General features: G+C 63.1%; 53 protein-coding genes and 1 tRNA gene (1 of these 54 only partly in view). 39 read left to right on the forward strand and 15 right to left on the reverse strand.

Going from position 1 to position 56,107, the window contains the following annotated elements:
• Positions 1–132: 132 nt before the first annotated feature.
• From BPNPMPFG_RS23375 to BPNPMPFG_RS23390, 4 genes are all read left to right on the forward strand, one after another.
• Positions 133–1,203 carry a helix-turn-helix domain-containing protein gene (locus BPNPMPFG_RS23375; protein ID WP_258591004.1) on the forward strand — a complete coding sequence of 357 codons (1,071 nt, stop codon included), beginning with the start codon at positions 133–135 and terminating at the stop codon, positions 1,201–1,203.
• 8 nt (positions 1,204–1,211) lie between these two features.
• Positions 1,212–2,270 carry a helix-turn-helix domain-containing protein gene (locus tag BPNPMPFG_RS23380; protein ID WP_258591005.1) on the forward strand — a complete coding sequence of 353 codons (1,059 nt, stop codon included), beginning with the start codon at positions 1,212–1,214 and terminating at the stop codon, positions 2,268–2,270.
• 259 nt (positions 2,271–2,529) lie between these two features.
• Positions 2,530–4,077: a hypothetical protein gene (locus BPNPMPFG_RS23385; RefSeq protein ID WP_258591006.1), complete on the forward strand. Its 1,548-nt coding sequence runs from the start codon at positions 2,530–2,532 to the stop codon at positions 4,075–4,077.
• 232 nt (positions 4,078–4,309) lie between these two features.
• Positions 4,310–4,858, forward strand: coding sequence for a helix-turn-helix domain-containing protein (locus BPNPMPFG_RS23390; protein ID WP_258591007.1), 549 nt, complete (start codon positions 4,310–4,312; stop codon positions 4,856–4,858).
• 460 nt (positions 4,859–5,318) lie between these two features.
• On the opposite strand, the gene BPNPMPFG_RS23395 is transcribed toward BPNPMPFG_RS23390, so the two are convergent.
• The 3 genes from BPNPMPFG_RS23395 to BPNPMPFG_RS23405 all read right to left on the reverse strand — a co-directional run bounded on the left by BPNPMPFG_RS23395 (position 5,319) and on the right by BPNPMPFG_RS23405 (position 7,905).
• Positions 5,319–5,395: transfer RNA gene (locus BPNPMPFG_RS23395), tRNA-Arg, on the reverse strand.
• A gap of 311 nt (positions 5,396–5,706) precedes the next feature.
• On the reverse strand, positions 5,707–6,630 hold the full coding sequence (locus tag BPNPMPFG_RS23400; RefSeq protein WP_258591008.1) for a DUF1003 domain-containing protein: 924 nt from the start codon (positions 6,628–6,630) through the stop codon (positions 5,707–5,709).
• 381 nt (positions 6,631–7,011) lie between these two features.
• Positions 7,012–7,905 carry a D-alanyl-D-alanine carboxypeptidase family protein gene (locus BPNPMPFG_RS23405; protein ID WP_258591009.1) on the reverse strand — a complete coding sequence of 298 codons (894 nt, stop codon included), beginning with the start codon at positions 7,903–7,905 and terminating at the stop codon, positions 7,012–7,014.
• 797 nt (positions 7,906–8,702) lie between these two features.
• On the opposite strand from BPNPMPFG_RS23405, the gene BPNPMPFG_RS23410 reads away from it, so the two are divergent.
• The 3 genes from BPNPMPFG_RS23410 (at position 8,703) to BPNPMPFG_RS23420 (ending at position 11,028) form a co-directional block, all read left to right on the forward strand.
• Positions 8,703–9,806, forward strand: coding sequence for a hypothetical protein (locus tag BPNPMPFG_RS23410; RefSeq protein ID WP_258591010.1), 1,104 nt, complete (start codon positions 8,703–8,705; stop codon positions 9,804–9,806).
• 167 nt (positions 9,807–9,973) lie between these two features.
• On the forward strand, positions 9,974–10,594 hold the full coding sequence (locus BPNPMPFG_RS23415) for a nucleoside triphosphate hydrolase (RefSeq protein ID WP_258591011.1): 621 nt from the start codon (positions 9,974–9,976) through the stop codon (positions 10,592–10,594).
• 86 nt (positions 10,595–10,680) lie between these two features.
• Positions 10,681–11,028, forward strand: coding sequence for a hypothetical protein (locus BPNPMPFG_RS23420; protein WP_258591012.1), 348 nt, complete (start codon positions 10,681–10,683; stop codon positions 11,026–11,028).
• An 89-nt stretch (positions 11,029–11,117) separates the two neighbouring features.
• On the opposite strand, the gene BPNPMPFG_RS23425 is transcribed toward BPNPMPFG_RS23420, so the two are convergent.
• The 3 genes from BPNPMPFG_RS23425 to BPNPMPFG_RS23435 all read right to left on the reverse strand — a co-directional run bounded on the left by BPNPMPFG_RS23425 (position 11,118) and on the right by BPNPMPFG_RS23435 (position 13,472).
• The gene (locus tag BPNPMPFG_RS23425; protein ID WP_258591013.1) at positions 11,118–11,822 is read right to left on the reverse strand and encodes a glutathione S-transferase family protein; all 705 of its coding nucleotides are present in this window, start codon (positions 11,820–11,822) and stop codon (positions 11,118–11,120) included.
• A 181-nt stretch (positions 11,823–12,003) separates the two neighbouring features.
• Positions 12,004–13,212 carry a beta-ketoacyl-[acyl-carrier-protein] synthase family protein gene (locus tag BPNPMPFG_RS23430; RefSeq protein ID WP_258591014.1) on the reverse strand — a complete coding sequence of 403 codons (1,209 nt, stop codon included), beginning with the start codon at positions 13,210–13,212 and terminating at the stop codon, positions 12,004–12,006.
• A gap of 5 nt (positions 13,213–13,217) precedes the next feature.
• Positions 13,218–13,472 carry an acyl carrier protein gene (locus BPNPMPFG_RS23435; protein ID WP_023760236.1) on the reverse strand — a complete coding sequence of 85 codons (255 nt, stop codon included), beginning with the start codon at positions 13,470–13,472 and terminating at the stop codon, positions 13,218–13,220.
• A 213-nt stretch (positions 13,473–13,685) separates the two neighbouring features.
• On the opposite strand from BPNPMPFG_RS23435, the gene BPNPMPFG_RS23440 reads away from it, so the two are divergent.
• From BPNPMPFG_RS23440 to BPNPMPFG_RS23460, 5 genes are read left to right on the forward strand one after another with little or no spacing between them, the layout of a single operon-like run.
• Positions 13,686–14,519, forward strand: coding sequence for an urease accessory protein UreD (locus BPNPMPFG_RS23440; RefSeq protein ID WP_258591015.1), 834 nt, complete (start codon positions 13,686–13,688; stop codon positions 14,517–14,519).
• Between the two features lie 28 nt (positions 14,520–14,547).
• The gene (locus BPNPMPFG_RS23445; protein ID WP_199648108.1) at positions 14,548–14,850 is read left to right on the forward strand and encodes an urease subunit gamma; all 303 of its coding nucleotides are present in this window, start codon (positions 14,548–14,550) and stop codon (positions 14,848–14,850) included.
• A gap of 11 nt (positions 14,851–14,861) precedes the next feature.
• On the forward strand, positions 14,862–15,116 hold the full coding sequence (locus BPNPMPFG_RS23450) for a DUF1272 domain-containing protein (RefSeq protein ID WP_258591016.1): 255 nt from the start codon (positions 14,862–14,864) through the stop codon (positions 15,114–15,116).
• Positions 15,117–15,149: 33 nt separating this feature from the next.
• On the forward strand, positions 15,150–15,737 hold the full coding sequence (locus tag BPNPMPFG_RS23455) for a HupE/UreJ family protein (protein ID WP_258591017.1): 588 nt from the start codon (positions 15,150–15,152) through the stop codon (positions 15,735–15,737).
• A gap of 7 nt (positions 15,738–15,744) precedes the next feature.
• A complete protein-coding gene (locus tag BPNPMPFG_RS23460) occupies positions 15,745–16,050 on the forward strand; it encodes an urease subunit beta (RefSeq protein ID WP_258591018.1) in 306 nt (101 codons plus the stop codon).
• 20 nt (positions 16,051–16,070) lie between these two features.
• Here the strand turns inward: BPNPMPFG_RS23460 and BPNPMPFG_RS23465 are convergent, their stop codons facing one another.
• Both BPNPMPFG_RS23465 and BPNPMPFG_RS23470 read right to left on the reverse strand, forming a co-directional pair.
• Positions 16,071–16,565: a hypothetical protein gene (locus BPNPMPFG_RS23465; protein WP_258591019.1), complete on the reverse strand. Its 495-nt coding sequence runs from the start codon at positions 16,563–16,565 to the stop codon at positions 16,071–16,073.
• Positions 16,566–16,679: 114 nt separating this feature from the next.
• Positions 16,680–17,051: a hypothetical protein gene (locus BPNPMPFG_RS23470; RefSeq protein WP_258591020.1), complete on the reverse strand. Its 372-nt coding sequence runs from the start codon at positions 17,049–17,051 to the stop codon at positions 16,680–16,682.
• Between the two features lie 170 nt (positions 17,052–17,221).
• Here BPNPMPFG_RS23470 and ureC point away from each other — a divergent pair, with 170 nt between their 5' ends.
• From ureC to BPNPMPFG_RS23515, 9 genes are all read left to right on the forward strand, one after another.
• A complete protein-coding gene (ureC, locus tag BPNPMPFG_RS23475) occupies positions 17,222–18,934 on the forward strand; it encodes an urease subunit alpha (protein ID WP_413776801.1) in 1,713 nt (570 codons plus the stop codon).
• Between the two features lie 54 nt (positions 18,935–18,988).
• Positions 18,989–19,495 carry a DUF29 domain-containing protein gene (locus tag BPNPMPFG_RS23480; RefSeq protein WP_258591021.1) on the forward strand — a complete coding sequence of 169 codons (507 nt, stop codon included), beginning with the start codon at positions 18,989–18,991 and terminating at the stop codon, positions 19,493–19,495.
• Between the two features lie 37 nt (positions 19,496–19,532).
• Positions 19,533–20,126, forward strand: coding sequence for a hypothetical protein (locus BPNPMPFG_RS23485; protein WP_258591022.1), 594 nt, complete (start codon positions 19,533–19,535; stop codon positions 20,124–20,126).
• Positions 20,127–20,239: 113 nt separating this feature from the next.
• Entirely contained in the window at positions 20,240–20,845 is a 606-nt protein-coding gene (locus BPNPMPFG_RS23490; protein ID WP_258591023.1) for a glutathione S-transferase family protein, read from the forward strand.
• Positions 20,842–21,429: an urease accessory protein UreE gene (ureE, locus tag BPNPMPFG_RS23495; protein ID WP_258591024.1), complete on the forward strand. Its 588-nt coding sequence runs from the start codon at positions 20,842–20,844 to the stop codon at positions 21,427–21,429. Before BPNPMPFG_RS23490 ends, ureE begins: the two co-directional genes overlap by 4 nt.
• Positions 21,422–22,093, forward strand: coding sequence for an urease accessory protein UreF (locus tag BPNPMPFG_RS23500; protein ID WP_258591025.1), 672 nt, complete (start codon positions 21,422–21,424; stop codon positions 22,091–22,093). The genes ureE and BPNPMPFG_RS23500 overlap by 8 nt, the downstream gene beginning before the upstream one ends.
• Positions 22,090–22,530, forward strand: a complete 441-nt coding sequence (locus BPNPMPFG_RS23505; RefSeq protein ID WP_258591026.1) for a DUF3995 domain-containing protein — start codon at positions 22,090–22,092, stop codon at positions 22,528–22,530. The genes BPNPMPFG_RS23500 and BPNPMPFG_RS23505 overlap by 4 nt, the downstream gene beginning before the upstream one ends.
• Entirely contained in the window at positions 22,527–23,168 is a 642-nt protein-coding gene (ureG, locus tag BPNPMPFG_RS23510) for an urease accessory protein UreG (RefSeq protein ID WP_258591027.1), read from the forward strand. Before BPNPMPFG_RS23505 ends, ureG begins: the two co-directional genes overlap by 4 nt.
• Positions 23,169–23,282: 114 nt before the next feature.
• On the forward strand, positions 23,283–24,050 hold the full coding sequence (locus BPNPMPFG_RS23515) for a class II aldolase and adducin N-terminal domain-containing protein (protein WP_258591028.1): 768 nt from the start codon (positions 23,283–23,285) through the stop codon (positions 24,048–24,050).
• A 366-nt stretch (positions 24,051–24,416) separates the two neighbouring features.
• Here the strand turns inward: BPNPMPFG_RS23515 and BPNPMPFG_RS23520 are convergent, their stop codons facing one another.
• The gene (locus BPNPMPFG_RS23520; RefSeq protein ID WP_258591029.1) at positions 24,417–25,049 is read right to left on the reverse strand and encodes an HAD family hydrolase; all 633 of its coding nucleotides are present in this window, start codon (positions 25,047–25,049) and stop codon (positions 24,417–24,419) included.
• 258 nt (positions 25,050–25,307) lie between these two features.
• On the opposite strand from BPNPMPFG_RS23520, the gene BPNPMPFG_RS23525 reads away from it, so the two are divergent.
• Positions 25,308–26,267, forward strand: coding sequence for a sugar-binding transcriptional regulator (locus tag BPNPMPFG_RS23525; RefSeq protein ID WP_258591030.1), 960 nt, complete (start codon positions 25,308–25,310; stop codon positions 26,265–26,267).
• 65 nt (positions 26,268–26,332) lie between these two features.
• On the opposite strand, the gene BPNPMPFG_RS23530 is transcribed toward BPNPMPFG_RS23525, so the two are convergent.
• Positions 26,333–26,518 (reverse strand): hypothetical protein, encoded by a 186-nt coding sequence (locus tag BPNPMPFG_RS23530; RefSeq protein WP_258596882.1) that lies wholly within the window; start codon positions 26,516–26,518, stop codon positions 26,333–26,335.
• 109 nt (positions 26,519–26,627) lie between these two features.
• Between BPNPMPFG_RS23530 and gcvA (BPNPMPFG_RS23535) the strand changes: the two genes are divergently transcribed.
• The 10 genes from gcvA (BPNPMPFG_RS23535) to BPNPMPFG_RS23580 all read left to right on the forward strand — a co-directional run bounded on the left by gcvA (BPNPMPFG_RS23535) (position 26,628) and on the right by BPNPMPFG_RS23580 (position 38,210).
• Positions 26,628–27,533 (forward strand): transcriptional regulator GcvA, encoded by a 906-nt coding sequence (gene gcvA / locus BPNPMPFG_RS23535; protein ID WP_258591031.1) that lies wholly within the window; start codon positions 26,628–26,630, stop codon positions 27,531–27,533.
• A gap of 224 nt (positions 27,534–27,757) precedes the next feature.
• The gene (locus BPNPMPFG_RS23540; protein ID WP_258591032.1) at positions 27,758–29,068 is read left to right on the forward strand and encodes an ABC transporter substrate-binding protein; all 1,311 of its coding nucleotides are present in this window, start codon (positions 27,758–27,760) and stop codon (positions 29,066–29,068) included.
• A gap of 124 nt (positions 29,069–29,192) precedes the next feature.
• Complete coding sequence (locus BPNPMPFG_RS23545; RefSeq protein WP_258591033.1) at positions 29,193–30,065, forward strand: carbohydrate ABC transporter permease; 873 nt, start codon at positions 29,193–29,195, stop codon at positions 30,063–30,065.
• 11 nt (positions 30,066–30,076) lie between these two features.
• Entirely contained in the window at positions 30,077–30,901 is an 825-nt protein-coding gene (locus tag BPNPMPFG_RS23550) for a carbohydrate ABC transporter permease (protein ID WP_258591034.1), read from the forward strand.
• Positions 30,902–30,952: 51 nt separating this feature from the next.
• Entirely contained in the window at positions 30,953–31,951 is a 999-nt protein-coding gene (locus BPNPMPFG_RS23555; protein ID WP_258591035.1) for an ABC transporter ATP-binding protein, read from the forward strand.
• A gap of 2 nt (positions 31,952–31,953) precedes the next feature.
• Positions 31,954–32,724 carry an L-iditol 2-dehydrogenase gene (locus BPNPMPFG_RS23560; protein ID WP_258596884.1) on the forward strand — a complete coding sequence of 257 codons (771 nt, stop codon included), beginning with the start codon at positions 31,954–31,956 and terminating at the stop codon, positions 32,722–32,724.
• Between the two features lie 153 nt (positions 32,725–32,877).
• Positions 32,878–34,356: a mannitol dehydrogenase family protein gene (locus BPNPMPFG_RS23565; RefSeq protein ID WP_258591036.1), complete on the forward strand. Its 1,479-nt coding sequence runs from the start codon at positions 32,878–32,880 to the stop codon at positions 34,354–34,356.
• Between the two features lie 15 nt (positions 34,357–34,371).
• Positions 34,372–35,055: an HAD family hydrolase gene (locus tag BPNPMPFG_RS23570; protein WP_258591037.1), complete on the forward strand. Its 684-nt coding sequence runs from the start codon at positions 34,372–34,374 to the stop codon at positions 35,053–35,055.
• Complete coding sequence (locus BPNPMPFG_RS23575; protein ID WP_258591038.1) at positions 35,052–36,638, forward strand: FGGY-family carbohydrate kinase; 1,587 nt, start codon at positions 35,052–35,054, stop codon at positions 36,636–36,638. The genes BPNPMPFG_RS23570 and BPNPMPFG_RS23575 overlap by 4 nt, the downstream gene beginning before the upstream one ends.
• A gap of 168 nt (positions 36,639–36,806) precedes the next feature.
• Positions 36,807–38,210 carry an MATE family efflux transporter gene (locus BPNPMPFG_RS23580; protein WP_258591039.1) on the forward strand — a complete coding sequence of 468 codons (1,404 nt, stop codon included), beginning with the start codon at positions 36,807–36,809 and terminating at the stop codon, positions 38,208–38,210.
• 318 nt (positions 38,211–38,528) lie between these two features.
• Here BPNPMPFG_RS23580 and BPNPMPFG_RS23585 read toward each other — a convergent pair whose 3' ends face one another.
• A complete protein-coding gene (locus BPNPMPFG_RS23585) occupies positions 38,529–39,248 on the reverse strand; it encodes an alpha/beta hydrolase (protein WP_258591040.1) in 720 nt (239 codons plus the stop codon).
• 314 nt (positions 39,249–39,562) lie between these two features.
• Between BPNPMPFG_RS23585 and BPNPMPFG_RS23590 the strand changes: the two genes are divergently transcribed.
• Together BPNPMPFG_RS23590 and BPNPMPFG_RS23595 are read left to right on the forward strand one after the other, a co-directional pair.
• Positions 39,563–40,978 (forward strand): autotransporter-associated beta strand repeat-containing protein, encoded by a 1,416-nt coding sequence (locus tag BPNPMPFG_RS23590; protein ID WP_258591041.1) that lies wholly within the window; start codon positions 39,563–39,565, stop codon positions 40,976–40,978.
• Positions 40,885–46,080 (forward strand): autotransporter domain-containing protein, encoded by a 5,196-nt coding sequence (locus BPNPMPFG_RS23595; protein WP_413776884.1) that lies wholly within the window; start codon positions 40,885–40,887, stop codon positions 46,078–46,080. Before BPNPMPFG_RS23590 ends, BPNPMPFG_RS23595 begins: the two co-directional genes overlap by 94 nt.
• Before the next feature lie 93 nt (positions 46,081–46,173).
• Here the strand turns inward: BPNPMPFG_RS23595 and BPNPMPFG_RS23600 are convergent, their stop codons facing one another.
• From BPNPMPFG_RS23600 to speB, 4 genes are all read right to left on the reverse strand, one after another.
• Positions 46,174–46,821, reverse strand: a complete 648-nt coding sequence (locus BPNPMPFG_RS23600) for an amino acid ABC transporter permease (protein WP_258591043.1) — start codon at positions 46,819–46,821, stop codon at positions 46,174–46,176.
• Positions 46,818–47,474 (reverse strand): amino acid ABC transporter permease, encoded by a 657-nt coding sequence (locus BPNPMPFG_RS23605; protein WP_258591044.1) that lies wholly within the window; start codon positions 47,472–47,474, stop codon positions 46,818–46,820. Before BPNPMPFG_RS23605 ends, BPNPMPFG_RS23600 begins: the two co-directional genes overlap by 4 nt.
• A 6-nt stretch (positions 47,475–47,480) precedes the next feature.
• Positions 47,481–48,287, reverse strand: a complete 807-nt coding sequence (locus tag BPNPMPFG_RS23610; protein ID WP_258591045.1) for a transporter substrate-binding domain-containing protein — start codon at positions 48,285–48,287, stop codon at positions 47,481–47,483.
• Between the two features lie 80 nt (positions 48,288–48,367).
• Positions 48,368–49,429 (reverse strand): agmatinase, encoded by a 1,062-nt coding sequence (speB, locus tag BPNPMPFG_RS23615; RefSeq protein ID WP_258591046.1) that lies wholly within the window; start codon positions 49,427–49,429, stop codon positions 48,368–48,370.
• Between the two features lie 211 nt (positions 49,430–49,640).
• Here speB and gcvA (BPNPMPFG_RS23620) point away from each other — a divergent pair, with 211 nt between their 5' ends.
• From gcvA (BPNPMPFG_RS23620) to BPNPMPFG_RS23640, 5 genes are all read left to right on the forward strand, one after another.
• On the forward strand, positions 49,641–50,615 hold the full coding sequence (gcvA, locus tag BPNPMPFG_RS23620; protein WP_258591047.1) for a transcriptional regulator GcvA: 975 nt from the start codon (positions 49,641–49,643) through the stop codon (positions 50,613–50,615).
• Positions 50,616–50,776: 161 nt separating this feature from the next.
• Positions 50,777–52,081: a nicotinate phosphoribosyltransferase gene (gene pncB / locus BPNPMPFG_RS23625; protein WP_258591048.1), complete on the forward strand. Its 1,305-nt coding sequence runs from the start codon at positions 50,777–50,779 to the stop codon at positions 52,079–52,081.
• Positions 52,082–52,248: 167 nt separating this feature from the next.
• On the forward strand, positions 52,249–53,682 hold the full coding sequence (locus BPNPMPFG_RS23630; RefSeq protein ID WP_258591049.1) for a hypothetical protein: 1,434 nt from the start codon (positions 52,249–52,251) through the stop codon (positions 53,680–53,682).
• Positions 53,683–53,835: 153 nt separating this feature from the next.
• Positions 53,836–55,137, forward strand: a complete 1,302-nt coding sequence (locus BPNPMPFG_RS23635) for an ABC transporter substrate-binding protein (protein WP_413776802.1) — start codon at positions 53,836–53,838, stop codon at positions 55,135–55,137.
• Between the two features lie 217 nt (positions 55,138–55,354).
• Positions 55,355–56,107, forward strand: partial view of a branched-chain amino acid ABC transporter permease gene (locus BPNPMPFG_RS23640; protein WP_258591050.1) — the 5' portion only. The gene runs 129 nt beyond the window's last position; the window shows 753 of its 882 coding nt (coding positions 1–753); its start codon is at positions 55,355–55,357; its stop codon lies off the right edge, out of view.

Here is a 56,107-nt window from a genome sequence, read left to right on the forward strand (position 1 = left end):
TACACAACGCTCGACTCCCGAGGCTGGAAGTCGGTGGGAGCCGAAACGCCCCCCGACAGATGGCTGGAAGCGCGAGAGGCGGTGGTCGCTCGCCATGGGCCTCCCCTGGCGACGGCGGGACAGGAGTTTGTCATGGACGCAAGAGTAAGTGCAGCCGGCATTCCCAGCGATCCCTATGCTGATGAGCCTCTGAGATGCGCGATCGACCAGAACACCTCGTCGGTGCCTCCCGCCGAACAGTTCGATTTCTTCCGGACCTGGTACGCCGGGGTTGCCGAAATGCAGCTTCTTCATGCCGAACAGTCCCTGTTCCCGGCCCGTCATCAGGTGTGGCAGTTGGGAGATCTGGCACTCGGCACAATCAAGTTTCCCGGTTTCGGCTACGACATTCGATGGGAGCATCGGAAGCGGCCGCTGCTGGATCATTGGGTCCTGTCCGTGCCGTTTTCACGATCCCGTGGCGGCAAGATGGCCCTTGGAAAGCCTCGCCTGAGGTGCCTGGCACTGCCCGATGTCGCGGTGACCCATGATGACCTGTTCATCAGGCTCTTCCTGCCGCGCACGTGGCCGGCGACCCGCTCGTCAAAAATCGAAGCAAGCGACGCGACGTTGACCTTCCTGGCCCACTACGCGATCCTGCTCTACCGCTCTCTCCCCGATCTGAGGGAAGGAGATCTGCCGCACATCGTCACGGCGACCGCCAATCTCTTCGCCGCGGCACTGATGCCCTCAAAGGATCATCTCGCAGCCGCGCAAGGACCCGTGGACGCCGTTACCACCGCGCGTATCGCCAAAACCATTGTGGAAAGATTGACCGACCCCGATTTGACGCCCGCCAAGCTCTGCCGTGCGGCCGGCATCTCACGGTCGCGTCTCTATCGGATTTTCGAGCCGGCGGGCGGAGTGGCCAATTATGTGCGCCGCAAGCGACTGCTCAAGACACGCGATGCCCTGGCCAACAGTTCGGACAGGCGAACGATCTCCAGCATTGCCGAGGCGTGGGGCTTCGCCGATCCTTCCACCTATAGCCGGATGTTCAAATTGGAGTTCGGCGTGTCTCCCAAGGAGGCGCGCGAACTCGGATGGCAAGGCGTCAAGCACTCCACCTGGCTGAGCATCGATCAGCCGATCGATGGTGTCGGCACCCTGGGCACCCTTCTCATCAACAATTCCCTGGGGTTGTCACTTTCTTCCAAGCGATGAGTTGCCTCATGCAGGACAAGGCACGAGTTATCAGCGCAAGCGCCAAGATTGGAACCACAGAGCCTCTGAGATGCGTCGTCGACATCGACACCTCGTCGGCGCCGCCCGCTGAACAGTTCGACCTTTATCGAAGCTGGCACTCCAGCATTGCCGACATCGAATTGCTTCGAGACAAGTTCGGTTCGTTCGCCGCGCGCGAGCGGGTGTGGCAGCTGGGCGGCCTCGTGCTGGCCTGCATCGAATATCCCGGAACCGGCTATCATCGCCGCTGGAGCAGCAAGAAGAATCCGGTCTTCGATCATTGGCTTCTGTGCGTGCCGCAGACAATCCCTTCAGACGGCGGGCAGCCCCGGATAGGACCGTTGCGCTGGCAGTGCCTGGCGATGCCGCATCAGGGTCAGGGCGAGGATGATGGCGTGATTTGCCTGTTCCTTCCGCGAGACTTCGCGTTCTCGCAGCCCTTCACGCTGGACATCCGCCAGGAGATGGCGGCGTTCGTCGCGGATTACATCCTGCTGCTTTATCATTCGCTTCCAAACCGCACGGAGAACGATGTTCCGTATATTGCGGCAGCGACCACCAGCCTGCTCGCCGCGTGCATCTCCCCATCCCGGGATCACTTTTTCGAGGCCCAGGAACCGATCGATGCCGTCATCATGGCCCGCGCGAACAGGCTCATTGCCGCCAGGCTTGCCGATCGAGACCTGACGCCGGAAAAGCTCTGCCAGGAACTCAGCATCTCACGCTCCCGCCTTTATCGGATCTTCGAACCGGCTGGAGGCGTCTCGCACTACATCCGGCGCCAAAGGTTGCTGAAGACAAGGGATGTTCTGGGGGACAGCACGGACGGACGCCCGATCTCCAGCATCGCGGAGGAATGGGGCTTTGTAGACCCCTCCACATACAGCCGAACATTCAGGAGAGAGTTTGGAATCTCCCCCAAAGAGGCACGCGAAGCCGGCTGGCTGGGCATCAAGCATCCGCCTTTGGCGGAGCGGCCCGGCGACAACACACCTTCGTTGAGCAGCCTTCTGGCCAGCAACTATCCACTCGGCCGCCAACTGTAGGCACGCGCGAGCGAACTCGTTGGAGCAAACAAGGCCGCCGGGTAATCGCCGCGCCCTCCAATGGGCTATTCCGACTAAACCTTTGAGAGCGAAGTTCAGTAATTTCCGCGCTCTGTCCAATTTATCCCAACTCTGTGCGCAGGGTCCATTTTTATCAGATTGATGATTAATCGCCCGCCAATCTCGAGTTCCATCACTTTCGACATCCTGCGATGGGAAATATGCTTCTTCGAAACCTTCTCTCAAAGGGAGCCACCGAATGAAAAGACGCACATTTCTGACCGGAAGCGCGGCTGCCGTCACCGGGCTATCTGTAGACCCCGTCTTTTCACATGCGGCCACCGCCGACCGCCGGCCGCTAACGGTCACCGACCTTGAAAACTCGGCCGCCCAGCTTCGAAGCCGGTTTTCTCAGGGCTTCGATCCCGCTTATGTAGAAAACGCAATTCTTCCCTTCTTCCTGGTCAGCGTCTACCAGGGGGAGCGTGCGATGCTGCCCATGATCGATGAGGCGCTGAGCAAGGAAAATGCCCTTCCCACATATCTGTGGGGCCTGATCAGCGAGAGTTGGCGGCCCGCTCCGGAGAAAGGCGTAACCGTCTTTCTTCAGGGTTTGGACAAGCGTGGCCCAGACAATCGCCGCAAGCGCATCTACATGAGCGCCGTCACACCGGATCTCTATCGGGAGATGTACAGCGACAAGGTGACCGCGTTCTTTGAAGGCCTGCTGTCGAAGGGCAATGCCGGCAAGCCGTTGATGCGCCTGTACCTCGATACGTTCTGGGACATGTACTGGGACCTGCACCTCGGAGTCAGCGGCGATGCGATACCCCCGGAGGTGCACAAAATCGGCATGAGCTTCAACACGGTTCTCGCCTATCTCGATCCGACCCAACGCATCGTCTACGAAAACTACATGATCGTCCGGGACAACCTCGATTTCCTGAAGTCATGGATTGGGGAGCGGCTTGCCGATCTTGAGACGGGAAAGACGCCTCATCCACGCAAGACATTTGCCTGGTACTGGCTCAAGAACGGCGAAGGTGACGACAATTTCGCTCACAAGGACGTGGTCTTTGAGTGCTTTCACAACTTCGTGGCGTTCAGCCAGTGGGGCAACTCGCTCTACAACATGATGCTGAAGCTCGGCACGGCGACCGACGACCCGGACACACGGGAGTCGTTTGCGAAGACGATGCAGAGCAGCTTCGATAGCGCCGGCGAATCCTCGTTCAGCCCACTCGAGCGTTTCGTCATGGAGCTTTTCCGCACCATCTCGCCGAACAGCGGCAGCATCTCGTCATTGCAGGAAACCTCCCCGCCTGCGTTCGAGCGGTCCGGCTACATCATCAGCCCTCACACCTCGACCAGTCTCGACCCGGTTCACTGGAAGAATCCGGAAGAGTTCGATCCGTCACGCTACGAGCACGTCCCGACGAGCGCACAGGTCGACGAAAAGCATATCGAGCGGATAGGGATGGCCCGGTGTCCCTTCGAAAGAACCAGCTTCGAGGTGAAGGACGGCCGGAAGGCATCAATGCACAACAGCGCGTTCGGAACCGTCTTTGGCGTTGCCGATGGCAAACCCCTGCCGGTGTGCGACCACGCGGGTTTTGCTCCTTTTGGTTTCGGCTACCGGCGCTGCCCCGGCGAGCAACTAACCATCAATGCGTTCGAGGACTTTCTTCGTACGGTCTGGAAAAACAAGATCGACTTCGTGAAACTCAACCTGGCCCAGGCAGAGGTGCTGCCCATCGGTCCGATGACGGTAATCCGTGATGACCTGGGTTTCACTAGATCCGCCTGACGGCGCGCGTGCGGTGATCGCCAACTGGGTGTGGGATCAAATCACGCGCCCTGGAAAAGCATCCTGGACGACTGACGTGTTCAGCCCGGTGTTTCCCGTCAGCAGTTCGGGGTGTTGACCGCTTCAGGGAAAAGTCGAAGCCCGATTTTGCATAGCGCGAGACAAATTCGGCGCGATGGCACCGGCCCTTGATGCGGCACGAGGACGAGCCATAAGCACGCCCCTTGGAGGCATGCTGGCGGATTATATGCGGCTGCTGGAACGCCAGCTGCCGAACTTGACGGACGAAGACACCCGTCATCTGTCGCAGGCTATTGCCGCCATGGTAGCCGCGTGCGTAGAGCCGTCCGCTGATCGGATAGCCGAGGCACGCGGTCAAATAGGTGCAAGCCTCAAGGACAAGGCGCGGCGTTTTGTGTTGCGGAACTTGCACTCGCCTCGTCTCGGACCAAACGCGTTGTGCCGGGAACTGGGAATGTCCAGATCGAATGTCTACCGCTTGCTGGAAGCCGAAGGCGGCGTGGCACGATACATACAGCGCCTGCGCCTGCTGGAGAGCTTTGCGCAGCTGAGCGATCCATTCAACAGGAAACCGATTGTCGAGATCGCCGATGAATTGGGGATGCCGGACCATTCCCAGTTTAGTCGTACATTCCGGCGAGAGTTCGGCATCAGCCCGACCGATGCGCGCGAGGCCGCGCAAGCCGGGCTGGTTCCCTCGGCCGCTAATGCGCATCGGGTCGAACGGAATGACATCGTCGGACTTCTGTCCGTCCTTTAGTCTTTTACGCCACGTTCAGCGAGATACGAGCAATCGAAGTGAAGGCGGCGCGGTAGGTCTCCTGATCCTGGATCGCGAGGAAGTGGTCGAATGCCTCGAGCATTTCGATCAGACGATGTTGAGCGCATTCCTATGCGTGCGTAAGTAAAATGCCTTCCTTCATGAACGGCAGCTTTGAAGAAGCAGCTCTGGCCACCTGAATGGCTGGGTGCGTCGCATATCGGTCAAAACCCACAGTGAACCGAACGGACTGAGTGCTGCCTTCGAGAGCAACGCCCACCCGTTCCGCTGGATCATCGGACGCATCGCTTCGGCAGAAAATGAATGAATCCAACGCAAATTGCACCAATTGGCGTCAGCCAGCTAGTGGCAAAGCATGCTCCACTGCTTACGGGTTCCTTGCCTCGCGTAAATGTATCCCACCCGCGGTCGTCTAACTCATTGTAATACATAAGAAAATTGGCGCACCCGACAGGATTCGAACCTGTGACCTCTGCCTTCGGAGGGCAGCGCTCTATCCAGCTGAGCTACGGGTGCCTTCAGGATCGGCGATCCGGAAAACGAACCAGCCGGTGAACCGGCCAGCCACGGCTTCTTAGCGGAAGCCGGCGCGGGCTTCAACGGCCAATTGGTGATTGGCGCAGCGACTTGGCTCGGTGCGTCCAGGCTCCCGACCATGAGGTTCGCGCCGCGTCCGGCCCTTCGCAGGCTCCCTGCCCTTCGGGCGGTCAGCCCCTTTAAAAGGTCCACTGGACCTTTTAATCCGCCCGAGGGCGGACCGGGCTCTTCACCATTCGTCGTTCGAAAAGCCAAGCTGTTGGCTTTTCGTCCGCTGCCACTCTCACCTCTCACTGTGCCGCCTCACTCTTCACCGCCCTCGCCTTGCGCGGCGCCCGCTTCGGCTTCTTGGCGCCGGTCAGCTCGTGCATGGCGTCGAGCTGCATTTGCTGCATTTCGGCCAGCCGCGTCCATTGGCGCGAGATGAGGTAGTCGAGCTTCTCATGCAGGTGCCGCACTTCGAGCTCGGCCTTGAGGTTGACCCGGTAGTCGTTGAAGGAGCGCAGGCGGTCCTTGGACTCCTGCCGCCTCTGGCTCATCATGATGATCGGCGCCTGGATGGCGGCGATGCAGGAGAGCAGCAGGTTGAGCAGGATGAAGGGGTAGGGGTCGAAGGCGCTCACCGTGCCCTCGATGAGATTGATGCCGATCCACACCAGCAGCACGCTGCCGAACGAGATCAGGAACCACCAGCTGCCGCCGAAGGAAGCCATGTTGTCGGAGACGCGGTCGGCAAACGTTCGGTGCTCCTCGAACTCCTCCTCGCTGTTTTCGGAAATGGTGTCTTGTCTGGCGATGCTTTCGACCACCTGCCGGTCGAGCTCGGAGAATTCGCCGTGCTCCTGCTGGAGCAGCTCCTCCATGTAGCGCATGCGGTAGCGGCCGAGCTCCGCGCGGGTGATGCGGGCGCCGGGCGGCAGGTCCGGATGATCGGCGCGGATGCGGTCGGAGAGGCTCGGGCGCAGCGTGTCGATGCGAACCAGGTCGCGCTTGCGGAATTTCCGGCCTGATATCGCCGATGGTTTTTTCTTGGCCTTGCCGCGGTGGGCGCCCGGGCCGGATGGTTCCGAGTCCGGCACGTCGGGCGTTTCGAGGTGCTCGTCCGAGCTTTGATCGGCCTCGTTCTGGCCGATGGTCGGCGCCTCGAAATATTCGCCGCCGCTGTCGTTCTGGTTGTCTGCCGCCTGCTCGGGCGCCTTGGGGACGGTGCTCATGGTGCGGGCTCCTGCTGTGACGCTTCTACGCCTATGCCGCAAGATCGCCAGCATCGCGACGAATTTCGCAGCAATACAAGTCTTTTTGATCGATGCGCAGCGCGATCGATGCCGAGGGCGGGCTCTAGCAGCGGTTCGCAAGCTCATCGCGGCGGACCATAAATCACATCCGAGATTGGCCGAAGCTGCCCAACTTCATCATCCTCGGGTCTGCGTCGCTTCGCTCCTTACTCCGCCCGTGGATGACGAAGTGAGGGGTGTTTGCGCCAATCGGCAAGCCATGCGGTCCGTTACCGCAAGCGACCCAAACTGGGCCTCTCGGTCCGCATGAGAGCGAACCGGGTCTTCACCGGTCATCGTTCGAAGCCCCAGCCGTTGGCCTCACTGCTGCTGCGCGAACATCAGTCTTGTCTTGGTGGCATCCATCGTCGGCGACAGGCTGCGCTGGATCAGCGCCTCGACATGGTCGTTGCGCTGGCGGGCGCTGTCGGCGCCCATCACCACCACCACCAGCTGGCGGCCGTCGGCGTCGTAGGAGGTGACGATGTTGAAGCCGGAAGCCCTGATGTAGCCGGTCTTGATGCCGTTTACGCCGCGCACGCGGCCGAGCATGTCGTTGTGGCCGCGCACCAGTCTGCCGCGAAACATGAAATCGCTTTCGGAGAAATAGTGGAAATGCTGCGGGAAGCGGGAATGCAGCGCCATGCCGAGCACCGCCATGTCGCGCGCCGAGGTGTGCTGGTCGTCGTCGGGCAGGCCGGACGCGTTGCGGAACACGGTGCTCATCATGCCGAGCTGGCGCGCCTTGGCGGTCATCATGCCGGCAAACTGCTCCTCTGAGCCGCCGAGATATTCGCCAACCGCCACCGCCACGTCATTGGCCGACCTGACGACGATGGCGCGGATCGCCGAATCGACGTCGATGGTCTCGCCGCGCCGGAACCGCATCTTGGTCGGCGGCTGCGATGCGGCATGATCCGACACCGGGATCTGCGTTTGCTTGGTGACGCGGCCGGAGTCCATCGCCTCGAACAGCAGATACAGCGTCATCATCTTGGTCAGCGACGCCGGATAGCGCTGCGCCGTCGAGTTCACCTCGAACAGCGTCTTGCCGCTCTTGGCGTCAACGACGATCGCCGCGTATTTCTGCGGCGGCGCCGGCACCGCCAGCACGGCATCGGGCGGCGTCGTGGTCGTACAGCCGGCAACCAGCAGCAACAGGCCAAGGGCCACGAAAAGTCTCTGGATGAGCGGAAGGGAACGCGGGTTGGACAAGGGCAAGACTGTTCTGGCGATGCTGTTGCTGAGATGAGGCGAAGCTAACGTAACCCGCCAGCTGCGTCCATTTGGTTAATGGGGGTCATACCCAGGATTGTCGTGCAGTGCAGGACTTGGTTCCTCGCCCCCACAAAGTGGGGGAGAGGTGGCCGCGAAGCGGACGGAGAGGGGGCTTCATAAGGCGCCATTCGGCGAACGAAAAGTCTCGGATCATCTGTCCCGACAACATTCTACGAATACCCCCTCTCCGTCTCGGCTTCGCCGAGCCACCTCTCCCCCGCCCTTGGCGGGGGCGAGGAAGTCAAGCTTGTCCCCGCCGTGAAATCGCCCGTTTCCTGTCTCTTCTTGCCAAAGTCGTGTTTCCTGTGGGAAGGGGCGTGGCATCTGGCGGCTTGGTCACCTACACCGATGATACCAAATCGCCGGTGCGGGAATACAAGCGGCAGTAGGTCAGGTAGAGATTTGCCTCGCCCGGCGTTTGCGCCGCCCCTCACCTGCCTGTCGGCACCCTCTCCCCGTATAGTGACGGGGAGAGGGGACGCTTTCGTCAACGGTTTCGCCAATCATCAGCGTTGCAGAAAGAGCGCCAACGTTGCGGCCAGATCCCTTCTCCCCGTCACTATACGGGGTAAAGGTGCCGACAGGCAGGTGAGGGGCGGCGCCGACTGTCAACGATTGACCTCTTCCACCTCACTCTTCCTTCCCGCTCTGCCCGATGCAAAATGCCGATCGCGATGCTTGCGCAACCTTCACGGAGCAGGTTTGTTCGCACCACAAGAATCAACAGGTGCGCAATGAATACGATCACCATCAAGGCCAAAGGCATTTCGGTTTCGCTCGATCTCACGGTCGGCCATCTCGCCGACATGGTCGTCGACGGCGGCGGGCGCCAGCTGAGGCCGCTGCACCGCGCACCCTGGATCGACGAGGCGCGCGAGACGCTGCCGAAAGATCTGCCCGAGGGCACCGTACGCCTGTCCGGCGACTTCCTCTGCGCGCCGTTCTCGCGCAGCGATGTCGAGGACGCGCCGCTGCATGGCTGGCCGGCCAACAGCGCCTGGGATGTGGTCGACAGCAAGGCGACGGGAGATGGCTGGCAAGCGGTCTTCCGTTTGCGGCACACGGTGATGGGCGCGACGGTCGACAAGATCCTCACCCTGCGCAACGATCATCCCTTCCTCTACCAGGAACATGTGTTTTCCGGCGGCCATGGCGCGATCTCGGTCGCCCATCACCCGATGACGGCGATGACGGGCGGCGGCCGGCTGGCCTTTTCGCCGAAGCGGTTTGCCGCGACGCTGGACGATCCGCTGGAACCTGATCCCGCACGCGGCCGCTTCCTGCTGGCCTATCCGGCGCGGTCCACCGATCTCACCCGTTTTCCCGCCGCCGGCGGCGGCACGCTCGACCTGACGGACTATCGCATGGGTGACCATCGCGAGGATTTTATCACGCTGGTCGAGGCGGATCATGGCGGGCCGGGCTGGACGGCACTGGCGCGCCAGGCCGAAGACGATCTGGTGCTGGTGCTGAAGAACCCGGCCGAACTGCCGATCACCATGCTGTGGCTCAGCAATGCCGGGCGCGACTATGCGCCCTGGAGCGGCCGCCACCGCGGCGTACTCGGCATCGAGGACGGCCGCGCTTCCGTCGGTCATGCAGCGTCGATCGGTGACAACTGGCTGAAGCGCGAAGGGGTAGTGACCGCCTTTGCGCTCGGCGAAGACCACGGCTTCTCCTTTCGCCATGTCATCGGCGCGATGCCCCTGACCGGCGGCGAGCCGCCACAGGAGGTGACGACGGTGAGCGGCCGCATGCGGCTGGCAGCCGGCGGCTCGACATGGGAGGTCCCCTTCGACAGCGATTTCTTGCGTATTGGCGAGCCGGTGCCGGCCTGAACGGACGGTTCCCTGGGCATCGCTCCAATTTGCCATTCACACTTGCAGGCGCCAACTTCGACAACTGGTCGCCCCCGATTGTGCAAATCGCGGTTTGAAATTTCGGCCAACTGCCGACAAGATGCGGTGCGAATTATCCGCTGATCATTCAGGCAAGTGAGGCTCTCATGTCCGAAATCGCCCATCTCGCCGCCACCATCTTCAAGCGAGCGGGCAAGGCGCCGCGTTTCATTGTCGCCATTGCCGGCCCGCCGGGCGCCGGAAAGTCGACACTGTCGGCTGGCCTGCATGACCTGCTGCCGGAAGGTGCGGCGGAAGTCGTGCCGATGGACGGCTTCCATTATGACGACGTCGTGCTGGAGCGGCGCGGCCTGCGCGCGCGCAAGGGTGCGCCGGAAACCTTCGACTTCGCCGGCTTCGAAATCCTGTTGAAGCGCATCCGGGCCGGTGAACCCGACATCGCCATCCCGGTCTTCGACCGCGGCATGGAACTGTCGCGCGCCGCCGCCTCGATCGTCGCCGCCGAGACCAAATTCATTTTGGTCGAGGGCAATTACCTGCTGCTCGACGAGGAACCTTGGTCGCGGCTGGCGCCGCTGTTCGATTTCTCGATCTTCGTCGACGTGCCGCGCGATGAACTCGAGCGCCGGCTGCTCGAGCGCTGGCATGGGCATGGCCGCCCAGACGCGGATGCGCGCGCCTGGATCGCCTCCAACGACATGCCCAACATCGACCGCGTGCTTGCCCGCCGCCGGGCCGCCGATCTGGTGATCGGGGATTCCGCTTGATTCTAAGGATTCTCCAAGGGGAACCTTAAGACTTTCAGGTCGTTATCCCCGACAAGGCAATTCTGCCAGAAGAGGGATTCCGTCCGATGGCACAAAAGGCAAGAAAGCCCACGCCCGTCAAGGGCAAGGCAACCCAAGCGAAGACAGGCGCTGGTCCGGCAATCGCCGAGCGTTCAAAGGACGCCAAGCCGGCCTTCGGCAAGGCGGCGCCGAAGAAAGTGGTGCCGGCAACGGCGAAAGCCGAGCCGAAAGCCGCAAAAGCCAGAAAGCCGGTCAACGCCGACAACTCGTTGGCGGGCAGCGCCATGCGCACCGTCAAGGCGGCCGCCAATGTCGCTGCAGGCGCCGTCGTCGTCGCGGCCAGGGGAACTGTATCGCTTGCAGCCTCGGTCATGGGCAAAGGCGGTTCGAAAGCCAAGGCGAAGGCCAAGTAGCCCGCGTCTGTCGAGGACTTTAATCCTTTTTGCATGTCGTTCCCCCAAAACCGGGCCACTTTTGGGCGACATGCACTGCCGGTTTTAACTCAGCCCCTCGCCGGAATGGTCAGGCCCTTCTGCACCGCCGGCCGCGCCAGACCACGTTCCAGCCACGCTCCCACATTGGCGAAATCATCGAAGCCGACGAGTTCGCGCGCCTCGTAGAAGCCGATCAGGTTGCGCACCCAGCCGAGCAGCGAGATGTCGGCGATGGTGTAGTCATTGCCCATGATCCACTTGCGGCCCTTCAACCTGCCGTCGAGCACACCGATCAGCCGCCGCGATTCATCGCGATAACGCTCCAGCGGCCGCTTGTCGGCGATCTCGCGGCCGGCGAATTTGTGGAAAAAGCCGAGCTGGCCGAACATCGGCCCGACCGAGGCCATCTGGAAGAACACCCACTGGATCGTCTCGTAGCGCCGCGCCGCGTCCACGGGCATGAGCAGGCCGGTCTTTTCGGCGAGGTAGAGCAGGATGGCCCCGGATTCGAACAGGCCGATCGGCTTGCCGTCCGGACCGTTCGGATCGATGATTGCCGGTATCTTGCCGTTGGGATTGAGCGACAGGAACTCCGGCGTCCAGCTCTCGTTCTTGCTGATGTTGACGGGATGCGGCTCGTAGGGCAGGCCGAGTTCTTCCAGGGCGATCGAAACCTTCACCCCGTTCGGCGTTGGAGCCGAATAAAGCTGGATCTGGTCGGGATGCCTGGCCGGCCAGCGCGTTGCGATCGGAAAGGCGGACAGATCGGCCATGGAAAACTCCTGAATGGGGATTCGCGCCGAAAAGCGCGGGGTTTGGCGGGTCCACAAAGGATTAGGCGCGCGGCCGATGCTGATCAATATGGCGCTGACAAGTTTCGCCGTGCACGGACAATCAACGGAATCGGATGGCCCGCCAGAACCGCCCGGGGCAGGTGGTAACCGCCGCTCGGGACTAAACCGCCTTGAAGGCCAGCACCGCATTGGTGCCGCCGAACGCGAAGCCATTGCTGATGGCGGCGCGCACCTTGCGTTCACGTGCCACATTCGGCGTGACGTCGAGGTCGCAATCGGGGTCGGCTTCACGAAAATTGGCCGTCGGCGGCACGATGCCTTCCCGGATCGCCATCACGCAGGCGATCATCTCCAGCGCGCCCGATGCGCCAAGGCAGTGGGCATGCATCGATTTGGTCGACGACACCGACAGCTTGTAGGCGTGGTCGCCGAAGACGCGCTTGATCGCCGCCGTCTCGATCTGGTCGTTGGCCTTGGTGCCGGTGCCATGGGCATTGAGATAGTCGACATCCTCGGGATTGAACCCGGCATCGGCCAGGCAGGCGCGCATCGCGGCCGTCGGTCCTTCGATGGTCGGCGCGACGATGTCGGACGCGTCGGCGGAAAGGCCGGCACCGGCAACTTCCGCAAGGATGGTGGCGCCCCGCGCCATGGCATGCTCGTAGCTTTCCAGCACCGCCATCCCGGCGCCTTCACCGAGCGACAGGCCTTGGCGATCGGCCGAGAATGGCCGGCAGGTGTCTGGCGCCAATACCCGCAACGCTTCCCAGCCCTTCAGGATACCCCAGACCAGCGGCGCATCGGTGCCGCCGGCGACCATGACGTCGGCGCGGCCGAGCCTGATCTGGTCGACCGCCGAGGCGATGGCGTGGTTGGATGACGAGCAGGCCGAGGTGACGCCGAAGACCGGCCCGCGCAGGCCGAGATTCATGCTGACATGGCCGGAGGCCGCACTGGGCATCACCTTCGGCACGGTGAAGATACCGGCGCGGTTCTTGCCCTCGATCAGGATGGCGCGATAGTTTTCCTCGATCGCTTCCCAGCCGCAGACACCGACGCCGACGACGGTGCCCATCCGGTAGGTGGAGGCTTCGTCCGAGACCAGGCCGGAGTGCTGCATGGCCTCCCGCGCCGCGATGGTCGCCAGCAGGCTGAAGCGGTCCATCGACACCAATTGCTTGCGGTCGATGCCGTGATCGGGAAGCGTCTTGATTTCGCAGCCGACCTTGACCTTCAGGTCATGCAGCTGCGGACTGGTGATCTGGCCTATGGCCGAGCGGCCGGCGCGCATCTCGTTCCAGATCGCGGGCGCGTTGGTGCCGAGCCCGCAAATGCCGCCCATGCCGGTGATGACGACGCGCTGCCGCATTCAGGTCAGGCTTTTTTCGCGATCAGCGCGCGAACAGCTTCGACCATATCGCCGACATTCTTCAGATTGCTCCAGGCATCGACCGTGTTCATCTCGATCTCGATGCCATATTCTTCCTCGAGATCGAAGATGATCTCCGTCAGCTCGAGCGAATGGATACCAAGCGAGGTCAATTCGGTGTTGGTGGTGATTTCTTCGCCGCCCGGCTCGGCATGAGCCTTGATCTTCGCGATGATATCCGTTGCCAGCTGGTCGGCCATTCGGTTCTTCCCCACTATGTCGCGTTTCTCGACGCCAATTGAGCAGCGCCCCTTTTCTCCTGGTATCAAGCCGCCGTCTTCGCTCTATACCCCCGCCAAGCGCCGCATGACCGTACCAAGGTGGTTCCCTCTATAGAAACCGAAACGTTGTCAAGCAACAAGCTATATCGAGCACTATCTCGACAATGCCGCCGGAGTGCTTAACGTGCCGGCATGGATACGACCGAACATGGCGAGATTTCGACGCAACGCGTTGCGGGCGCGGCGCGGCTTTCCTGCGCTCTCGGTGACGGTCGCACGCGCCTGCGGCGCCTCTATCAGGACGGTGCGGCCAAGATAAGGATGCCGACCGTTTCGGCCGATCCGCTCGAAGCGGTGCTGATCAACACCGCCGGCGGCATGACCGGCGGCGACCGCCTCGGCTGGCAGGTGGATGCCGGCGCGGGCGCTTCGGCGTCGATCACCACCCAGGCCTGCGAAAAAATCTACCGGGCGGCATCCAACCGGGCCGAAGTGCGGGTCAATTTGTCGGTCGGCGAAAACGGCCGCATCGCCTGGTTGCCGCAGGAAACCATCGTCTTCGACCGGGCGGCGTTTGCCCGCACGCTCGACGTCGAGCTTGCCGCCGGCGCCGAGGCGCTGGTGCTGGAGGCCACCGTCTTCGGCCGCCTGGCGATGGGGGAACGCGCCGCGCGCGGCCATTTCCATGACCACTGGCGGGTCCGCCAGGACCGCAAACTGATTCATGCCGAGGATTTCCGCATCGGACCCGATATAGCGGCCACCCTCGGCCGCCCGGCGAGTGCCGGCGGCGCGATCGCCATGGCGACGCTGCTGCTGGTGTCGCCGCGGGCCGAGGCCCTGCTCGATACGGTTCTGGAGATCGTCGGCGACCAGGGCAGTGCCAGCGCCTGGAGCGTCAAGAAATCTGGCAAGCTTCTTGCGAGGCTTTACGCTGGAGATGGCTATCAGCTGCGCCAGCGCCTGGTTCCGCTGATCGAATTGCTCAACGGAAGGGCGGGGTTGCCCAAATTATGGTCACTGTAGGTCTGTCCAAGCCAGTCCAGGGAAACGCATGAACCTGACGCCGAGGGAAAAGGACAAGCTGCTGATCGCCATGGCGGCGATCGTGGCGCGCAAGCGGCTCGAACGTGGCGTCAGGCTCAATCATCCGGAAGCGATCGCGCTGATCACCGATTTCGTCGTCGAGGGCGCCCGCGACGGCCGCCCGGTCGCCGAATTGATGGAAGCCGGCGCCCATGTCGTCACCCGCGCGCAGGTGATGGAAGGCATCGCCGAGATGATCCATGACGTGCAGGTCGAAGCGACATTCCCCGACGGCACCAAGCTGGTGACCGTGCACGAACCCATCCGGTGAGGAGAGGAAAGATGCTTGAGCTGCGCCCCAACTGCGAATGTTGCGACAAGGACCTGCCGCCCGAGGCGACCGACGCGCTGATCGGCACCTTCGAGTGCACCTTTTGTGCCGACTGCGTGGAACAAGTGTTGGGCGGCACCTGTCCCAATTGCGGTGGCAATTTTTCGGCGCGGCCGATCCGCCCGGCGGCGATGCTGAAAAAGTACCCCGCCTCGACCAAGCGCGTTCTCAAGGCCGAAGGCTGCGGTCCCCGCAAGGCCGCATGAGCACCACGACACCGCAAACGAAAGGCAAATAGAATGATGTCAGCCAAACGCTTGTGCCTCTCGGCGATCCTGCTGCTGGCCGCCGCCATGCCGGCCTATGCCCATGTCGGCATCGGCACCACCTCGTCCTTTTCGGCCGGCTTCGTGCACCCGCTCTCCGGCCTCGATCACATGACGGTGATGATCGCGGTCGGCGTCTGGGCGGCGATGAAGGGCGGCAAGGCAATCTGGGCCTGGCCGGCGGCTTTTGTCGGCGTCATGCTGGCCGGCGGCGCGCTCGGCATGCTGCATATGCCGCTGCCGTTCGTCGAACCAGGCATACTGGCCTCGGTCGTGGCGCTCGGGCTGCTGGTGGCGCTGGCGGCCGATCTTCCGGTCTCCGCGGGTGTCGCCATCATCAGCCTGTTCGCGCTGTTCCACGGCCATGCGCATGGCACCGAGGTGCCTGAGAATGCCGGCGGGCTCGAATATATGGCCGGCTTTGCCATCGCGACAGTGCTGCTGCACGCCACGGGCATCGCTGCCGGGCTCGGTCTCGGCATCAGGTTCCGTGGCCTTGCGCGCGCCGCGGGCGCTGCCTGCGCGGCGATCGGCGCCGGCCTCGTCCTCGGCGTGTTGTGAGGGCACGATGATCCCCGGCGAAGTCATCACCAAGGACGGCGACATCGAACTCAACAAGGGCTTGCCGACGGTCACCCTGAGAGTGGCCAACAGCGGCGACCGCCCGATCCAGGTAGGCAGCCACTACCATTTCTTCGAGACCAATGAGGGGCTGCGATTCGACCGCGACAGTGCCAGGGGCATGCGTCTCGACATCGCCGCCGGCACCGCCATGCGCTTCGAGCCGGGGCAGGAGCGCGATGTGACGCTGGTGCCGCTTGGCGGCAAGCGCGAGGTCTACGGGTTTCAGCAGAAGGTGATGGGCAAGTTGTGAGATCTTGCGGCGCGCTCAATTCATTTGGAGGGCTTGGCGGCGGCGTAGATGACGATCTTTCCCGGATTGTCGAATTCGACGGCGAGAACATCCTGCGCATGCACGCGCCGCGACTCGATGGCGTTGAACAGCAGGGCGTTGGCCTCGATCTCCTTGCGCAGTTCCGCAATGTCGTCCCGGTGCTCTTTGACCTTGCGTTCGATCACTGGCGGCGGGCCGCCTTCACTGCGCGCGGCGTCGGTGAGGAACACGATATCGACCTTGTCGAGCTTGGACGTCTTGCGCACCGTGCCGATGTTTTCACGCGTGCGGTCGATAGCCGAACTGACTTTTCCGGCCTCGGCGGTCGTCTTGGCCTCTTCCTGGCTGACCTCAGACCCGACGATCCGGTTGACGGTCTCCGGGCTTTCAAGACCCTGAGCATTCAGCGCCGCCTGGGGCAGGCTCGCCGCAAGAAACGCACTCGCCGCAACGGCATGCAGCCATCGGGCATCGGGCAAGGTGGTGATGGTCATCGCTCACTTTCGAGATTCGTTTCAGCACTCACGCAGCGAAACGAATCAGGCCCCGCCACGGTTCCCTTGCCAACGCGGCCGGCGGGCCGGAATTTGGCCCGCCGCGCCGCATCATCAGCTCGCTTTCCTGGTGATCAGGGTCAGCGCGCCATTGGGCTCCATGCTGGCGGCGATGACCTGCGCCGAGCTAAGCCCCTTGGCTTCGAGCGCCGACTTGACCTTGGGCGTCGCGTCGATCGAGCCGCGCAGTTTCTGCAGACCGGCGTCGCCGTGCTGGGCGATCACCTGGTTGACCTGCGTCTGGGTGTCCTTTGGCAGCTCCGTGATGTCGACGATGTTGACGCTCTGGATCGTCGGAACCCCCGGCTGAGCCGCGGGAGCAGGCGAGGTCGGCGCCGGAGCGGGCTGTTGCGCGGGTTGCTGCTGGGCACTGGCGGCGCCCGCCAGCATCAGCGTGGCGGCGGCGATGAATATCGTTTTGCGCATGGATTTTCCTTCCATAGATTTGGCAAACGGTCGTTTTGGGGTGACACCCTAACCTCAACCGCCAAATCGGATCAGAAGGTGTCGCCCAGCGGGTCATTGCGGGACCATTGGATGGCGGCAATGTGGAACCCGGTTTCTTCGATCAAGCCGCATTTCGGGAGCAATCGCTGATGGCCAGAATTACCCGCGCTGCCTATGCCCAGATGTATGGCCCGACGGTCGGCGACAGAGTGCGGCTGGCCGACACCGAACTGTTCATCGAGGTCGAGAAGGATTTCACCCTTCACGGCGAAGAGGTGAAATTCGGGGGCGGCAAGGTCATCCGCGACGGCATGGGCCAAAGCCAGCTTTCGCGAGCCCAAGGCGCGGTCGATACCATCATCGCCAACGCGCTGGTGGTCGACGCCAGCGCCGGCATCTTCAAGGCTGATATCGGCCTCCTGGACGGCCGTATCGCGGCAATAGGCAAGGCCGGCAATCCGGACACTCAAGGTGGCGTCACCATCATCATCGGCCCCGGCACCGAGATCATCGCCGGCGAAGGCAAGATCCTCACCGCCGGCGGCTTCGACGCGCATATCCATTTCATCTGCCCGCAGCAGATAGAGGAAGCGCTGATGAGCGGCATCACCACCATGCTCGGCGGCGGCACCGGCCCGGCGCATGGCACGCTGGCCACCACCTGCACACCGGGGCCATGGCATATGGCGCGCATGATCCAGTCCTTCGACGCCTTCCCGATGAACATCGGCCTGTCGGGCAAGGGCAATGCGTCGCTGCCTGCAGCGCTGGAAGAAATGGTGCTGGGCGGCGCCTGTTCGCTCAAGCTGCACGAGGACTGGGGCACGACGCCGGCGGCCATCGACTGCTGCCTGTCGGTCGCCGACGATTACGACGTGCAGGTGATGATCCACACCGATACGCTGAACGAATCTGGCTTTGTCGAGAACACGGTGGCGGCGATCAAGGGGCGAACCATTCACGCCTTCCACACCGAGGGCGCCGGCGGTGGCCATGCGCCCGACATCATCAAGGTCTGCGGCCTGCCCAACGTCATCCCGTCCTCGACCAATCCGACGAGGCCTTACACCGTCAACACGCTGGCAGAGCATCTCGACATGCTGATGGTCTGCCATCATTTGTCGCCATCGATCCCCGAGGACATCGCCTTTGCCGAGAGCCGCATCCGCAAGGAAACCATCGCGGCGGAAGACATTTTGCACGACATCGGCGCCTTCTCGATCATCTCGTCGGACTCGCAGGCGATGGGCCGCGTCGGCGAAGTGGCGATCCGCACCTGGCAGACGGCGGACAAGATGAAGCGCCAGCGCGGTTCGCTGCCGCAGGAGACCGGCAACAACGACAATTTCCGCGTCCGCCGTTACATCGCCAAATACACGATCAATCCGGCCATCGCGCATGGGCTGTCGAAGGACATCGGCTCGATCGCGGTCGGCAAGCGCGCCGACCTGGTGCTGTGGAACCCCGCCTTCTTCGGCGTCAAGCCGGACATGGTGCTGATCGGCGGCATGATCGCGGCCGCCCCGATGGGCGACCCCAACGCCTCGATCCCGACGCCGCAGCCGATGCACTACCGGCCGATGTTCGGCGCCTATGGCAAGGCGAGGACCAACTCGTCGGTGACCTTCGTATCCAAGGCCGCGCTCGAGTCAGGCCTGCATGGCAGGCTTGGCGTCGACAAGCAGTTCGTCGCCGTCGAAAACACCCGCGGCGGCATTGGCAAGCATTCGATGGTGCTCAACGACGCCACGCCTTATGTCGAGGTCGATCCCGAAACCTACGAGGTCCGCGCCGACGGCGAATTGCTGACCTGCGAGCCGGCGACCGTGCTGCCGATGGCGCAGCGGTATTTTCTGTTTTGACCCTTGTTTGTTTTCGCTTGAGAGACAGCAGGGTGTTTTGCGATTGTCTGGAAATTGGGGCATGATGTGCTCATGAACAGGATTGACCGTCTCAGGGCCATGACACCCTATGAAACAGACTACGCCCAGTGGTGCGCCGAGCAGGGCGCGTTGCTGCGCGAGGGTCGTCTCTCCGATCTCGACCGCGAGAATCTTGCCGAGGAGATAGAAAGCTTGGGGAGAAGCGACCGAAGAGAAATCCGCAGCCGGATGCGGGTGCTGATTGCACATCTGCTGAAATGGGAGTTCCAGCCGGGCCACAGATGCCACAGCTGGCAAGCGTCGATTTCCGAACAGCGCGTCTGGATCGAGGGCATCATCAAGGACAGTCCGAGTCTTCGTCGCTATCCCGCTCAGAGCTTCGATGAGGCGTACAGAGACGCCTTGCCTATCGCGATACGGGAGACGGGTCTGCGGGAATCGCAATTTCCAGGCGAGCCGCCGTTCACGCCCAAGCAGGCGCTCGATGGACGATTCTGGCCTGGCGGTCCGCTTTCGATGGACGATTTCCTGCGAGACTAATCGCTTGTTCCTTGGTTCCATTTCTTAGTGAAGGTCGATGGAACAGCAGATCGCTTCCGCCCACGACATCTTCCCGCATATCCGCATCGTCATGGGCATGGTGATCGGGCTTGGCGTCGCCCGCTTGCTGTCGGGGGTGGCGCGCATCGTCCAGCATCCCGGCCAGTACCGGCTCTATCCAGTGCATCTGGCCTGGGTCGTTTCGGTGCTTTTGATGTTGGTGCATTTCTGGTGGTGGGAATTCGGCCTCTTCGTCATCGAGACGTGGACCTTCGGAAAATACCTGTTCATCATCTTCTATGCGATCACGCTGTTCCTGCTGTGCGCGTTTTTGTTTCCGGATTCGATGCTGGACTACACCAGCTACGAGGATTTCTTCTATTCGCGCCGTGGCTGGTTCTTCGGCCTGCTGGCAGCGACCTATCTGCTCGACGTGGTCGATACGCTGCTGAAAGGACCGGAGCATTTTGCCCGCTTCGGCAACGAATATCTGTTCCGTACGCCGATCTTCGTCGCGCTTTGCATCGCCGCGATCCTGGTGCGCGACCGCCGCTTCCACATCGCCTTCGTCGCGGCGGCACTCATCTATCAGATATCGTTCATCCTGCGGCTCTTCGACACGATCGTCTGACTACAGCGCCGCGCGTCTTTCCGACGCGCAAAGGACGCTGTAGCACTTTGACTGACGCCCATTGGGAAGGTGCAAGGGATAATCTAAGCTGCTCGGGAAAGGCAGGTTTGCGCATGTACAAGGCCGTCGGATCGCGTGGATCCCGGGTCAGCCGCGTTCTCTGGATGCTCGAGGAACTCGGGCAGCCCTATGAATTCGTCGAGGTAAAGTTGCGCTCGCCGGAAGCCTATGCGCTCAACCCCTCCGGCAAAGTGCCGATCCTGGTCGACGATGCGCTGACGGTGACGGATTCGGCGGCGATCTGCGTCTATCTCGCCGACAAGCACGCGGACAAGGGCATGGGCGCCAATCCGGGCGTTGCCGGCCGCGCCGAGATGGATTCCTGGATGCATTTTGCCCAGAGCGAGTTTGAGGCGCCGTTGTGGAACAAATTGCGCCACCGCTTCCTGCTGCCGAAAGAGATGCGGGTCGATGTCGGCCCTGCCGCGGCTTACGATTTTGCCTCGGAGCTCAAGGCGCTCGACCGGCGGCTGGGCGACAAGCCATTCGCACTGGGCGACCGGTTTTCGGCCGTCGACGTGCTGCTCGGCGACATGGGCGGTTGGGCCCGCGCCGGCCGGTTTCCGATCGAATCCGGGCGCATCAACGCCTATTTCGACCGCGTGCTGGCGCGGCCCGCCCGTGCAAGGGCGCAAGCCAATGGAGGCTCCATGAAATGAAGCTCAACCTCAACACCGACTTCACCAAATTTCCCCGTGCCGTCTCGGTGCTGACCGCCGGCGATGCTGGAGCAATCGCGCCATCCGGTCGTGCCATTCTCGCCCATGACGAGCGGCATCTGCGCCGCCGCGCCATCGAACTTGCCGACGGCAGCAAGGTGCTCGTCGATTTGCCTGAGCCCGTTGCCTTGAACGATGGCGACCGGCTGGTGCTGGAGGATGGCGGCCATATCGAGATCATCGCGGCGCCGGAAGATGTCCATGATATCCGTGCTCGCGATGGGGTGCATCTGGCCGAGCTCGCTTGGCACATCGGCAACCGTCATCTCGCCGCAAGCATCGAGGCCGGGCGCATCCTCATCCTGCGCGACCATGTCATCAAGGCGATGCTGGAAGGGCTCGGCGCCACGGTGACCGACGTCTGCGAGCCGTTCAAGCCGGTGCGCGGCGCCTATTCCGGCGGGCACGATCACGGTCACGCCCATGCCGAGGCGCACGCACACAGCCACGGTGAAGCGCATTCCCACTCGCACAGCGAGTCGCATTCCCATTCACACGCAGGCCACCATCACGATCATGACTGACCAGCCTTCGAACATCGCGCTCTTGCGGCTCATGGCGTGGCTGTCGCCTTCCTTCCCGGTCGGCGGCTTTTCCTACAGCCACGGCCTCGAACGCGCGGTGCATGACGGGCTGGTTGCCGATGCCAAGACCTTGGCCGGCTGGCTGGAAACGCTGGTCGAGATGGGCTCGGGCTGGAACGATGCGGTGCTGTTCGCCGAGAGCTGGCGCCGCGCCCGCAACGCCGGCGATCTCGATGAAATTGTCGCGTTGGCCGAAGCGCTGGCCGGCTCGCGCGAACGCCATATGGAAACCATGCTGCAAGGCGCCGCCTTTCTGAAAGCGGCGGCGGCCTGGCCCAACCCTGTGCTGGAGCGACTGCCGGCGGAATGTGCCTATTGCGTCGCCGTCGGCGCCATTGCCGGCGGCAACGGCATCGCGCTTCAGGACGCGCTATCCGCCTTCCTGCAGGCTTTCTTCTCCAACCTCGTCCAGGCAGCAATCCGGCTTGGCGTCGTCGGCCAGAGCGGAGCGACCGCGCTGCTTGCCGGCTTCGAGCCGCTGGCCCTGGCGACAGCCGGCCGCGCCGCGCGCTCGACATTGGATGATCTCGGCGGCTGCGCCTTCGTCTCCGAAATCATGGCGATGAAGCACGAAACCCAGTATTCGCGATTGTTCCGCTCATGATTTTTCTTGCCTTCACGCTCTCCTTCGTCCTGCTGCTGATCACCGCGCTGCATGTCTATTGGGGCATCGGCGGCATCTGGCCGGGCAAGGATGCGGCCTCGTGCGCCCATGCCGTCGTCGGCTTTCGCGGCGTCGATGAGATGCCGACGCCGTTCGCCAGTTTCGCCGTTGCCGCGTGTCTCTGCCTGGCGACACTGTGGCCGCTGGCTGTCATCGGTTTCTTTGCCTCGCCCTTTCCCAAGGAAGGCCTCGCCGCCACCTCGCTGCTGATCGGGCTGGTGTTCCTGGGGCGCGGCATCGCCGGCTTCACGCCATGGTGGCGTCGGCTGGCGCCGGAGCAGCCTTTCGCGCGGCTCGACCTGCGCTACTACTCGCCGCTCTGCCTGCTGATCGGGCTCGGCTTTGCCATCCTCGCCATCACGGAGTTTCCGGCATGACACAGAAAAATGGCCCGCTGCGCGTCGGCATTGGCGGTCCGGTCGGCTCGGGCAAGACGACGCTGACCGAAAAGCTCTGCAAGGCGCTGCGCGACGAGTTCTCGATCGCCGTCGTCACCAACGACATCTACACCAAGGAGGACGCCATGATGCTGGCCCGGCTGCAGGCGCTGCCCGAGGATCGCATCATGGGTGTCGAGACCGGTGGCTGCCCGCATACCGCCATCCGCGAGGATGCCTCGATCAACCTGCAGGCGATCGCCGAGATGAACAGAAAATTCCCGGATCTCGACATCGTCTTCATCGAATCCGGCGGCGACAACCTCGCCGCCACCTTCTCGCCCGATCTCGCCGACCTGACGCTCTATGTCATCTCGGTCTGCCAGGGTGAGGAGATCCCGCGCAAGGGCGGGCCGGCGATCACCCGCTCCGATTTCCTGGTCATCAACAAGAGCGATCTGGCGCCCTATGTGAACGTCAATCTCGATGTCATGGAGCGCGACGCCGGCCGCATGCGCGGCAAGCGGCCGTTCGGCTTCACCGACCTGTCGCGCGGCAAGGGTCTGCAGGAGGTGATCGATTTCATCGTCGAGCAGGGCGGATTGCGGGCTGGCGCCGCCGCCAGCACGGCGGCGTAGGCAAGATCGGCGTCCGGCGCCGACCTTACAAGGACCCTAGCTCTGCACCAAGCGAAACCGGTTGCGAGCCTCGGCTGGTCGCGGCATTCTCAGCTCTTTCACGGAGTGTCCTCGATGAGCATCGCCCGCCTGCAAAAGGAAACGCTGACCAACCTGCCCTTCTACGAGGAGCGCGTCGATCTCGCCTGCGCCTTCCGCTGGACGGCGCGGCTCAACATGCATGAGGCGGTGGCCAATCATTTCTCGCTGGCCGTCAATGACGACGGCACGCAGTTCCTGATGAACCCCAACCAGATGCATTTCTCGCGCATCAAGGCGAGCGACCTGCTGATGATCGACGCCGACGACCCGGATACGCTGACCGGCCCGGACGCGCCCGATCCGACGGCGTGGGGCCTGCACGGCGCCATCCATCGCAATGTGCGGCACGCGCGCTGCGTCATGCATGTCCATTCGATCCACGCCACGGTGCTGGCATCGCTGGCCGACTCTCGCCTGCCGCCGATCGACCAGAATTCGGCGATGTTCTTCAACCGCCATGTCGTCGACGCCCATTATGGCGGGCTGGCCTTCGAGGAAGAGGGCGAGCGCTGCTCGCAGCTGCTCGTCGATCCCAAGGTCAAGGTGATGGTGATGGGCAATCACGGCGTGCTGGTCATCGGCGATACCGTCGCCGACGCCTTCAACCGCATGTTCTATTTCGAGCGTGCCGCCGAGACCTATATCAAGGCACTGTGGACCGGCCGCCAACTGCGCACGCTTTCCGACGCGATCGCCGAGAAGGCGGCAAGCGAGATGGACGACTATCCCGGCCAGGCCGAACGCCATCTCAGCGAGTTGAAGGCGATCCTCGACGAGCAGGAGCCGGTCTACCGGAACTGAGGGCCGCTGATCCTTGGCCAATGCTGAGGGCTGCTCGGCTTTCCTGCAACGTCGGCAATTGGCGAAGCCACCGATGATGGTCTACTTTCTCCCCGTCACTATACGGGGAGAAATGTCCGGCAGGACAATGAGGGGCGGCGCCAAGGTTTCGAAAAGTAACATCGTGATGCCTACGCTTCGCAGATTGCAATGAACTTGACGCCGCCCCCACCAATAATAATAAATTCTGGCAAGTCAGCGCCGCCCCTCATCCGCCTGCCGGCACCTTCTCCCCGTATAGTGACGGGGAGAAGATGGCTGGCCGCAGCCTCGCCGCATCTTCTACAGCGCTGACAATTGGCGCCGCGCGGGCGCCTGCAAGTGGGCTTAGAGACCCAATTCTGCCCGCAACTCCTGGGCGCTGTTGATGACGACGGCGCCTGGCGGCCCTTCCATCGGCCTTTCCGGCCAGAAGATCGTCTTCATGCCCGCCGCCAGTCCCGCCATGGCGCCCGGCCAGCTGTCGTCGATGGCTACCGCATGCGCCGGATCGACATCGGCGAGATACGCGGCGCGCAGGAATGGTTCGGGATGCGGCTTGCCTTCGCGCACGTCGTTGCGGCTGATCGTCTTCATGCCGGGATAGGTCAGGCCGACCATGCGCAGATTGGCGTCGACGATCATCCGGTCCGAATTCGACACCACGGCTTGCGCCACGCCCCTTGCCCGCAGCTCGTTGAAGATCTCGATCGCGCCGGGGCGCGGCTGCAAGCGTTCGACCAGCGGCAGATAATGCTCGTATTTGCGCAGGATCCAGTCGTCGAACGGCAAATCCAGGCCGAACTCATCGCGCATCATTTCGTAAACCGGCCAGGCGGCAACGCCGAGCACGCGCTCATGCAGGTCGGCCGGCGGGACGAGGCCGACATTGCGCATCGCCGCCACCAGGGCGGCCTCGTGCAGCGGTTCGCTGTCGACCAGCGTGCCGTCCATATCCCAGAAAACCGCTTTCGGCGTCATGCGAGGCTCCTTTTTTCGATCCCTTAAAGGGTTTGCGCCGGGAGATAAACCGTCGGGATCATCGAACGTACCGCCCGCCGGAACTGAAACCGCTCGTCTTTTTCCGGGCGCGACCATCGTCGGAGGAGGAAATCCGAGCCGCATGCGCGCTACAGAGCGCAAGCATTTGCCCTCGAGATTGACAATTGCGCAGCGGGCCGTTCCCTGCAAGAGTAGAAGCGGACCGCGCTCATGACCGGCGGTTTCGGGAGGCAGGACGTGAATACCCGACAGGATGGCGGCAGCAACAGGCTGGACGACGCGGCGCGCGCCGGCTGGCTCTATTATGTTGCCGGCAACACGCAGGACCAGATCGCCGCCACGCTCGGCATTTCGCGGCAGACGGCGCAGCGGCTGGTGTCGCTGGCGGTGTCGGAAGGCCTGATCAAGGTCCGGGTCGACCATCCGATCGCCAATTGCCTTGATCTGGCGGCACGGCTGAAATCGCGCTTCGCGCTCGATCTGGTCGAGGTGGTGCCGAGCGATCCCAATTCATCCTCCACCACGATCGGCATCGCCGAGGCGGCCGCAGCCGAGATCGAGCGGCGGCTGCGGTCGCCAACGCCGATCATCATGGCGATCGGCACCGGGCGCACGCTGAAAGCGGCGATCGAGCAACTGCCGCCGATGGAATGTCCGCAGCACAAGGTGGTGTCCCTGACCGGCAACATCTCGCCGGACGGCTCGGCCGCCTTCTACAACGTCATCTTCACCATGGCCGACAGGGTCAAGGCACGGTCCTTCCCGATGCCGCTGCCGGTCATTGCCTCCTCGCCGGAGGAGCGCGAGATGTTGCTCAACCAGCCGATGATCCAGCCGACGCTGGCGCTGGCCGCCGAAGCCGACGTCACCTTCATCGGCATTGGCGATCTCGGCCCCAAGGCACCGCTCTACGAGGATGGCTTCATTTCGGAAAGCGAACTGAAGGCGCTGCAGAAGGCCGGCGGCATCGCCGAAATCGTCGGCTGGGTGTTCGATCGCGAAGGCCGCATGATCGAGGGCATCACCAACGACCGGGTGTCTTCGGCGTCGCTGCCGTCGCGCGAAAAGTCGCTGGTGATCGCATTGGCGATGGGCGACCGAAAACTGCCGGGCATCTTGGCGGCGGCCAACCGGCGGCTGATCAACGGCCTCATCACCGACGAGCGGACCGCCGCCGCCCTGCTGGCCAGCCTGTGACCCGAACCTGCGTTGCTTGCGGGACGCAGCCGCACCAAGACTGATTTTGGATAAAGCCAGCCAGGCTATTTGCCCCGCCCGGAAGGGTCGTTGCCGTCAAGGAAGCCGAGGTCGCGCTGCAGATGCGGCGACAGGTCCCTGATGTCGAGATGCGCCCTCCTTTTTACCGCGAACCAGCCAAATCCATCGGTGAGCCACGAAACCCAGCGATGATCTGGAGCGGGAGTGCACTTTTGCTGTGCCATGGTCATGATCGTCAACCTTCGCTATCCTGAACCCGAATGACGGGTGACATTGAATGTCGGTCTTGCCGGCCGGCTTTGCCAATCGAACGTCGATCATGGCCCATAAGGAGGCCTTATGCCTGACCTCGGCTCGCGACAGGTTTCCCAGCTCCCGCCGCTGCAAGCGATCAGGGTGTTCGACGCGGTGGCGCGGCATCTTTCCTTCACCAAGGCCGCCGGCGAACTCGGTATGACACAGGCCGCGGTCAGCTATCAGATCAAGGTGCTGGAGGAGCGTGTCGGCTCGGCATTGTTCCTGCGCCGGCCACGACAGATCGCACTGACCGAGGCCGGGCAGCGTCTGGCGCCCGCCGTCGGCGAGGCTTTTGCCATCCTCGGCCAGGCCTATGCCGCGGCGCGCGCCGGGGCCGACGGGTTGCTGTGCGTCACCACCGTGCTGACCTTTGCCTCGAACTGGCTGGCGCACCGGCTGGGCTCGTTCCAGATCGCTCATCCCGCGCTTGCCGTGCGGCTCGAGACGTCGAGCCGCCTGACCGACTTCGCCCGTGAGGACGTCGATCTCGCCATCCGCTCGGGCGGCGGCAAATGGCCGGGTCTGGAGGCGCACAAGCTGCTCGATGCCGATTTCACGCCGATGCTGAGCCCGAAACTCGCGGCAAGCATCGGCGGTGTCAACGAACCGGCCGACCTCTTGCGGCTGCCGATCCTCGATCCCGGCGACATCTGGTGGACGGAGTGGTTTTCGGCTGCCGGCGTCAACTCGCATGACCTTGCCAGGCGGCCCGGCAGCAGCATGGGCGCGCAGGCCTATGAGGCCAATGCGGCCATCGCCGGTCATGGCGTGGCGATCCTGACCAGGGCGCTGTTCAAGGCGGAACTGGCCGACGGCCGGCTGATCCAGCCTTTCGATCGGGTTGGCGACGATGGCCACGCCTATTGGCTGGTCTATCCGGAGGCGCGCCGCAACGTGCCGAAAATCCGCGCCTTCCGCGACTGGCTGCTGGCCGAGATCGCCTGCTGACAGGCAGGCCCTCAACCGACCAATCCTGCCGGCCTTTCTGTCCTGACGCCTGAATATCAGGCAGGAGGCGACGTTTGCATTGGCAATCTCCACGCACCCTATCGTCCGGCGGCATCGCCGAGTGCTGCGCTGCAGCATCGAATCCGGCTTGACATAATTAATGTCAGGTGAGTAATTGCTCAAAGCCAAGGCAAATGCTCATCTTGGTTCATGGGAGGAATTTGATGAAACTTCGCACGCTCACCCTGGGCTTGTTGTCGGCCAGCGCTCTTGCCTTCGCCGCACATGCCGAATCCATCACCATCGCCACCGTCAACAATGGCGATATGGTCCGCATGCAGAAGCTTACGGACGACTTCACCAAGGCTAACCCCGACATCAAGCTCAACTGGGTTACGCTCGAAGAAAACGTGCTGCGCGAGCGCGTCACCACCGACATCGCCACCAAGGGCGGCCAGTATGACGTGATGACCATCGGCACCTATGAAGTTCCGATCTGGGCCAAGCAGAGCTGGCTTCTGCCGCTCGACAAGCTCGGCGCCGACTATGACGTCAAGGACATCATCCCGGCCATCGCCGGCGGTCTTTCGGTCGACGGCAAGCTCTATGCCGCGCCTTTCTACGGCGAAAGCTCCTTCGTCATGTACCGCAAGGACCTGATGGACAAGGCCGGGCTGAAGATGCCCGACGCGCCGACCTGGGACTTCATCCGCCAGGCCGCCGACAAGATGACCGACCGCGCCAATGGCGTGAACGGTGTCTGCCTGCGCGGCAAGGCTGGCTGGGGCGAGAACATGGCCTTCCTGACCGCCATGTCGAACTCCTTCGGCGCCCGCTGGTTCGACGAGAACTGGAAGCCGCAGTTCGATCAGCCTGAATGGAAGAAGACGCTGCAGTTCTATGTCGACCTGATGAAGGCCGACGGCCCGGAGGGCGCGTCCTCCAACGGCTTCAACGAAAACCTGGCGCTGTTCCAGCAGGGCAAGTGCGGCATGTGGATCGATGCCACCGTCGCCGCGTCCTTCGTTTCGGACCCGAAGAACTCCACCGTCGCCGACAAGGTCGGTTATGCGCTGGCGCCCGACAATGGCCTGGGCAAGCGCGGCAACTGGCTGTGGGCGTGGTCGCTGGCCATTCCCGCCGGGACGCAAAAGGCTGATGCCGCCGAGAAGTTCGTTTCCTGGGCGACCAGCAAGCACTATGCGGAGCTCGTCGCTGCCAAGGAAGGCTGGGCCAACGTTCCTCCGGGCACGCGCTCCTCGCTCTATGCCAATGCCGACTACCAGAAGGCGGCTCCGTTCGCCAAGATGACGCTGGACTCCATCAACGCCGCCGACCCGACGCATCCGACCGTCAAGCCGGTGCCCTATGTCGGCGTCCAGTTCGTCGCCATCCCTGAGTTCCAAGGACTTGGCACCACTGTCGGCCAGCTCTTCTCGGCGGCACTTGCCGGCCAGTCGAGCGTCGACGATGCCTTGAAGCAGGCCCAGGACGCTGCCACTGCGGCAATGACCGAAGGCGGGTATATCAAGTAAGGCTCCTCCCGGTGCCGAATGTCGGCCGCATACCATGACCGGCAACGGCCGCCCGAGTCCCAGTTCGGGCGGCCGCCTTTAATGCCCCTTGAAAATTCAGTCTGACCATTGAAGGGTGACCGTCATGGCTACTCAGCAGACCCGTTCGCTTGCCCGTTTCATGATGGCGCCATCCGTCGTCCTGCTGCTGGTCTGGATGGTTATTCCACTGGCGCTGACGCTGTGGTTCTCCTTCCAGCAGTACAACCCGCTCAATCCGATCCGCGACGGCTTCGTCGGCTTCTCGAACTACGCGCTGTTCTATTCCAACCCCGCCTTCCTGCAATCGATCCTCAACACGCTCACGCTGGTGGTCAGCGTGCTGTTGATCACGGTGATCGGCGGCATCCTGCTGGCACTGCTGATCGATCAGCCGATGTGGGGACAAGGGATCGTGCGCATCCTGGTCATCTCGCCGTTCTTCGTCATGCCGCCGGTGGCCGCATTGGTCTGGAAGAACATGATCATGCACCCGCAATACGGGGTCTTTGCCGACATCGCGCGCTTCTTCGGCACCCAGCCGATCGACTGGTTCGGGCAGCATCCGATGCTGGCGATCATCATCATCGTCGCCTGGCAATGGCTGCCCTTCGCGACACTGATCCTCCTGACCGCGCTGCAATCGCTTGACGGCGAGCAGAAGGAGGCCGCCGAGATGGACGGCGCCGGTTTCATCAGCCGCTTCATCTATCTGACGCTGCCGCACATGTCGCGCGCCATCACCGTCGTCATCCTGATCCAGACGATCTTCCTTTTGTCGGTCTATGCCGAGATCCTCGTCACCACCAATGGCGGTCCTGGATACGCCTCCACCAACCTGCCTTTCCTCGTCTACCAGAAGGCCTTGCTGGAGTTCAAAATCGGCCAGGCATCCGCCGGCGGCATCATCGCTGTCATTCTCGCCAACATCGTTGCCTTCTTCGCCATGCGCGCCGTCGGCAAGAACCTGGACAAGTAAGGGAGGATACGATGGCACGTGCAGTCACCACCCAGCACAAGACAATCGCGACAGTTGCCGCCTGGATCGTCGCGCTGCTGATCTTCTTTCCGATCTTCTATACGATCATCACCTCGTTCAAGTCGGAGCAGGAAGCCATCCAGGGCTTCAACCTGATCCCGTCGGGGACATTTGAGAGCTACACCGAGGTTCAGGCGCAGAGCGGCTACTTCAAGTTCTTCCTGAATTCGGTGCTGCTCTCGGTCGGCTCGACCATCCTGGCCCTGCTCGTCGCCATTCCGGCGGCATGGTCGATGGCGTTTGCGCCGACCAAGCGAACCAAGGACATCCTGATGTGGATGCTGTCCACCAAGATGATGCCGGCGGTCGCCGTGCTGTTCCCGATCTACCTGATCTTCCGCAACCTCGGACTGCTCGACAGCCGCATCGGCCTGATGGTCATGCTGATGCTGATCAACCTGCCGATCGTGGTGTGGATGCTCTACACCTACTTCCGCGAAATCCCGGGCGAGATCCTGGAAGCGGCGCGCATGGACGGCGCCTCGCTGTGGAACGAGATCGTCTATGTGCTGACGCCGATGGCGGTGCCGGGCATCGCCTCGACGATGCTGCTCAACATCATCCTGGCCTGGAACGAGGCGTTCTGGACCATCCGGCTGACCACCACGGAAGCAGCACCCTTGACCGCCTTCATCAGCTCGTTCTCCAGCCCGCAAGGCCTGTTCTGGGCCAAGCTTTCGGCCGCCTCTACACTGGCCATCGCGCCGATCCTGATCATGGGCTGGTTCAGCCAGAAGCAATTGGTGCGCGGCCTGACCTTTGGCGCGGTGAAGTAACGGAAATTGCCTGAAGCAATCGGCAGGAAATAACCCCTCGGGGAGGAAACCATGGGAAACATCACGCTCAAGAACGTCTCGAAGTCCTTCGGAACGACGTCCATTATCCCCGGCCTCGACCTGGTGATCGAGAATGGCGAGTTCGTCGTCTTCGTCGGCCCGTCGGGTTGCGGCAAGTCGACATTGCTGCGGCTGATCGCCGGCCTGGAAGACACCAGCGGCGGCACCATCAACATCGACGGCCGTGACGTCACCGGTGAGGCGCCGGCCAAGCGCAAGCTGGCCATGGTGTTCCAGTCCTATGCGCTCTATCCGCACATGACGGTGGGAAAGAACATCGCCTTCCCGCTGAAGATGGCGGGCGAGGACCAGGCGACCATCGACAAGAAGGTCAAGGACGCGGCGCGCATCCTCAATCTCACCAACTATCTCGAACGCAAGCCCGGCCAGCTCTCCGGCGGCCAGCGCCAGCGCGTCGCCATCGGCCGTGCCATCGTGCGCCAGCCTTCGGCCTTCCTGTTCGACGAGCCGTTGTCCAACCTTGATGCGGCGCTGCGCGGCACCATGCGGCTGGAGATCAGCGAGCTGCACCATCAGCTCAAGACGACGATGATCTACGTCACCCACGACCAGGTCGAAGCCATGACCATGGCCGACAAGATCGTGGTGCTGAATGCCGGCAACATCGAGCAGGTCGGCTCGCCGATGGAACTCTACAAGACGCCGAAGAACCTGTTCGTCGCCGGCTTCATCGGCTCGCCCAAGATGAACCTGATCGAAGGCGCGCCGTCCGCCAAATACGGCGCCAAGACCATCGGCATCCGTCCCGAGCATATGGAAATCTCGACCATGGCGGGCGAATGGAAAGCCACGGTCGGCGTTGCCGAGCATCTCGGCTCGGACACGTTCCTGCATGTCCAGGCCGATGGCGTCGGTCCGCTGACGGTGCGCGCCGACGGCGAACTCGCCGTCCGTCACGGCGACACCATTCATCTCACGCCCGACAAGACCAAGCTGCATCGCTTCGGTGCCGACGGGAAGGCAATGTGAGCATGCGACTGGCCGGCAAATCCGCGCTGATCACGGGCTCGGCCCGCGGCATCGGCAGGGCCTTCGCCGAAGCCTATGCCGGCGAAGGCGCCACGGTAGCGATTGCCGATATCAACCTTGAGGCTGCCGAAAAGACAGCCGCCGAGATCGGCGGCAAGGCCTATGCCGTGAAACTCGATGTCACGGATCAAGCGTCGATCGACGCCGCGGTAAAGGCGGTGGAGACCAGGACCGGCGGCCTCGACATATTGATCAACAACGCGGCTTTGTTCGACCTGGCACCGATCGTCGAGATATCGAGGGCGAGTTACGAAAAACTGTTTTCGGTCAATGTCGCCGGCACGCTGTTCATGTTGCAGGCGGCCGCCCGCTCGATGATCGCGCGGGGCAAGGGCGGCAAGATCATCAACATGGCGAGCCAGGCCGGCCGACGCGGCGAGGCTCTGGTCGGCGTCTATTGCGCCACCAAGGCCGCCGTTATCTCGCTGACCCAGTCTGCGGGCCTCGACCTGATCAAGCACCGCATCAACGTCAACGCGATTGCCCCCGGCGTCGTCGACGGCGAGCACTGGGATCATGTCGATTCGCTGTTCGCCAAATTCGAGAACCGGCCGAAGGGCGAGAAGAAGAAGCTGGTTGGCGAGGCGGTGCCGTATGGCCGTATGGGCACGGCCCAGGACCTCACCGGCATGGCGGTTTTTCTGGCCAGCAGCGACGCCGAATACATCGTCGCCCAGACCTACAATGTCGATGGCGGCCAGTGGATGAGTTGAGGGCGGGGGTGGCCTCTGCTCCTCGTCCCTCCGCGAGGAGCAGAGGCCGACACCAGAGGGCGCATCGTCCTTGGAAGATGTGCCGCCCCTAACCCTCTTCCAGTGAAAACGGGAAGAGAACGAAGGCCGTAGCCTGGCCAAAAGGGTAGAAAAATGACCGTGAAACTCTCGTCTTCAAACCTCTCCAGACTGCCCGCCAAGGTCGCCGGTCCGAAATATGACCGCGCGGCGCTCAAGCCCGGCATCGTGCATTTCGGCGTCGGCAATTTCCACCGCTCGCATCAGGCGGTCTATCTCGACGACCTGTTCAATTCGGGCATCGGCCATGACTGGGCGCTGGTCGGCGCCGGCGTTTTCGAGGGCGAGAAGATCGGTCGCGCCAAGCTGCTAGAACAGGACTGGTTGACCACGGTGGTCGAACAGGACAGCGGCCATATGAGCGCCCGCGTCACCGGCGCCATGATCGACTTCCTGATGCCGGGCGATGCCGCCGGTGTCATCGAACGGCTTGCCGATCCGGCGATCAGGATCGTGTCGCTGACCATCACCGAAGGCGGCTATTTCATCGACCCGGCCTCCGGCGTCTTCAATCCGACCCATCCCGACATCGTCGCGGATGCGCTGCCGGGCGCAACCCCGAAGACGGTGTTCGGCATCATTCTGGCCGGGCTGGTCCGCCGCCGCGACGAAGGCACCGTGCCGTTCACCGTCATGTCGTGCGACAACATTCCTCACAATGGCCATGTCACCTCCGACGGCGTCATCGGGCTCGCCCGGCTGATCGACGAGGATCTGGCAAACTGGGTCAGCGAGAATGTCGCCTTTCCCAATGGCATGGTCGATCGCATCACGCCGGCCACCACCGACCGTGAGCGCGGCATTCTGGCCAGCGAGTTCGGGCTAGAGGACAACTGGCCGGTGTTCTGCGAGCCGTTCCGGCAATGGGTGCTGGAGGACCACTTCACAGACGGCCGCCCACCGCTGGAAAAGGTCGGCGTGCAGTTCGTCAAGGACGTTGCCCCCTATGAACTGATGAAGATCCGCATCCTCAATGGTGGTCACGCCACCATCGCCTATCCGGCCGGGCTGATGGACATCCATTTCGTTCATGAGGCGATGCAGGAACCACTGGTCAGCGGCTTTCTGTCGAAACTCGAGCACGACGAGATCATTCCGACCGTGCCGCCGGTGCCCGATACGGTTCTGGAGGAGTATTACCAGCTCATCGAGAGCCGCTTCTCCAATCCCAAGATCGGCGACACGGTACGCCGGCTCTGCCTCGATGGTTCCAACCGCCAGCCGAAATTCATCATCCCGACCATCGCCGACCGGCTGAAAGCCGGAAAAGGCGTCGCCGGCCTGGCGCTGGAATCGGCGCTGTGGTGCCGCTACTGCTTCGGCACGACCGATAGCGGCGCCGTCATCGAACCCAACGACCCGAGTTGGGACCGGTTGCAGGCGACGGCAAAAGCGGCAAAGGATGCGCCCGCCGCCTGGCTTGCCATGGAGGATATCTACGGCGATGTCGGCCGCGCGACGGCGTTTGTCGAGGCCTTCGCCCATGCGCTCGACGCGCTGTGGGCGAACGGCACGCGCGCCACGCTGACGCGCTACCTCGCGGGCAAGCTCTGAGACCCATTCGACGCCATGACGCCTGAACTGGTCATCTTCGACTGCGACGGCGTGCTGGTCGACAGCGAGGCGTTGTCCGTCTCGGCGCTGCTCGGCATGATCAAACTTGCCGGCGGCAGCATCAGTGAGGATGCCGCCTACGAGCATTTCCTCGGCAAGAGCATGAAAAGCGTGCGCGAGATCCTCGGCCGCGACTTCGGGCTTGATATCACCGACCAGCATCTGACCGAGATGCGCGTCGAATTGATGCGCAAATTCCGCGAGGAACTGAAGCCGATCCCCGGCGTCAAGGAGATGCTGCCAAGGCTTGGGCTGCCGTTCTGCGTCGCGTCCTCGGGCACGCTCGACCGCATCCGCTACGCGCTCGACGTCACCGGATTGCTTGGCGTGATGGAGCCGCATCTGTTCAGCGCCGGCATGGTGAAAAGGGGAAAGCCGGCGCCGGATCTCTTCCTCCATGCCGCCGCCAGCATGCGAGCCCATCCGCGCAAATGCCTGGTCGTCGAGGACAGCCCGGCCGGCATCGCCGCCGCGCGGGCGGCGGGCATGCGCGTCCTTGCCTTCACCGGCGGCTCGCATGCCGGCAACCCGGCCTTGAAAGCGCGGCTTGCGTCGAGTGAACCGGACTTTATATTCGCTGACATGCTGCAATTGCCCGATCTGATTGCAGGCCTGGGAGCGAGAGTAAGAACATCTTGACGAAACAGTTCGTTTGCGCGGTCGATGTCGGCACCGGGAGCGCTCGCGCGGGCATTCTCGACACCCGCGGCACCTTGCTCGGCCGCGCCGAACGGCCGATCGCCATGAACCAACCGAAGCCCGATCATGCCGAGCATGATTCGCTCGATATCTGGTCGGCCGTCTGCACTGCCGTGCGCGCCGCCCGCGAAAAAGCCGGCGTCGCGGCCGAGGATGTCGTCGGTATCTCCTTCGACGCCACCTGTTCGCTGGTGGTGCGCGACCGGCAAGGCGGCCAGCTCAGCGTCTCGGTGTCAGGCGACCGGCGCTGGGACACCATCGTCTGGCTCGACCACCGCGCCATCGCCGAGGCCGACGAATGCACGGCAAGCGGCCACGCCGTGCTCGACTATATCGGTGGCGTCATGTCACCGGAAATGGCGACGCCGAAGCTGATGTGGCTGAAGCGCAACCTGCCGAAGACCTGGAATGAAGCCGGCTCTCTATTCGACCTGACCGACTTCCTGACCTGGCAGGCGACCGGCTCGCTGGCGCGTTCGCAATGCACGCTAACCGCGAAATGGACTTATCTGGCGCATGAAGAGACCGGCTGGCGGCGCGACTTCTTCGAACTTGTCGGCCTCGACGACCTTTTCGAGCATGGCAATCTGCCCGAGCGAGCCAGTCCTGTCGGTGCCGACATTGGTCGCCTGACGACGCAAGCGGCGGCCGACCTTGGCCTGAGCGAACAATGCCGAGTCGGCGCCGGCGTCATCGATGCCTATGCCGGCGCGCTTGGCGTGCTCGGCGGCTTTGCCGGCGACGAACAGGATATCGGCCGGCACCTGGCGCTGATCGCCGGCACGTCGAGCTGCGTCATGGCGATGTCGCCCGATCCACAACCTTTCGCCGGCGTCTGGGGTCCCTATTACGGCGCCGCACTGCCGAAGCTGTGGCTGTCGGAAGGGGGTCAATCCGCCACCGGCGCGCTGCTTGACCACATCATCCGCTGGCACGGCGCCGGCGGCGAGCCGGACCCCGCCATGCATGCCAGGATCGCACGGCGCGTCGCCGAACTGCGCGCCGCCGAGGGAGACAATCTGGCCGCGAGGCTGCATGTGTTGCCGGATTTCCACGGCAACCGCTCGCCGCTCGCCGACCCGCACGCCGTTGGCGTGGTCAGCGGGTTGACGCTGGACTCCTCCTTCGACAGCCTGTGCAAGCTCTACTGGCGCACCGCCGTCGGCATCGCGCTCGGCGTGCGCCATGTGCTGGAGGCGCTGAACGAGAACGGCTATATCATCGACACGCTGCATGTCACCGGCGGCCACACCAAGAACCCGCTGCTGATGGAGCTCTATGCCGAGGCCACCGGCTGCACGGTGATCGAGCCGCTGGCCGACGAGGCGGTGCTGCTCGGCACCGGCATGGTCGCGGCCACCGCGGCCGGACTTTTCCCAGACCTCACCGCCGCCTGTCTCGCCATGCAGCAAGGCGGCAGGACGCGCGCCTCGAACCCGAAATCGGCTGGGAGTTTCGACCGCGACTACCGGGTTTTCCTCGAGATGCACCGGCAGCGGCAAATGCTGGACGCGATCCGGTAGAGCGCACGAACCGACCCCTGGCTCAATCTGTTCCCGCCCCTCCTCTCTTGCCTTCATGTCGCGTTTCGTACAGAAGCTGACGCAAACGCCGCGAAACCGAAGGTTTTGCCGTTTGACATGCGGCTTCCGGCTCTTTGCCGACGTGCCGCACTTGGAAAGAGCGGAACAATGTCTGCGATCGAAGCCGGCGCTCGCGCGCCGGAAAATCTTTGGCGTCAGGAAATCAGGGCGACGCTGGCGCTCGCCTGGCCGATGGTGCTGACCAATCTCGGCCAGACCGCGATGACGACCACCGATGTCATGATGATGGGCCGGCTCGGATCAAATACGCTGGCCAGCGGTGCGCTTGGCGCCAACCTCTATTTCATGCCGCTGATCTTCGGGCTCGGCCTGATGCTGGCGACCTCACCGATGATCGCCACCGAACTTGGCCGCCGCCGCTATTCGGTGCGCGACCTGCGCCGCACCGTGCGTCAGGGCCTGTGGCTGGCGATTTTGATCTGCATCCCGATCTGGATCGTGCTTTGGAATGGCGAGGCCATCCTGCTGGCCATGGGCCAGGAACCCGCGCTGGCGCATCAGGCCGGCATCTACCTGCGCTGGCTCGAATGGGCGGTGTTGCCCTTCTATGGCTACATCGTGCTGCGTTCGTTCATCTCGGCGCTGGAGCGGCCGGGTTGGGCGCTGGTCATCGTCTTCGTCGCCGTCGCCTGCAACGTCTTCTTCAACTGGGTGTTCATGTTCGGCAATCTCGGCGTGCCGGCCATGGGTATCGCCGGCTCGGGTCTCGCCACCTCGCTGTCCAGCATGCTGATGTTCGTCGGCCTGGCAGCGGTGGTGATGCTGGAGAAGAGATTCCGGCGCTACCGTCTGTTCGGGCGCTTCTGGCGCGCCGACTGGCCGCGCTTCAAGGGCCTGCTGCGGCTCGGCCTGCCGATTGCCGGCCTCCTCGCCTTCGAGGTGACGATCTTCAACGCGGCCGCACTTCTGATGGGCCTGATCGACGCCGATTCGCTGGCCGCGCACGCGATCGCCATCCAGATCGCCTCGATCAGCTTCATGGTGCCGCTTGGCCTCAACCAGGCGGTGACGGTGCGCGTCGGCCTGGCCCACGGCGCCGGCAATCCGGAGGGCGTTTCGCGCGCCGGCTGGACCGCCTTTGTCATCGGCGTCTCGTTCATGGCGCTGATGGGGCTGGTGATGATCCTGTGGCCGCATCTCCTGATCGGCGCCTTCATCGATCTGGGCAACCCGGTCAATGCCAGGGTGATCGCGCTTGCCGTGTCGTTCCTGGTCTTTGCCGCCTTGTTCCAGATCTTCGACGGCGCGCAGGCGGTTGCCGCCGGCATGCTGCGCGGCCTGCACGACACCAAGGTGCCGATGATCTATGCCGCGATCGGCTATTGGGGCATCGGCCTGCCGCTCGGCGTGCTGCTCGCCTTCCATTTCGGCCTCCATGGCGTCGGCATCTGGATCGGCCTGTCCTCAGGGCTGGCCGTGGTGGCGGCGATGCTTCTCGGCCGCTGGCTGCGGCGCGATCGCCTGGCGCCGCCCTTGGTGTTCGGGCATTGAAAGCAGACGGGGCCGTAGGTTCGGCGGCCGTTATGTCCCAACATTGTGGCTCACTACACGGTGCCTTCGGAACTGCCGCGAAACGTTCGATAAGCGCCATGAGCGGACGCTTGGCGCCGAGGCAATGAACGTTTCATGTTGGGGCCACCAGCAGTCTGACCGCTCTAAGCAGCCAATTTGCAAAAGCGGTCCTTGGCTGGCTTCGTAGACGTCGCAGTTTGACCAATGTCGCCGTTGGCGAAGTGGCGTCTTTCGCAATTGTGCCGAGCGGCCGTTCAGGTTCGAGCAGATTGCTGCGCGTCCGCCGATGCCCCCGGGCTAGGCGGTGGTGTCCTCCGCAATCCGGCTTAGCAACTCGGCGATATCGTCTGGTGCGGTCACCATGGCGTCGTGTCCCGTCCGCAACTCGTGGTAGTCCTCGATATCAGCGGCTTGCGCGCTCTTTGGCTGGCCAAGTGGTTTGTCGCCGATGCAATTGACGTAGGTCCGTGGCACCCGTGGGAAACCCGCACTCAGTTTGACCGGCTCCCTGAAGGTGCGGATCGGGTGCGCGGTAAGCCTTGGCATTACCCAACTCACGTCCCTCTCCTCCTTCAACCCGAGGAATTGCACGGTCGCCGCGCTGGCGGGGATGCGCCAGCCCTCACCCCCGACCCGCGCCTGCTCCTCGAAATAGTCCCTGGCCTGCGCCGATGCACAGTCGTACAGGCACTGGCCGTCGCGGGGAACGATGGCGTCGAGATAGACAACTCGCGCTACCCGGCTGGCCGCCCTGTCCGCGGCTGCCGAGACCACAATTCCCGCGTAACTGTGTCCGACCAGGACAACATCTCTCAAGTCCTCGGTCTCCAGCACACCGAGCACATCGCAAATGTGCGTTTCCAGGTCGATGTCAGGAGAGGCGAGATGTGCTCGCTCACCGAGGCCGGTAAGCGTGGGGGTATACAGCTCGCTGCCCGGCACCTTCAGTGACTGAGCGACCTTGCGCCAACACCACCCACCATGCCACGCGCCGTGCACCATAACAAAGGTTGTCATCGGTCGCCCCGCTTCCCTCGATACACGGAACGCACCGAATTTCGCGCAAGTGCAGAGTTTCCGGCGCGCGCGATAGCAGCGAAGATATTCCGCACACACACTCTACCCCCAAAGCTCGGGACTAGAAAGCTCCGCACTTTCGGCGCGTGTCCGTGGGTGCGAATACAGATTTGGCTGGATTTCGAACGCTATTGTGCGTCCAACTTGCAACAGTGGTGGACAATCAGCCGCAGAGCCTACCAGCCGCTTCTTGCCAGCATCCTCGGAAAGTGAATAGTGGCGATCGGGACGGGGCGTTTGTAGCGAGTTCGCGCATGCGACGCCTTTTGGACTCTAGCCTCGCCCAAGCGCTCAAGTCCGCGGCGATCGTAATATTACCTGTGGCACTGTGTCCAACCTCCGCTGTCGCTGCTTGCGTCACGGTAGGCACGACCACTACCTGCGACACGGCGGCGCCCAACCCGTTCCCCAGCACCGTCGGTTCCGGTCCCGCCGCTCCGTTAGGCTCGACTGTCAATCTGCTCTCCAATGCGCAAATCGTGGTGGGGAATGCGAATGCGCTCAGTCTTGCCGATGGCGCGACCATCACCCTATCAAGCGGAGCCGTTTTGCAGAATGCCTCGACAGGCACGGGTGGCTTGTACGGAACCGGCGGGGACACATTGGAATTTCGCAACAACAGCACCCTGACGATCGCTGCGGGGGCTCAGATTCTTTCCCTGGGGACAGCGGGAAACTCGGAGGCTATCAATCCCGAAGGCTCGGGCAATTTGATCACCAACAACGGAACGATCAGGGCAACGAACGCGGCCGCGATTTTCTTCCAGAACACCACCGGCCTCAACACGGTCGTCAACAATGCGACCGGCGTCATTCAGACCTCGCAGGCATCAGGAAACGTCATAGGTGGTTTCGGCACCGCGGCCGTCGACTTTACCAACCGAGGCATGGTGATCGGCAATCTCAATTTTGGCGGAGGCAACGACATCCTTCACCTCTTTACCGGCTCGACAATCACCGGGAACTTTGATGGCGGTGGCGGAAGCAATTCCATATTTCTTAACGGCACAGGAAGCGACTCGCTTCCCGGGCAGATCAAGAATTTTCAGACATTGACCAAAACCGACACCGGCACCTGGACACTGACGGGTTCTGTGGTCGGTGTGACTGTTGCCGAGGTGCAGCAGGGCACATTGATCCTGACCGGCAACAACTCCTTGTATACCGGAAGCGTCATCGTCGATCCGGCCGGCACGCTGCAGGGCTTTTCAGGAAGCCTTCCGCCGACAGTCAAGGACAACGGCCTGGTCCGCTTCGCCCAACCGAGCAATGGAACCTATGCCGGGGTTATCAGCGGAACCGGCGCGGTGACCAAGGATGGGCCGGGCACCCTGACCCTTACTGGTCTCAATACATATTCGGGCGGAACGAATTTCAATCAGGGTGTCGTTGCGGTAGGAGCCGATAACGCTCTCGGAGCGGCTGGTGGAAGCCTTACATTCAACGGCGGGGCATTGCGCTTCAACAACAGCTTCAACCTCGCTCCTACACGCGCGATCACACTGAATGCGCCCGGCGGCACGATCGACACCCAAGGCTTCACCACGACGATCAGTCAGAGCATGGGCGGTGCCGGATCCTTGACGAAAGCGGCGTCGGCACGCTTGCTCTTACAGCGGCCAATTCCTTCAGCGGCGGCACGACCGTCGGAGCGGGCATCCTGCAGCTGACCAATCCCGCGGCTGCGGGGACGGGAGCCATCCAGGTCAATTCGGGCGCACAACTGTCGCTGCTGCCAATTGCAGGAGCCGGATTTGTCTTGAACAACGCGCTTACGGGAACCGGCACGGTCCTTGCCAAGATGGGTGCCCCGGCCGATACGTTTGCATTTGGCTCAGGCGCGGGGACGGCATTCGGCGGACTGGTGGAACTCGCGGATGGCAAGTTCGCGTTGGCCGGCACAAATACTACTGCGCTGACGTCAGCGACGCTGCAGCTCGATCCCAACAACACGACGACGGTCGGCCTTGGAACCCAGAGCATAGGCGGGCTCACCCTGAATGGTGGTACGGCCATATTCGCCACGACCGTGCCTTCCGACACCGTCTCGCCCGCGAACATCAGCACCGGTACGCTTACTCTCACGAGTGGCAAGGTCCAGATCGCCATTCCCAATTCAGCAACACCCCCTGCCAGCTTTGCGGGACCAGGTAGCCCTTCGACGCTGTTGCAGCAGGATGACGGTGTTCTTGACCGGCTGATAAGTGCGACCTCTGTCAGCGGCAGCGCGGGAGGACTGACACTCATCGATCAGAACGGCGTGCCCGTCCCGGCAACGGTCAACGTGAACATTGCGCAGGGCGGCAACACGGTCGCCGTCGGCTCCTATGGCTATGGCCTGTCGACGGGGCCGGCCAACAACGGACTCTACGTGTCCTATGGCCTGACGCAGTTGGACCTGCAGGCGGGGCAGACGCTTACTCTTTCTGGCGACGACGGCACGCCTGCCGGATCCGAGTTGCATGCCGGCATCACCGGTGCGGGCAATCTCGCAATCGATGCGACGAACACCATCACGCTCAACAATCCCACCAACAGCTACACCGGCACCACGACTGTCACAGGTGGTACGCTCGATCTCGGCGTGAGCGGAGCCTTGGGAAAGACATCGAGCCTCAACGTCAATTCCGGCGCCGTCGCCAATATCAATGGCACGACACAGTCGGTGGGCGCGCTTGACATCAGCGGCTCGCTCGACCTCGCAGGTGGGAGCCTGTCGACCAGCACGGTCCTTGGCAGCGGAACGCTGACGACGCATCCAGGCTCGACCGTCAACCTGGGTGGTGGCAGCCTCGACATCGCCAATGGTGGCACGACTGCGCCAGGCAGCCTGACGGGCGGCGGATCGCTCAACATAGTTGGCGGCACGCTTGACGTGAGCGGCGCCAATCCCGGTCTCACGGCCTCAACCACAATCGCCTCGGGGGCATCGGCGATATTGAACAATGGCGGCGGGCTTGGCACCGGGCCGATCGCCGATGACGGGTCGCTGATCTTCAACGCAGCGACCGGCGATTTCTCGAACAACATCAGTGGTACAGGCGCGGTGAGCCTGACCAACGGGTCCAATATCATTGCCACCGGAACGATTGCTTCCAGTGGACCAAAGACGATCGATGCGGGCAGCACGTTGCAGTTGGGCGATGGAGGATCCAGCGGCGCCATTGTTGGCGACGTTACGAACAACGGCGCGCTCGTGTTCGACCGCTCGGACGTGTCGATCTATGCGAATGTGATCTCCGGCTCCGGCAGCGTCACCCAGGCTGGTTCAGGTACGACGATCCTGGATGGCAACAATACGTATACGGGCGGCACGACCGTCGGAGCGGGCATCCTGCAGCTGACCAATCCCGCGGCTGCGGGGACGGGAGCCATCCAGGTCAATTCGGGCGCACAACTGTCGCTGCTGCCAATTGCAGGAGCCGGGTTTGTCTTGAACAACGCGCTTACGGGAACCGGCACGGTCTTTGCCAAGATGGGTGCCCCGGCCGATACGTTTGCATTTGGCTCAGGCGCGGGGACGGCATTCGGCGGACTGGTGGAACTCGCGGATGGCAAGTTCGCGTTGGCCGGCACAAATACTACTGCGCTGACGTCAGCGACGCTGCAGCTCGATCCCAACAACACGACGACGGTCGGCCTTGGAACCCAGAGCATAGGCGGGCTCACCCTGAATGGTGGCACTGCCATATTCGCCACGACCGTGCCTTCCGACACCGTCTCGCCCGCGAACATCAGCACCGGTACGCTTACTCTCACGAGTGGCAAGGTCCAGATCGCCATTCCCAATTCAGCAACACCCCCTGCCAGCTTTGCGGGACCAGGTAGCCCTTCGACGCTGTTGCAGCAGGATGACGGTGTTCTTGACCGGCTGATAAGTGCGACCTCTGTCAGCGGCAGCGCGGGAGGACTGACACTCATCGATCAGAACGGCGTGCCCGTCCCGGCAACGGTCAACGTGAACATTGCGCAGGGCGGCAACACGGTCGCCGTCGGCTCCTATGGCTATGGCCTGTCGACGGGGCCGGCCAACAACGGACTCTACGTGTCCTATGGCCTGACGCAGTTGGACCTGCAGGCGGGGCAGACGCTTACTCTTTCTGGCGACGACGGCACGCCTGCCGGATCCGAGTTGCATGCCGGCATCACCGGTGCGGGCAATCTCGCAATCGATGCGACGAACACCATCACGCTCAACAATCCCACCAACAGCTACACCGGCACCACGACTGTCACAGGTGGTACGCTCGATCTCGGCGTGAGCGGAGCCTTGGGAAAGACATCGAGCCTCAACGTCAATTCCGGCGCCGTCGCCAATATCAATGGCACGACACAGTCGGTGGGCGCGCTTGACATCAGCGGCTCGCTCGACCTCGCAGGTGGGAGCCTGTCGACCAGCACGGTCCTTGGCAGCGGAACGCTGACGACGCATCCAGGCTCGACCGTCAACCTGGGTGGTGGCAGCCTCGACATCGCCAATGGTGGCACGACTGCGCCAGGCAGCCTGACGGGCGGCGGATCGCTCAACATAGTTGGCGGCACGCTTGACGTGAGCGGCGCCAATCCCGGTCTCACGGCCTCAACCACAATCGCCTCGGGGGCATCGGCGATATTGAACAATGGCGGCGGGCTTGGCACCGGGCCGATCGCCGATGACCGGTCGCTGATCTTCAGCGCAGCGACCGGTGATTTCGCGAACAACATCAGCGGTACAGGCGCGGTCAGCCTGACCAACGGGTCCAATATCATTGCCACCGGAACGATTGCTTCCAGTGGGCCAAAGACGATCGATGCGGGCAGCAAGTTGCAGTTGGGCGATGGCGGATCCAGCGGCGCCATTGTTGGCGACGTTACGAACAATGGCGCGCTCGTGTTCGACCGCTCGGACGTGTCGATCTATGCGAATGTGATCTCAGGCTCCGGCAGCGTCACCCAGGCTGGTCCAGGCACGACGATCCTGGATGGCGACAATACCTACAGCGGCGGGACCACAATTGCCGCGGGAACGTTGGCGATCGGCGACTCGACGCACTCAGGCGCGACGCTTTCGGGTGGCGGCCTGGTCAATGTCCTGCCGGCTGGCACACTCGGCGGCTATGGAAGCGTCACCGGCCCGGTGACGAATCAAGGCACCATCGCCGTTGCCGATGCAGTCAGCGCTCTCGCCGGCGGGCCGGTCGGCAATTTCACGATAAACGGCAATTTCACGAATGCAGGCGTTGCGCAGGTCGGCGGCGCCGCCGTTGGCAACACGCTCACGGTGAACGGCAACTACATCGGCCAGAGCGGCGCCGTCAGCCTGAACACCTTCCTCGGGACCGACGGCTCACCGTCTGACAAGTTCATCATTAACGGCGGAACAGCAAGCGGTACGACAGGGCTTGGCATTACCAACATAGGCGGGCCAGGCACACCAACATCGCAAGACGGCATCATGGTCGTTCAAACGCTGAACGGTGCCACAACCGCGCCAGGTGCGTTCGCGCTCAACAGCTTTGTCGGAGCAGGTGCGTTTGAATACTACCTGTACAAGGGTGGGAACGCGAGCGGGACCGCGGAAGACTGGTTTTTGCGCAACACCCTCGTTGCTCCGCCAACGCCCCCTGTCGTTCCGCCGACGCAGGCCGCGTCGCCATCGCCTCTCGGCCCATTGCCACCGCCACGGCAGCCTACTCCAAGCGACCCCAATCCGCCGCGCCCAGTGCCAACGTCTTCCTTTCCCCTACCAGTACCTACTCCAGCCGATCCATCCCTTCCGCCTCCAGTGCAACCGGCTCCCCCGACGCCGGGCGCGACGCCCTTCATCGGGCCGGTTATCCCGCTCTATCGTCCAGAAGTCGCGACCTATGCGGTCATCCCGCCAGCGGCAGGCGAGGCAGCGCTGGCGACACTCGGCACATTTCACGAACGGCGCGGCGAACAAAGCCTTCTCTCGGCGGGCGAGGATGCCTCTGCCGCGTGGGGACGTGTCTTCGGCCAGAGCCTCGCCCAAAATTGGACCGGGACCGTGTCTCCATCGCTTGATGGCTCGCTCTACGGAATTCAGGCAGGACTCGACATCCTGCGCCGAGAAAGCGATCGCGGCGACCGTGACATCGCAGGTGTGTTCCTCGGCTACACAGCGCTTTCCGGAGACGTCAACGGATTCGCACTTGGCTGGAACAATCTTGCCGTGGGAAAAATCGATCTCAACGCTGCCAGCATCGGGGCCTACTGGACACACATCGCTCCCTCAGGATGGTATGTCGACGGCGTGCTGATGGGCTCCTTCTTCGGAGGCGAAGCAAAATCGAATCGGGGCATCGGTGTGAGCACGGATGGCACCGGCGTAACAGCGTCGATCGAAGGCGGTTACCCAATTCCGATTGCTTCGGACTGGGTGCTGGAACCGCAGGCGCAGCTCATCTGGCAACATATTGCTCTCAACGATCAGAACGACGGTTTCTCGACCGTCTCCTTCGGTGCCGAAGATGCTTGGACCGGCCGGGCCGGCTTTCGACTGCAAGGTAACGTCCAGACGCCTACCGGCCTGCTGCAGCCCTATCTCAAGGCAAACATCTGGCACCAACTCTCCAGAACCGAAAACATTAATTTCGGTACAGATAACATCAGCACCGCGATAGGCGGAACAGCGCTCGAACTGGGTGGCGGCGTTGCCGCGGCGGTCACCAAGGATGTCAGCCTGTTCGCTTCGGCAAGCTATTCCTTCGAAGTCGCCGGCGAGAAGCAGCGGATGTTCCAGGGCAATGTCGGCCTCCACGTTAAGTGGTGATGCAGCGATACCGTGAAAGCACAGCCGTTACCGCAACGATTCTTGATAGGGGTGCAGCAGTGCGCAGCCGGCCAACACCAACATGCCTTCGCCTCAGCGCGCCGGCGCCTGCTTTTCGAGCGAACGCGCGTATTGCGTCAGCGGAAAGCACATGACGAAGAAGATCAGCGCCACCAGCCCGTAGACCTTGAACGGCTCGAAGGTCGCATTGTTGATGGCGTTGGAGGTCCGCACCAGCTCCTCGAAGCCGATGATCGAGGTCAGCGCCGTCGACTTGATGAGCTGCACCAGAAAGCCGACGGTCGGCGCGCGGGTGATCGAGAACGCCTGCGGCAGGATGATCAGCCTCAGCTCCTGCAGATAGTGCAGGCCGAGACTGGCGCCGGCGTCCCATTGGCCGAGCGGCAGTGCGTCGACGCCGCTGCGCCAGATCTCGGCCAGATACGCGCTGGCGAAGAAGGTGAGGCCGAGCACCGCCGCCGTCCACGGCTCGATACGCAGACCGAGCATCGGCAGGCCGAAGAACATCAGGAACAGCTGCATCAAGAGCGGCGTCCCCTGGAACAGCGCGATGTAACCGGAAGCCAGGCGCCGGCTCCATTTGTTCTTGGCGATCCTGAAGAACAGCACGATCATGCCGACGATGCCGCCGCCAACGAAGGCGGCCAGCGACAGCAGCACCGTCCAGCGGGCGGCGAGCAGCAAATTGCGCACGATGTCCCAGAAGGTGAATTCGATCATGACACACCAGCCCCCAGGACGCGGCGTCCGCCTGTGACCAGCAGCCGGCGCAAGGCCATCGACAGGACGAGATAAACCAACGTCACGACAAAATAGGTCTCGAAGGACCGGAACGTGCGTGCCTGCAGCATGTCGGCCTCGTAGGTCAGCTCGCGCACCGCGATCTGCGACACCACGGCGGACTCCAGCATCATGATGACGATCTGGCTGGTCAGCGCCGGATAGATCACCTTGAGCGCCTGAGGCAGCACGATCTTGATGAAGACCTGGCGTGGCCTCAAGCCCAGCGCAAGCGCCGCTTCCGTCTGTCCGCCGGGCACGGCGTCAAGCCCGGCGCCGACGATCTCGATGGTGTAGGCCGCCATGTTGAGCGTCATCGCGACGATTGCCGCCAGCACCGGATCGAGCCTGATGCCGAGGCTGGGCAGGCCGAAGAAGATGAAGAACAGCTGCACCAGGAACGGCGTGTTGCGGACCACCTCGACATAGCAGGCAATCGCCCGCTTCAGCAGCAGGGGGCCGTTTCGCCGTCCCGCGGCCCCCAAGATGCTGAGCAACGTTCCCGCCAGCGTGGTCACGGCGATCAACAGGATCGTCGTGACCGCTCCGCGCGCTATGTCGCCCGTGGCACCTGGAAGCCAGGCGAAGGCCACCGGAGCTCAATCCTTGAGGTTGTCGGGGTTGAGCGGCGTCTTCAGCCAGGCTTTCGAGCTTTCGTCCAGCTTGCCGTCGGCCAGCATCTTGGCGACGGCATCGTTGACGGCCTTCTTCAGGGCGTCTTCATTCTTGTTGAGGCCGATATGCGAAGGCGAGGTCAAAAGCTGGAACTTCTGCTCGGGCTTCAGCGCGTCCTGCTTGGCCAGCACCTGCGCGCCGACATCGTTGCCGACGACCATCAGCTGCGTCTGGCCGGAGATGAAGGCCTGGATCACCGAATTGTAGTTGTCGAAACGCTTGATGTCGGCCGAGGCGGGTGCTGCTTCGGTCAGCGAGGTGTCTTCGAGCGTGCCGCGGTTGACGGCGATCGACTTGCCGGCAAGGTCTTCCTTGCCTTTGACCGCCAGTGCGGCCGGGCCGATGACGGCGATGTAGTAGGGCGCGTAGGCGGCGGCGAAGTCGATCACCTGCTCGCGTTCCTTCGAGTAGCCGACGCTCATCAGGATGTCGACGCGATGGTCGTTCAGATACGGGATGCGATTCTGGCCGGTGACGGCGACGGGGTTGAGCTTCACCTTGAGCGTGTCGGCAATGTATTGCGCGACATCCATGTCATAGCCCTTGAGGCTCATGTCGGCGCTGGCCGAAGAGAAGGGCGGGAAGTCGGCGAAGACGCCGACATTGATGGCGCCGGCCTTGGTGATGTCAGCCAGCGCATCGGCGCTGGCAGCCTGAATTGCGAGGCCGAGACCGGCCGTGCCGAGCACCAGCACGGCGGCGATGGATGTAAATGTCTTTCGGATTGTCATTGTTATTCCCCTGTCTGGAAGCTTTGTTTGTTTGGGGTCGGCCGCCGGCTCCAGCGCGGCGGCCGCCTTGCGTGTTAGGATCAGGCGCTCTTGCCGGTGAGTGCCGGGCTGAACACCATCAGGCTCAGGATCTCGAACAGCACCTGTGCCGCGGCATGCGCGGTGTTGGTGGTCGCGTCGTACTGCGGCGCCACCTCGACGACGTCGCCGCCGACGATGTTGAGCCCCTTCAGGCCGCGCAGCAATTCGAGCACTTCGCGCGTCGTCAGGCCGCCGACCTCAGGCGTGCCGGTGCCGGGAGCGAAGGCCGGATCGACGCTGTCGATGTCGAAGGAGATGTAGGTCGGGCCATCGCCGACAATCTTGCGCGCCTTCTCGATGATCGCCGGAATGCCGAGACCGGTCACCTCCTCGGCATGCACCACGGTCATGCCGGACTCGTAGGTGAACTCCCACAGATATTCCGCCGAGCCGCGAATGCCGATCTGGATGGTGCGCGTCGGATCGAGCACGCCGTCGAGCACCGCGTTGCGGAACGGCCCGCCATGGTGGAACTTGGTCATGTCGAACAGGCCACTGGTGTCGCAATGGGCGTCGATGTGGATCAGGCCGACCGGAGCCTTCTTGCCGACGGCCTTCAGGATCGGATGGCTGATCGAATGGTCGCCGCCGACCGACAGCGGGATGACGCCGGCATCGACGATCTGGTTGGTGCGGCGCTCGATATCCTCATGACTGATCTCCAGCCGGTAGCGGCTGCGGAACGGCGTGTCGCCGATGTCGGCGACCCTCAGCTCATGCGTCGGCGCGCATTCCAGCACGTGGTTGTAGGGGCCGATGCGCTCGATGGCGCGCAACGCCCTTGGTCCGAAACGCGAGCCCGGCCGGTTGGTGACGCCAAGGTCCATAGGCACGCCGATGATCGCCACCTGCAAATCGCCGAAATCGGGATTGTCGGCTGATATTTCGCGGTAGGGCGCGGCAAGGAAGGTCGGTATGCCGGAATAGGGCGCCAGACGTGTGCCGCTCTTGGAAAAGATCTTGTCGGCGACCTTGCGGAATTTCGGGTCGAACATTTCGCCGCCATGGCTCTCGCCATATTTGCGACGCAACGCGTCGAGCTTGCCGCGATCGTATCCCATGTCCGCTCCTCCTGCCGGCTGATGCAATGCCGCCGCCGGTGACCTCAGGCGAACCGACCGTATCCGGCCGGGTCGCTGTCCCGCTGGCTGCCTGCGGATATCACGTCTTGATGCTGTTCTGGACCAAAGTGTCTGGCAGCCGCATTGAAAAATCAATTGATATTGTTAGGGTGTTTTTTGTGAGAAAATCTCACAAACTGTCGAGTACGCGATGGCCAAGCGTCTGCCGCCCCTGAATCCGTTGCGCGCCTTCGAGGCAACGGCCCGCCATGCCTCACTGACCAAGGCGGCGAGCGAGCTGAATGTCACGCACGGCGCCATCAGCCACCAGATCAAGGCGCTCGAGCAGTCGCTCGGCGTCAAGCTGTTCGAGCGTGCCGGCCAGCGGGTCAAACTGACGCCGCATGGCGCCGAGCTGCTGCCGGCGGTGTCGACCGCCTTCGACGGCATCGCCGCCGCCACGCAACGGCTGACGCGGCCGGCGAGCAGCGGCGCGCTGTCGGTATCCTGCGTGCCGGCCTTGCTGCTGCTGTGGATGACGCCCCGGCTGGGCAGCTTCATGGCGCAATATCCCGACATCAGGCTGACGCTTATCCCGTCCAACGACGCCAGGGATCTGCGTGCGCCGCATATCGATGTCTGCGTCCACTACGGCGACGGCAGCTGGACCGATTGCTGGATGCGCAAATGGTCGGGCCTCGAACTGTTTCCCGTGGTCAGCCCGACACTGGTCAACAACCGGCCGATCCGCAGCGTCAGGGATCTCGCCGACCATGTCTTCCTGCATGGCGACGACGGCCGCGAGTGGCACACCTGGCTGGCGGCCGCCGATGCGCTGGATCTGGAGCGCGGCCGCCGCCATCATCTCGGCGATGCACGCATGGCGGCCGAGGCCGCGGTCCACGGCCATGGCGTGGCGCTGGGCGATTCGGTGACGGCAAGCGCGCTGCTGGCCAGGGGCATGCTGGTCGCGCCGTTCAGCCTGTCGGTGCCGGCGGTCGACGATTTCTACATCGTCTGCCGCAACGAAATGCGAACGACGCCGATCGTGCAGGTGTTCATAGACTGGTTGTTTGCCGAAAAGGCGCAGGATGACGGCCGCGCCGACGCCCCGGTGGCGGGCCGCCTCGTCACCCGCCGCAAGCGTCCGGCGCTCAGCGTCATCGGCGGCAAGACCGAGAGCTGATACCGGCCTGCGGTTCGCGGCCACCCCTCGGTAGTCTCCGGTCATATGCAGGGTCTTCTTTTTGTCGGGCCAGTGGTCAAACCGGGCAGCGTTCTGGCCAATTCGATGCTATGAGGCCTGTCGCGGTTGTGGATGGCAGGCAGCGAAGGCGGTGTTGAAACATGGCTAAGACCGATATTGCGCGGCGTGTCTACAACCACACCTGGAAGCTCGACCCGATCGTGCGCAGCCTGCTCGATACCGACTTCTACAAGCTTTTGATGCTGCAGATGATCTGGGGCATGTACCCCAAGGTCGCCGCCACCTTCTCGCTGATCAACCGCACGACTTCGGTGCGCCTGGCAGACGAGATCGATGAAGGCGAACTGCGCGAACAGCTCGACCATGCCCGTACGCTGCGCTTCGGCAAGAAAGAGATGATTTGGCTCGGCGGCAACAATTTCTACGGCCGCAAGCAGATCTTCGAGCCGGAATTCCTCGCCTGGCTGGAGAATTTCCGGCTGCCGGAATACGAACTGTCGAAGCGCGACGGACAGTACGAGCTCACCTTCAGCGGGCCGTGGATGTACACCACGCTGTGGGAAATCCCGGCGCTCGCCATCATCAACGAATTGCGCTCGCGCGCCGCGATGCGGGCGTTCGGCCCCTTCGCGCTCGACGTGCTCTACGCCCGCGCCAAGGCCAAGATGTGGTCCAAGACCGAGCGGCTGAAGGCGCTCCCCGGCATCCGCATTTCCGATTTCGGCACGCGTCGGCGCCATTCCTTCCTGTGGCAGCGCTGGTGCGTGGAAGCCTTAAAGGAAGGCATCGGCGAGGCGTTCACCGGCACCTCCAACGTGCTCTTGGCCATGGACAACGACCTCGAAGCGCTCGGCACCAACGCGCATGAACTGCCGATGGTGTTCGCAGCGCTCGCCGATACGGAAAAGGAACTGAAACAGTCGCCCTACAAGGTGTTGCAGGACTGGCAGCGTTACTATGGCGGCAACCTGCTGATCGTGCTGCCCGATGCCTTCGGCACCGCCTCCTTCCTGCGCGACGCGCCGGACTGGGTGGCCGACTGGACCGGCTTCCGCCCCGACAGCGCGCCGCCGATCGAGGGCGGCGAAAAGATCCTGTCGTGGTGGCGCGACAAGGGCAAGGACCCCCGCCAGAAGCTGCTTATCTTCTCCGACGGGCTCGAGGTCGAAACCATCGAGGAGACCTACCGTCATTTCAAGGGCAAGGTGCGCATGTCGTTCGGTTGGGGCACCAACCTCACCAATGATTTCGAGGGCTGCGCGCCGACGGAAACCAACAGCCTGGACGCGATATCGCTGGTCTGCAAGGTCACCGAAGCCAATGGAAGGCCGGCGGTCAAGCTTTCCGACAACCCGGCCAAGGCGACCGGCGACGAGAAAGAGATCGAGCGCTATTTGCGGATTTTTGGTGCGAAGGATCGCGTGGAGCAGCTGGTCAAGGTGTGAGGGTATGGGGACTCCTGGATAGTATGAGTTCCTTCGCGCCCCCCTCTGTCCTGCCGGACATCTCCCCCACGAGGGGGGAGATTGGATGTCACCTCCGCCTTCGCCAATTTTCAACGTTGCAAGAACGGCAGGCGCTCGAACTGCCAATCTCCCCCCTCGTGGGGGAGATGTCCGGCAGGACAGAGGGGGGCGCCGTAGAATGCCGTCGTTGGCCGTTGGCCTTAATGCTTGCGGCCTTCCTCCTCCCCACCCCTGCCTTCGCCCACGCCTCCGACCGTGGCCACGTCCTGCTCCTGCCGACCGGCTACTATCTGGTTGGCGGCGCCTTTGCCGTGGCCGTCAGTTTCCTCGTGCTGGCGTTGCTGCCGGCGGACTCACTCGATCGTTTCTGGCGCCGCCGCCTGCCGCTGCTCGTCTTCGGTGATGGCGCCCGCACCGTCATCAGCCTGATCTCCTTTGCCGGCTTTGCAATTCTCATCGCCGCCGGTTTTTCCGGCAGTCGAGACCCGCTCTCCAATCCCCTGCCTCTAGTGATATGGACCCTGTTGTGGGCCGGCCTCACGCTGCTGCAAGGTGTCGTCGGCGATCTCTGGTCATGGCTGAACCCGTGGTATGGGCCGTGGCGTCTTGCCTCGCGTCTGTTCGGCGGAAGTGAGGAAGGCGCATGGCACCTCCCGCGATGGCTTGGTTGCTGGCCGGCCGTCATCTTGTTCTTCGGCTTTGCCTGGTTCGAACTGATCGATCCGGCGCCCGACGATCCGGCGCGGCTGGCCTCTGCCGCCGGCCTCTACTGGCTGCTCACCTTTCTCGCCATGCTGGCGTTCGGCTACCGCGGCTGGAGCCGCATTGGCGAATTTCTCACGGTCTTCTTCTCGATGGTGGCGCGTTTCGCCACCGTCGAGCGCAGCGAAAACGGCCGGTTGGCACTGTGCTGGCCGGGCGCCAAACTGCTCGCCGCCGAGGCTTTGCCGACCAGCGGCATGGCCTTCCTGCTTCTGGCCCTGTCGTCGGTGTCCTTCGACGGCTTGTCGAAAACCTTCTTCTGGCTTGGCCTGTTCGGCATCAATCCGCTCGAATTCCCCGGCCGCACCGCCGTGATCGGCAGAGGCACTCTCGGGCTCGCTCTGACATTCGTGCTGCTGGCAGCGGTGTTCATGCTCGCCGTCTGGCTCGGCCAGCTTCTCGCCGGCAGCGATCGTTCTCTCGGCCAGGCAGCCGGCTTGCTTGTGTGGTCGATCGTGCCGATCGCGCTTGCCTATCATGTCGCGCATTATCTGACGGCGCTGCTCGTCGACGGCCAGTATGCGCTTGCCTCGCTGTCCGACCCGTTCGCGCTGGGCTGGAACCTGTTCGGCACCGCCGACATGCAGATCGAGGCCGGCATCGTCGCCGGGGCGGACTCGGCGTGGTGGCTGTGGAATGTACAGGCCGGCGCCATCATCCTCGGCCATGTGCTCGCCGTGCTCGTCGCCCATGGTTTTGCTGGACGATTGCAGCCGGTTCCCGCCCGTGCCGCGCTCAGCCAGTTCCCGCTCACCGTGCTGATGATCGCCTATACGGTCTTCGGCCTCTGGCTGCTCGCCACGCCGACGGTGGGCTGAGCCGTTTGCGCTGGAAAATAAACCAGGATTCCCTTAGGGAAGCGGCATTGCCGTGTCCGGACTTTGGTGATTTAGTTTGTACACATGCAATTTTTCGACTTCCGGAAATGAGCGGACTTCGCGCTCCGAACGCTGAACAAGGGGAACGGCATCATGGACAAGAGCAAGACCTTCGATCTCTCGAAAACCGGTCTCACCCGCCGCACGGCGCTGAAAGGGCTGGCCGCGACCGCCGGCCTGGTCACCGCGCCGGGTTTCGTCCGCTATTCCCAGGCGCAGAGTTCGGCGCCGATCAAGATCGGCTTCCAGTCGCACCGCACCGGCATCGGCGCCGCCTATGGCCGCTGGTACGAGAAGACCACCGCCGCCGCCGTGAAGGCGATCAACGCCGCCGGCGGCATCAACGGCCGCCAGGTCGAGGTGATCATCGAGGATGACGGCACCGACCCCGGCCGTGGCGCCGAGGTGGTCGCCAAGTTCGCCACCCAGCACAAGACCGACATCGTCTTCGGCACGCTGTTCTCGCATGTCGTCATCGGCTCGGCGCCCGCCGCCGGCGAAGCCAAGATCCCCTACTTCGTCGTCAGCGAAGGCCATCATGTCGCTTCGACCAAGCTGAACCGTTATGTCTTCCAGCCCGGCATCACCGACGTGAAGAGCCAGATCCAGTCGATGGCGCCGTGGATAGCAGGCAATGTCGGCAAGAAGGTCACCATGATCTTCCCGGATTTCGCCTTCGGCTACGACCATCGCGACTACCTGCCACCGGCGCTGAAGGCGCAAGGCGCCGAGGTCATCGCGAAGATCGCCATTCCGCCGACGGAATCGTCTTTCACCAAGTACTTCCCGCAGATCCCGGCCGAGACCGAGGTGATCTACCATGTCATGGTCGGCCCGGCGGTGCTCACCTTCGTCAAGGAGCTCGGCGAGTTCTACGGCTCCAACCGGCCGCAGCTGTTCGGCTTCATCGATTCGCTCGAGGCCACCGACATCAACAGCCCCGGCCTCGAATTCCTCGACGGCAGCCATTTCTGGGAGGGCTCGCCGCGTTATGCGCAAGCCGATGATTCCGCCGCGCAGAAAGCCTATCGCACTGCTGTCGGCATCGACGACAATGGTGCCGCCGTCGGCGACCCCAAGGACGTCTCCACCGCGGCGCACATGTTCGGCTGCTGGGAAACGCTCTACGTCGTCAAGAAGGCCATGGAAGACGCCGGCTACAAGGGACCGGAAGACCGCGCCAAGCTGGTCGAGGCAACCGAAGCACTGACCGCCTTCGCCGAAGGTCCGGAGCACCCGCAAGGGCCGAAAACCTTCAACGGCAAGATTCACCAGTGCTTTGGCATCCAGAACATCTCGAAGGTCGAAGGCGGCAAGCTGAAGGTCGTGCACAAGACCAAGATCGAGGACGGGCTTTACGAGGCCGAGGGGGATTACACGAGGCAGGCGCTGTGAGCCTGGCTGCTCAGCAAGCGTGAGAGCCAAGTCACCCCCCTCTGTCCTGCCGGACATCTCCCCCTCAAGGGGGGAGATTGGCAGTTCGTATGATGGCGGCCACGCACTGGCTTTGGCGATTGGCGAAAGCAATCATGACAGCCGATCTCCCCCCTTGAGGGGGAGATGGCCGGCAGGCCAGAGGGGGGTGCACTTGGCGCCTGCCAGAGTATAGCCGATGGCCTTCGGTCCCCACCTCCTCCTCGCCGTTCTCGAAGGCCTCGTCACCTCGGCCGTGCTGGCGCTGACGGCGCTTGGGCTGTCGCTGGTGTTCGGCGTCATGCGCGTCGTCAATGTCGCCCATGGCGAGTTCTTCATGCTCGGCGCCGTGCTGGCCTGGGCGATCACCACCGCGATATCAGGCCATCCGGCGCTCGGCTTCCTGGCGGCGCTGGTGATTGCGCCGCTGATCGTCGGCGCCATCGCGCTGGTCGCCGAGCGGCTGGTGTTGCGCCGGCTCAACTACAATCCGGAAGCCACCATAGTCGCCACCATCGGCATGCTCTACATCATCCAGCAGCTGGCGCTGACCTTCTACGGTCCGGAGGCGCGGCCGGTGGAGCCGCCGTTCAGCTATCGCATCCTTTTGCCGTGGTTCGGTTATTCCGGCTACAAACTGTCGATCATCGCCGCATCCGCGCTTCTGCTGATTGCGACATGGCTGGTGCTGACGCGCACCAGGATCGGCCTGATCATGCGCGCGACGCAGTATGACAGCGAGACGGCGCAGGCCTTCGGCATCCCGGTCGGCCGCGTCTATGGCGGCGTCTTCGCGCTTGGCGCCATGCTGGCGGCCATTGCCGCGGTGCTGATCGTGCCGATCAGCCAGGCGCATTATTTGATGGGTCAGGATCCGCTGCTGCTCTCCTTCATCGTCGTCATCATCGGCGGCCTCGGCTCGCTGCGCGGCACGGTCGTCGCCGCCGTGCTG

The sequence above is a fragment of the Mesorhizobium sp. AR07 genome, assembly GCF_024746815.1.
Classification (GTDB): domain Bacteria; phylum Pseudomonadota; class Alphaproteobacteria; order Rhizobiales; family Rhizobiaceae; genus Mesorhizobium.

Excerpts from the sequence above, each read along its gene's own strand:
- BPNPMPFG_RS23570 (WP_258591037.1), top strand. The coding sequence starts at position 34,372 with ATGACGCCTGAACTGGTCATCTTCGACTGCGACGGCGTGCTGGTCGAC.
- BPNPMPFG_RS23500 (WP_258591025.1), top strand. The coding sequence starts at position 21,422 with ATGACTGACCAGCCTTCGAACATCGCGCTCTTGCGGCTCATGGCGTGG.
- BPNPMPFG_RS23385 (WP_258591006.1), top strand. The coding sequence starts at position 2,530 with ATGAAAAGACGCACATTTCTGACCGGAAGCGCGGCTGCCGTCACCGGG.
- ureC (WP_413776801.1), top strand. The coding sequence starts at position 17,222 with ATGGCCAGAATTACCCGCGCTGCCTATGCCCAGATGTATGGCCCGACG.
- BPNPMPFG_RS23590 (WP_258591041.1), top strand. The coding sequence starts at position 39,563 with ATGCGACGCCTTTTGGACTCTAGCCTCGCCCAAGCGCTCAAGTCCGCG.
- BPNPMPFG_RS23635 (WP_413776802.1), top strand. The coding sequence starts at position 53,836 with ATGGACAAGAGCAAGACCTTCGATCTCTCGAAAACCGGTCTCACCCGC.
- ureE (WP_258591024.1), top strand. The coding sequence starts at position 20,842 with ATGAAGCTCAACCTCAACACCGACTTCACCAAATTTCCCCGTGCCGTC.
- BPNPMPFG_RS23425 (WP_258591013.1), bottom strand. The coding sequence starts at position 11,822 with ATGGCCGATCTGTCCGCCTTTCCGATCGCAACGCGCTGGCCGGCCAGG.
- BPNPMPFG_RS23420 (WP_258591012.1), top strand. The coding sequence starts at position 10,681 with ATGGCACAAAAGGCAAGAAAGCCCACGCCCGTCAAGGGCAAGGCAACC.
- ureG (WP_258591027.1), top strand. The coding sequence starts at position 22,527 with ATGACACAGAAAAATGGCCCGCTGCGCGTCGGCATTGGCGGTCCGGTC.
- BPNPMPFG_RS23520 (WP_258591029.1), bottom strand. The coding sequence starts at position 25,049 with ATGACGCCGAAAGCGGTTTTCTGGGATATGGACGGCACGCTGGTCGAC.
- BPNPMPFG_RS23485 (WP_258591022.1), top strand. The coding sequence starts at position 19,533 with ATGGAACAGCAGATCGCTTCCGCCCACGACATCTTCCCGCATATCCGC.
- BPNPMPFG_RS23585 (WP_258591040.1), bottom strand. The coding sequence starts at position 39,248 with ATGACAACCTTTGTTATGGTGCACGGCGCGTGGCATGGTGGGTGGTGT.
- BPNPMPFG_RS23435 (WP_023760236.1), bottom strand. The coding sequence starts at position 13,472 with ATGGCCGACCAGCTGGCAACGGATATCATCGCGAAGATCAAGGCTCAT.
- BPNPMPFG_RS23410 (WP_258591010.1), top strand. The coding sequence starts at position 8,703 with ATGAATACGATCACCATCAAGGCCAAAGGCATTTCGGTTTCGCTCGAT.
- BPNPMPFG_RS23460 (WP_258591018.1), top strand. The coding sequence starts at position 15,745 with ATGATCCCCGGCGAAGTCATCACCAAGGACGGCGACATCGAACTCAAC.
- BPNPMPFG_RS23375 (WP_258591004.1), top strand. The coding sequence starts at position 133 with ATGGACGCAAGAGTAAGTGCAGCCGGCATTCCCAGCGATCCCTATGCT.
- BPNPMPFG_RS23430 (WP_258591014.1), bottom strand. The coding sequence starts at position 13,212 with ATGCGGCAGCGCGTCGTCATCACCGGCATGGGCGGCATTTGCGGGCTC.
- BPNPMPFG_RS23450 (WP_258591016.1), top strand. The coding sequence starts at position 14,862 with ATGCTTGAGCTGCGCCCCAACTGCGAATGTTGCGACAAGGACCTGCCG.
- BPNPMPFG_RS23610 (WP_258591045.1), bottom strand. The coding sequence starts at position 48,287 with ATGACAATCCGAAAGACATTTACATCCATCGCCGCCGTGCTGGTGCTC.
- BPNPMPFG_RS23465 (WP_258591019.1), bottom strand. The coding sequence starts at position 16,565 with ATGACCATCACCACCTTGCCCGATGCCCGATGGCTGCATGCCGTTGCG.
- BPNPMPFG_RS23400 (WP_258591008.1), bottom strand. The coding sequence starts at position 6,630 with ATGAGCACCGTCCCCAAGGCGCCCGAGCAGGCGGCAGACAACCAGAAC.
- gcvA (WP_258591047.1), top strand. The coding sequence starts at position 49,641 with ATGGCCAAGCGTCTGCCGCCCCTGAATCCGTTGCGCGCCTTCGAGGCA.
- BPNPMPFG_RS23390 (WP_258591007.1), top strand. The coding sequence starts at position 4,310 with ATGCTGGCGGATTATATGCGGCTGCTGGAACGCCAGCTGCCGAACTTG.
- gcvA (WP_258591031.1), top strand. The coding sequence starts at position 26,628 with ATGCCTGACCTCGGCTCGCGACAGGTTTCCCAGCTCCCGCCGCTGCAA.
- BPNPMPFG_RS23560 (WP_258596884.1), top strand. The coding sequence starts at position 31,954 with ATGCGACTGGCCGGCAAATCCGCGCTGATCACGGGCTCGGCCCGCGGC.
- BPNPMPFG_RS23455 (WP_258591017.1), top strand. The coding sequence starts at position 15,150 with ATGATGTCAGCCAAACGCTTGTGCCTCTCGGCGATCCTGCTGCTGGCC.
- pncB (WP_258591048.1), top strand. The coding sequence starts at position 50,777 with ATGGCTAAGACCGATATTGCGCGGCGTGTCTACAACCACACCTGGAAG.
- BPNPMPFG_RS23440 (WP_258591015.1), top strand. The coding sequence starts at position 13,686 with ATGGATACGACCGAACATGGCGAGATTTCGACGCAACGCGTTGCGGGC.
- BPNPMPFG_RS23550 (WP_258591034.1), top strand. The coding sequence starts at position 30,077 with ATGGCACGTGCAGTCACCACCCAGCACAAGACAATCGCGACAGTTGCC.
- BPNPMPFG_RS23580 (WP_258591039.1), top strand. The coding sequence starts at position 36,807 with ATGTCTGCGATCGAAGCCGGCGCTCGCGCGCCGGAAAATCTTTGGCGT.
- speB (WP_258591046.1), bottom strand. The coding sequence starts at position 49,429 with ATGGGATACGATCGCGGCAAGCTCGACGCGTTGCGTCGCAAATATGGC.
- BPNPMPFG_RS23600 (WP_258591043.1), bottom strand. The coding sequence starts at position 46,821 with ATGATCGAATTCACCTTCTGGGACATCGTGCGCAATTTGCTGCTCGCC.
- BPNPMPFG_RS23445 (WP_199648108.1), top strand. The coding sequence starts at position 14,548 with ATGAACCTGACGCCGAGGGAAAAGGACAAGCTGCTGATCGCCATGGCG.
- BPNPMPFG_RS23545 (WP_258591033.1), top strand. The coding sequence starts at position 29,193 with ATGGCTACTCAGCAGACCCGTTCGCTTGCCCGTTTCATGATGGCGCCA.
- BPNPMPFG_RS23470 (WP_258591020.1), bottom strand. The coding sequence starts at position 17,051 with ATGCGCAAAACGATATTCATCGCCGCCGCCACGCTGATGCTGGCGGGC.
- BPNPMPFG_RS23515 (WP_258591028.1), top strand. The coding sequence starts at position 23,283 with ATGAGCATCGCCCGCCTGCAAAAGGAAACGCTGACCAACCTGCCCTTC.
- BPNPMPFG_RS23415 (WP_258591011.1), top strand. The coding sequence starts at position 9,974 with ATGTCCGAAATCGCCCATCTCGCCGCCACCATCTTCAAGCGAGCGGGC.
- BPNPMPFG_RS23630 (WP_258591049.1), top strand. The coding sequence starts at position 52,249 with ATGTCCGGCAGGACAGAGGGGGGCGCCGTAGAATGCCGTCGTTGGCCG.
- BPNPMPFG_RS23380 (WP_258591005.1), top strand. The coding sequence starts at position 1,212 with ATGCAGGACAAGGCACGAGTTATCAGCGCAAGCGCCAAGATTGGAACC.
- BPNPMPFG_RS23565 (WP_258591036.1), top strand. The coding sequence starts at position 32,878 with ATGACCGTGAAACTCTCGTCTTCAAACCTCTCCAGACTGCCCGCCAAG.
- BPNPMPFG_RS23530 (WP_258596882.1), bottom strand. The coding sequence starts at position 26,518 with ATGACCATGGCACAGCAAAAGTGCACTCCCGCTCCAGATCATCGCTGG.
- BPNPMPFG_RS23505 (WP_258591026.1), top strand. The coding sequence starts at position 22,090 with ATGATTTTTCTTGCCTTCACGCTCTCCTTCGTCCTGCTGCTGATCACC.
- BPNPMPFG_RS23555 (WP_258591035.1), top strand. The coding sequence starts at position 30,953 with ATGGGAAACATCACGCTCAAGAACGTCTCGAAGTCCTTCGGAACGACG.
- BPNPMPFG_RS23490 (WP_258591023.1), top strand. The coding sequence starts at position 20,240 with ATGTACAAGGCCGTCGGATCGCGTGGATCCCGGGTCAGCCGCGTTCTC.
- BPNPMPFG_RS23540 (WP_258591032.1), top strand. The coding sequence starts at position 27,758 with ATGAAACTTCGCACGCTCACCCTGGGCTTGTTGTCGGCCAGCGCTCTT.